Annotated in this window: 50 protein-coding genes and 3 tRNA genes (2 of these 53 running past the window's edge); 27 read left to right on the top strand and 26 right to left on the bottom strand. The window is 67.8% G+C overall.

All coding sequences use genetic code 11. The features are described 5' to 3' along the window. The 9 genes from recF to ACFWFP_RS18470 all read left to right on the top strand — a co-directional run. A protein-coding gene (gene recF / locus ACFWFP_RS18430) for a DNA replication/repair protein RecF (RefSeq protein ID WP_379296490.1) crosses the window boundary here: on the top strand, positions 1 to 994 show its 3' portion. The gene continues 209 nt to the left of window position 1, outside the view; 994 of the gene's 1203 nt are visible here — the last part of the coding sequence; its start codon lies off the left edge, out of view; its stop codon occupies positions 992 to 994. A gap of 132 nt (positions 995 to 1126) precedes the next feature. Further along, positions 1127 to 1663 (top strand): DUF721 family protein, encoded by a 537-nt coding sequence (locus tag ACFWFP_RS18435; RefSeq protein ID WP_245914449.1) that lies wholly within the window; start codon positions 1127 to 1129, stop codon positions 1661 to 1663. A gap of 427 nt (positions 1664 to 2090) precedes the next feature. Beyond that, positions 2091 to 4124 carry a DNA topoisomerase (ATP-hydrolyzing) subunit B gene (gyrB, locus tag ACFWFP_RS18440; protein ID WP_379296493.1) on the top strand — a complete coding sequence of 678 codons (2034 nt, stop codon included), beginning with the start codon at positions 2091 to 2093 and terminating at the stop codon, positions 4122 to 4124. Between the two features lie 57 nt (positions 4125 to 4181). Further along, positions 4182 to 6689, top strand: a complete 2508-nt coding sequence (gene gyrA, locus ACFWFP_RS18445) for a DNA gyrase subunit A (protein WP_379296495.1) — start codon at positions 4182 to 4184, stop codon at positions 6687 to 6689. 42 nt (positions 6690 to 6731) lie between these two features. Continuing rightward, positions 6732 to 7703: a DUF3566 domain-containing protein gene (locus ACFWFP_RS18450; RefSeq protein WP_379296497.1), complete on the top strand. Its 972-nt coding sequence runs from the start codon at positions 6732 to 6734 to the stop codon at positions 7701 to 7703. Between the two features lie 133 nt (positions 7704 to 7836). Continuing rightward, positions 7837 to 7910, top strand: a tRNA-Ile gene (locus ACFWFP_RS18455). 29 nt (positions 7911 to 7939) lie between these two features. Continuing rightward, positions 7940 to 8047: a DLW-39 family protein gene (locus ACFWFP_RS18460; protein ID WP_211300361.1), complete on the top strand. Its 108-nt coding sequence runs from the start codon at positions 7940 to 7942 to the stop codon at positions 8045 to 8047. Between the two features lie 32 nt (positions 8048 to 8079). Next, positions 8080 to 8152: transfer RNA gene (locus ACFWFP_RS18465), tRNA-Ala, on the top strand. Positions 8153 to 8157: 5 nt separating this feature from the next. Then, entirely contained in the window at positions 8158 to 9066 is a 909-nt protein-coding gene (locus tag ACFWFP_RS18470) for an acyl-CoA dehydrogenase (RefSeq protein WP_379296499.1), read from the top strand. A gap of 21 nt (positions 9067 to 9087) precedes the next feature. Here ACFWFP_RS18470 and ACFWFP_RS18475 read toward each other — a convergent pair whose 3' ends face one another. Continuing rightward, the gene (locus tag ACFWFP_RS18475) at positions 9088 to 10671 is read right to left on the bottom strand and encodes a serine hydrolase domain-containing protein (protein WP_379296501.1); all 1584 of its coding nucleotides are present in this window, start codon (positions 10669 to 10671) and stop codon (positions 9088 to 9090) included. Between the two features lie 607 nt (positions 10672 to 11278). On the opposite strand from ACFWFP_RS18475, the gene ACFWFP_RS18480 reads away from it, so the two are divergent. Both ACFWFP_RS18480 and ACFWFP_RS18485 read left to right on the top strand, forming a co-directional pair. Beyond that, positions 11279 to 12280 (top strand): ATP-binding cassette domain-containing protein, encoded by a 1002-nt coding sequence (locus ACFWFP_RS18480; protein WP_379296503.1) that lies wholly within the window; start codon positions 11279 to 11281, stop codon positions 12278 to 12280. Further along, positions 12277 to 13131: an ABC transporter permease gene (locus tag ACFWFP_RS18485; RefSeq protein WP_379296504.1), complete on the top strand. Its 855-nt coding sequence runs from the start codon at positions 12277 to 12279 to the stop codon at positions 13129 to 13131. The genes ACFWFP_RS18480 and ACFWFP_RS18485 overlap by 4 nt, the downstream gene beginning before the upstream one ends. A gap of 13 nt (positions 13132 to 13144) precedes the next feature. Here the strand turns inward: ACFWFP_RS18485 and ACFWFP_RS18490 are convergent, their stop codons facing one another. Beyond that, positions 13145 to 13294 (bottom strand): hypothetical protein, encoded by a 150-nt coding sequence (locus ACFWFP_RS18490; protein WP_170112099.1) that lies wholly within the window; start codon positions 13292 to 13294, stop codon positions 13145 to 13147. 69 nt (positions 13295 to 13363) lie between these two features. On the opposite strand from ACFWFP_RS18490, the gene ACFWFP_RS18495 reads away from it, so the two are divergent. Next, positions 13364 to 13897, top strand: coding sequence for a peptidylprolyl isomerase (locus ACFWFP_RS18495; protein ID WP_379296506.1), 534 nt, complete (start codon positions 13364 to 13366; stop codon positions 13895 to 13897). 74 nt (positions 13898 to 13971) lie between these two features. Here the strand turns inward: ACFWFP_RS18495 and ACFWFP_RS18500 are convergent, their stop codons facing one another. Continuing rightward, a complete protein-coding gene (locus ACFWFP_RS18500) occupies positions 13972 to 14421 on the bottom strand; it encodes a PH domain-containing protein (RefSeq protein WP_379296508.1) in 450 nt (149 codons plus the stop codon). Between the two features lie 85 nt (positions 14422 to 14506). Beyond that, positions 14507 to 14770 carry a cell division protein CrgA gene (crgA, locus tag ACFWFP_RS18505; protein ID WP_378634580.1) on the bottom strand — a complete coding sequence of 88 codons (264 nt, stop codon included), beginning with the start codon at positions 14768 to 14770 and terminating at the stop codon, positions 14507 to 14509. 63 nt (positions 14771 to 14833) lie between these two features. Between crgA and ACFWFP_RS18510 the strand changes: the two genes are divergently transcribed. The 3 genes from ACFWFP_RS18510 (at position 14834) to ACFWFP_RS18520 (ending at position 16782) form a co-directional block, all read left to right on the top strand. Further along, positions 14834 to 15496, top strand: coding sequence for an aminodeoxychorismate/anthranilate synthase component II (locus tag ACFWFP_RS18510; protein ID WP_379296510.1), 663 nt, complete (start codon positions 14834 to 14836; stop codon positions 15494 to 15496). 8 nt (positions 15497 to 15504) lie between these two features. Continuing rightward, entirely contained in the window at positions 15505 to 16179 is a 675-nt protein-coding gene (locus ACFWFP_RS18515; protein ID WP_379296512.1) for a RibD family protein, read from the top strand. Between the two features lie 144 nt (positions 16180 to 16323). Further along, positions 16324 to 16782 carry a deaminase gene (locus ACFWFP_RS18520; protein WP_379296514.1) on the top strand — a complete coding sequence of 153 codons (459 nt, stop codon included), beginning with the start codon at positions 16324 to 16326 and terminating at the stop codon, positions 16780 to 16782. A 1-nt stretch (position 16783) separates the two neighbouring features. Here the strand turns inward: ACFWFP_RS18520 and ACFWFP_RS18525 are convergent, their stop codons facing one another. The 8 genes from ACFWFP_RS18525 to ACFWFP_RS18560 form a co-directional block, all read right to left on the bottom strand. Then, entirely contained in the window at positions 16784 to 17203 is a 420-nt protein-coding gene (locus tag ACFWFP_RS18525) for a CBS domain-containing protein (protein ID WP_101465046.1), read from the bottom strand. 100 nt (positions 17204 to 17303) lie between these two features. Continuing rightward, the gene (gene pknB / locus ACFWFP_RS18530; protein ID WP_379296516.1) at positions 17304 to 19199 is read right to left on the bottom strand and encodes a Stk1 family PASTA domain-containing Ser/Thr kinase; all 1896 of its coding nucleotides are present in this window, start codon (positions 19197 to 19199) and stop codon (positions 17304 to 17306) included. Further along, the gene (locus ACFWFP_RS18535; RefSeq protein ID WP_379296518.1) at positions 19196 to 20731 is read right to left on the bottom strand and encodes a protein kinase; all 1536 of its coding nucleotides are present in this window, start codon (positions 20729 to 20731) and stop codon (positions 19196 to 19198) included. Before ACFWFP_RS18535 ends, pknB begins: the two co-directional genes overlap by 4 nt. Positions 20732 to 20768: 37 nt before the next feature. Next, positions 20769 to 22241, bottom strand: coding sequence for a peptidoglycan D,D-transpeptidase FtsI family protein (locus tag ACFWFP_RS18540; RefSeq protein WP_379296520.1), 1473 nt, complete (start codon positions 22239 to 22241; stop codon positions 20769 to 20771). Continuing rightward, positions 22238 to 23710 (bottom strand): FtsW/RodA/SpoVE family cell cycle protein, encoded by a 1473-nt coding sequence (locus tag ACFWFP_RS18545; RefSeq protein WP_378634561.1) that lies wholly within the window; start codon positions 23708 to 23710, stop codon positions 22238 to 22240. The genes ACFWFP_RS18540 and ACFWFP_RS18545 overlap by 4 nt, the downstream gene beginning before the upstream one ends. After that, on the bottom strand, positions 23710 to 25158 hold the full coding sequence (locus tag ACFWFP_RS18550; protein WP_379296522.1) for a PP2C family protein-serine/threonine phosphatase: 1449 nt from the start codon (positions 25156 to 25158) through the stop codon (positions 23710 to 23712). The genes ACFWFP_RS18545 and ACFWFP_RS18550 overlap by 1 nt, the downstream gene beginning before the upstream one ends. Continuing rightward, positions 25155 to 25631, bottom strand: coding sequence for an FHA domain-containing protein (locus ACFWFP_RS18555; protein WP_379296524.1), 477 nt, complete (start codon positions 25629 to 25631; stop codon positions 25155 to 25157). Before ACFWFP_RS18555 ends, ACFWFP_RS18550 begins: the two co-directional genes overlap by 4 nt. Before the next feature lie 168 nt (positions 25632 to 25799). Then, entirely contained in the window at positions 25800 to 27218 is a 1419-nt protein-coding gene (locus ACFWFP_RS18560; protein WP_379296526.1) for a DUF3662 and FHA domain-containing protein, read from the bottom strand. 219 nt (positions 27219 to 27437) lie between these two features. Here ACFWFP_RS18560 and ACFWFP_RS18565 point away from each other — a divergent pair. Further along, positions 27438 to 27520: transfer RNA gene (locus ACFWFP_RS18565), tRNA-Leu, on the top strand. A 51-nt stretch (positions 27521 to 27571) separates the two neighbouring features. Here the strand turns inward: ACFWFP_RS18565 and ACFWFP_RS18570 are convergent. From ACFWFP_RS18570 to ACFWFP_RS18580, 3 genes are read right to left on the bottom strand one after another with little or no spacing between them, the layout of a single operon-like run. Then, positions 27572 to 28108, bottom strand: a complete 537-nt coding sequence (locus tag ACFWFP_RS18570) for a TetR/AcrR family transcriptional regulator (protein ID WP_379296528.1) — start codon at positions 28106 to 28108, stop codon at positions 27572 to 27574. Then, positions 28105 to 28944 carry an alpha/beta fold hydrolase gene (locus ACFWFP_RS18575; RefSeq protein ID WP_379296530.1) on the bottom strand — a complete coding sequence of 280 codons (840 nt, stop codon included), beginning with the start codon at positions 28942 to 28944 and terminating at the stop codon, positions 28105 to 28107. The genes ACFWFP_RS18570 and ACFWFP_RS18575 overlap by 4 nt, the downstream gene beginning before the upstream one ends. Before the next feature lie 43 nt (positions 28945 to 28987). After that, positions 28988 to 29626: a class I SAM-dependent methyltransferase gene (locus tag ACFWFP_RS18580; RefSeq protein WP_379296532.1), complete on the bottom strand. Its 639-nt coding sequence runs from the start codon at positions 29624 to 29626 to the stop codon at positions 28988 to 28990. Between the two features lie 92 nt (positions 29627 to 29718). On the opposite strand from ACFWFP_RS18580, the gene ACFWFP_RS18585 reads away from it, so the two are divergent. Beyond that, positions 29719 to 31137 carry a hypothetical protein gene (locus tag ACFWFP_RS18585; RefSeq protein ID WP_379296534.1) on the top strand — a complete coding sequence of 473 codons (1419 nt, stop codon included), beginning with the start codon at positions 29719 to 29721 and terminating at the stop codon, positions 31135 to 31137. 812 nt (positions 31138 to 31949) lie between these two features. Here the strand turns inward: ACFWFP_RS18585 and ACFWFP_RS18590 are convergent. Beyond that, complete coding sequence (locus ACFWFP_RS18590; RefSeq protein ID WP_379296536.1) at positions 31950 to 32984, bottom strand: stage II sporulation protein M; 1035 nt, start codon at positions 32982 to 32984, stop codon at positions 31950 to 31952. Positions 32985 to 33002: 18 nt separating this feature from the next. On the opposite strand from ACFWFP_RS18590, the gene ACFWFP_RS18595 reads away from it, so the two are divergent. Further along, the gene (locus ACFWFP_RS18595) at positions 33003 to 33749 is read left to right on the top strand and encodes an RDD family protein (RefSeq protein WP_379296538.1); all 747 of its coding nucleotides are present in this window, start codon (positions 33003 to 33005) and stop codon (positions 33747 to 33749) included. A 180-nt stretch (positions 33750 to 33929) separates the two neighbouring features. Here ACFWFP_RS18595 and ACFWFP_RS18600 read toward each other — a convergent pair whose 3' ends face one another. The 6 genes from ACFWFP_RS18600 to ACFWFP_RS18625 form a co-directional block, all read right to left on the bottom strand. Then, complete coding sequence (locus tag ACFWFP_RS18600; RefSeq protein ID WP_379296540.1) at positions 33930 to 35216, bottom strand: DUF58 domain-containing protein; 1287 nt, start codon at positions 35214 to 35216, stop codon at positions 33930 to 33932. Positions 35217 to 35220: 4 nt separating this feature from the next. Further along, on the bottom strand, positions 35221 to 36216 hold the full coding sequence (locus ACFWFP_RS18605) for an AAA family ATPase (RefSeq protein WP_379296542.1): 996 nt from the start codon (positions 36214 to 36216) through the stop codon (positions 35221 to 35223). Beyond that, the gene (locus tag ACFWFP_RS18610; protein WP_379296544.1) at positions 36213 to 37238 is read right to left on the bottom strand and encodes a DUF4129 domain-containing protein; all 1026 of its coding nucleotides are present in this window, start codon (positions 37236 to 37238) and stop codon (positions 36213 to 36215) included. Before ACFWFP_RS18610 ends, ACFWFP_RS18605 begins: the two co-directional genes overlap by 4 nt. Next, positions 37235 to 38119, bottom strand: a complete 885-nt coding sequence (locus tag ACFWFP_RS18615; protein WP_379296546.1) for a hypothetical protein — start codon at positions 38117 to 38119, stop codon at positions 37235 to 37237. The genes ACFWFP_RS18610 and ACFWFP_RS18615 overlap by 4 nt, the downstream gene beginning before the upstream one ends. Before the next feature lie 109 nt (positions 38120 to 38228). Further along, on the bottom strand, positions 38229 to 39842 hold the full coding sequence (locus ACFWFP_RS18620) for an adenylate/guanylate cyclase domain-containing protein (protein WP_379296548.1): 1614 nt from the start codon (positions 39840 to 39842) through the stop codon (positions 38229 to 38231). Positions 39843 to 40005: 163 nt separating this feature from the next. Further along, positions 40006 to 40551, bottom strand: coding sequence for a TetR/AcrR family transcriptional regulator (locus tag ACFWFP_RS18625; RefSeq protein ID WP_379296550.1), 546 nt, complete (start codon positions 40549 to 40551; stop codon positions 40006 to 40008). A gap of 81 nt (positions 40552 to 40632) precedes the next feature. Here ACFWFP_RS18625 and ACFWFP_RS18630 point away from each other — a divergent pair, with 81 nt between their 5' ends. After that, positions 40633 to 42144 (top strand): MFS transporter, encoded by a 1512-nt coding sequence (locus tag ACFWFP_RS18630; RefSeq protein WP_379296552.1) that lies wholly within the window; start codon positions 40633 to 40635, stop codon positions 42142 to 42144. 41 nt (positions 42145 to 42185) lie between these two features. Here ACFWFP_RS18630 and ACFWFP_RS18635 read toward each other — a convergent pair whose 3' ends face one another. Then, entirely contained in the window at positions 42186 to 44009 is a 1824-nt protein-coding gene (locus tag ACFWFP_RS18635) for a DUF4407 domain-containing protein (RefSeq protein ID WP_379296554.1), read from the bottom strand. Between the two features lie 929 nt (positions 44010 to 44938). Here ACFWFP_RS18635 and gltB point away from each other — a divergent pair. From gltB to ACFWFP_RS18675, 8 genes are all read left to right on the top strand, one after another. Further along, positions 44939 to 49606 carry a glutamate synthase large subunit gene (gene gltB / locus ACFWFP_RS18640; RefSeq protein WP_379296556.1) on the top strand — a complete coding sequence of 1556 codons (4668 nt, stop codon included), beginning with the start codon at positions 44939 to 44941 and terminating at the stop codon, positions 49604 to 49606. Further along, a complete protein-coding gene (locus tag ACFWFP_RS18645; RefSeq protein WP_379296558.1) occupies positions 49599 to 51071 on the top strand; it encodes a glutamate synthase subunit beta in 1473 nt (490 codons plus the stop codon). Before gltB ends, ACFWFP_RS18645 begins: the two co-directional genes overlap by 8 nt. Positions 51072 to 51392: 321 nt before the next feature. Further along, a complete protein-coding gene (locus ACFWFP_RS18650; RefSeq protein WP_379296560.1) occupies positions 51393 to 51953 on the top strand; it encodes a tetratricopeptide repeat protein in 561 nt (186 codons plus the stop codon). 340 nt (positions 51954 to 52293) lie between these two features. Then, entirely contained in the window at positions 52294 to 52641 is a 348-nt protein-coding gene (locus ACFWFP_RS18655; RefSeq protein ID WP_379296562.1) for a hypothetical protein, read from the top strand. Continuing rightward, positions 52638 to 53570 (top strand): hypothetical protein, encoded by a 933-nt coding sequence (locus ACFWFP_RS18660; protein ID WP_379296564.1) that lies wholly within the window; start codon positions 52638 to 52640, stop codon positions 53568 to 53570. The genes ACFWFP_RS18655 and ACFWFP_RS18660 overlap by 4 nt, the downstream gene beginning before the upstream one ends. Further along, on the top strand, positions 53567 to 54058 hold the full coding sequence (locus ACFWFP_RS18665; RefSeq protein ID WP_379296566.1) for a roadblock/LC7 domain-containing protein: 492 nt from the start codon (positions 53567 to 53569) through the stop codon (positions 54056 to 54058). Before ACFWFP_RS18660 ends, ACFWFP_RS18665 begins: the two co-directional genes overlap by 4 nt. Before the next feature lie 10 nt (positions 54059 to 54068). Further along, the gene (locus ACFWFP_RS18670) at positions 54069 to 54440 is read left to right on the top strand and encodes a hypothetical protein (protein WP_379296568.1); all 372 of its coding nucleotides are present in this window, start codon (positions 54069 to 54071) and stop codon (positions 54438 to 54440) included. Between the two features lie 221 nt (positions 54441 to 54661). After that, the gene (locus ACFWFP_RS18675; RefSeq protein ID WP_379296822.1) at positions 54662 to 55561 is read left to right on the top strand and encodes a cutinase family protein; all 900 of its coding nucleotides are present in this window, start codon (positions 54662 to 54664) and stop codon (positions 55559 to 55561) included. 92 nt (positions 55562 to 55653) lie between these two features. On the opposite strand, the gene ACFWFP_RS18680 is transcribed toward ACFWFP_RS18675, so the two are convergent. The 3 genes from ACFWFP_RS18680 to lysX form a co-directional block, all read right to left on the bottom strand. After that, complete coding sequence (locus ACFWFP_RS18680; RefSeq protein WP_379296570.1) at positions 55654 to 56274, bottom strand: histidine phosphatase family protein; 621 nt, start codon at positions 56272 to 56274, stop codon at positions 55654 to 55656. A 147-nt stretch (positions 56275 to 56421) separates the two neighbouring features. Beyond that, on the bottom strand, positions 56422 to 56739 hold the full coding sequence (locus tag ACFWFP_RS18685) for a hypothetical protein (protein ID WP_379296572.1): 318 nt from the start codon (positions 56737 to 56739) through the stop codon (positions 56422 to 56424). 162 nt (positions 56740 to 56901) lie between these two features. Next, positions 56902 to 57671: the 3' portion of a bifunctional lysylphosphatidylglycerol synthetase/lysine--tRNA ligase LysX gene (gene lysX / locus ACFWFP_RS18690; RefSeq protein WP_379296574.1), read on the bottom strand. 2539 nt of this gene lie beyond the right edge of the window; only the last 770 of its 3309 coding nucleotides appear in the window; the start codon falls outside the window, past its right edge; the stop codon is at positions 56902 to 56904.

The raw sequence follows: 57671 nt of genomic DNA on the forward strand, positions 1-57671 counted from the left end.
CGGGGCCACCGTGGTGAACACCGGGCGGGAACTGCGCGTGGATGTGGAACTCAAGGCGGGCAGCGCCAACCGCGCGCAGATCAATCGCTCGCCGGTGCGCCGCTCGCGCGAGATCCTGGGAATTCTGCAGACCGTGTTGTTCGCGCCGGAGGATCTGGCGCTGGTACGTGGGGATCCGGGGGAGCGGCGCCGGTTCCTCGACGAGTTGTCCACAGCCCGGTTGCCCAGGCTCGCCGGCGTGCGCGCCGACTACGACAAGGTGTTGCGGCAGCGCTCGGCGCTGTTGAAAACCGCTGGGCGCCACACGCGTTCACGTGCCGATCTGGGCACCCTCGACGTGTGGGACGGGCACCTCGCCGATCACGCGGCCGTATTGCTCGCCGAACGATTGCGCCTGGTCCACGACCTGTATCCCCATCTGTCCCAGGCATATCGGTCGATCGCACCCGAATCACGTCCTGCCGCAATCACTTACCGCTCCGGCTATCTCCCACCGGAACTCCTCGATCCGGCCAGGGCGCCCGAGGCCGGTGATGCACAGCTGCTGCACGAGATCATGCTGCGTGAGCTGGCCGCCGCCAGGAATCGGGAACTCGATCGCGGGGTCTGTCTGGTCGGCCCGCATCGCGACGATCTGGAGTTGCTCCTCGGCAGCGCGCCCGCGAAGGGATTCGCCAGTCACGGGGAGTCCTGGTCGTTCGCCCTCGCGCTGCGGTTGGCCTCGTTCGAGCTGTTGCGTGGTGAAGGCTCCGAACCGGTGCTGCTGCTCGACGACGTGTTCGCCGAGCTCGACCGCCGTCGTCGCACCGCGCTCGCGGAGGTGGCCGCGGGTGCCGAGCAGGTCTTGATCACGGCCGCGGTGGCCGAGGACGTGCCGCCGGAACTGGCCGCGGAACCGCTGCGTGTGCACACGAGCGGCGAGGCGGACCGCCGTACCTCACAGATAGTCCCCGAGGTCGTCCAACACGCCGAAGATATGCACAGATCGCGATAGTTATCCCCAGCCCCTGTGGAAAACCGGCAACATGCTGGATATATGCCGGATCGGTGTTCGACGAGCCCGTCGGCGCCCCGGCGTAGACTCCATCCACACTCGGCCACCCTCGACACCGGAAGGCGGAAACCCGTGCCGGAAGAACCCGCACCGGAACTGCGCGGCATCGATCTGGCCCGCCGGGCGCTCGAGGAGGCACGGGCCGCGGCCAAGGCCAGTGGCAAGTCCGTCGGGCAGGGCAGGGCATCGCCGGTGCGCAAGCTGCGGGCCGGTGGCAGGCGCCGTAGCGGCTGGTCCGGGTCGGGTCCCGATGCCCGTGATCCCCAGCTCCTCGGCGCGCTCAGCGGCACGCTCGCGAAGAATCGTGGCTGGTCAGGCAAGGTAGCCGAGGGCACGGTGTTCGGCAGCTGGCCGCGGGTGGTCGGTGAGGACATCGCCTCCCACGCCACTCCGGTGACCCTGGAGAACGGTGTGCTCAAGATCGCCGCCGAGTCCACCGCGTGGGCCACCCAGCTGCGCATGTTGCAGAGCCAGATCCTGGCCAAGATCAATGCCGCGGTGGGTCATGGAGTGGTCACGTCCTTGCGCATCACCGGCCCTGCCGCGCCGAGCTGGCGCAAGGGCGATCGCCACATCAAGGGCCGTGGCCCGCGCGATACCTACGGGTAGCCGCGCGATGACCGGGGTGAGATCCGTTGCGCCCACGCCGCTCCCGCGCCCCGAGTTGTGGACATGTGCACAGAGCCTGTGGATAACTTCGAGGCGATGTGGACACCGGTGACTCGCCGGGAACCCCGCACATCTCGCGTCTCCCGGCCGCCGGTCCGGCGACGGACCCTATTCGCGCCTACGATCGGCAAAATGCTCGGGGAGGCGGAAGCGTCTCGGCGGTTGCCGATTTCTCGCATTCACGGCGAAGCCAGGGGTGTCGTAGGTGCACTGTAAGTTGGGCTTACCAGTAGGATGGTGACGTAACCAGCGGCGAACCCTCGGCGCGTGCTGTGCAGTCCGTGATATCTGATGGCTCTTCGGGGCCGTGCGCGTGCTGCCCGGATCGCTGCGCCAGGGATCAGCAAGTAAGGAGAGCTACCGAGAAGTGGCTGCCAACGACTCCAACGCATCGGGCAACAATTCAGGCTACGGTGCCTCTTCCATCACGGTCCTCGAAGGCCTCGAGGCGGTGCGCAAGCGCCCTGGCATGTACATCGGTTCCACCGGTGAACGTGGTCTGCATCACCTCATCTGGGAGGTTGTGGACAACTCGGTCGATGAGGCGATGGCCGGCTACGCCACCAAGGTCGAGGTGACCTTGCTCGCCGACGGCGGTGTCGAGGTGATCGACGACGGTCGTGGCATCCCGGTCGGGATGCACGCCCAGGGCGTGCCCACGATCGAGGTCGTCATGACCCAGCTGCACGCCGGTGGCAAGTTCGACTCCGACTCCTACGCGGTGTCGGGTGGTCTGCACGGTGTCGGTATCTCGGTGGTGAACGCGCTCTCGACCAAGGTCGAGGTCGAGATCGACGTCGACGGCTACCACTGGACCCAGACCTACAAGGACGCCAAGCCGGGCAAGCTCGCGCAGGGCGAGGCGACCAAGGCCACCGGCACCACGGTGCGGTTCTGGGCCGATCCGGACATCTTCGAGACCACGACCTACAACTTCGAGACCGTGGCGCGGCGCCTGCAGGAGATGGCCTTCCTGAACAAGGGCCTCACCATCAAGCTCACCGACGAGCGGGTCGCCGAGGGCGACGTCATCGACGAGGTGGTCAGTGAGACCGCCGAGGCGCCCAAGGACGCCGAGGTGGTCGCCGCGGAAGCGGCCGAGCACAAGGTGAAGACCCGCACCTATCACTACCCGGGCGGTCTGGTGGACTTCGTCCGCCACATCAACCGCACCAAGTCGGCCATCCACAACTCGGTCGTCGGCTACACGGTCAAGGGCACCGGCCACGAGCTCGAGGTCGCGATGCAGTGGAACTCGGGTTACTCCGAGTCGGTTCACACCTTCGCCAACACGATCAACACCCACGAGGGCGGCACCCACGAGGAGGGCTTCCGCGCGGCGCTCACCACGGTGGTCAACAAGTACGCCAAGGAGAAGAAGCTCCTCAAGGAGAAGGACGGCAACCTCACCGGTGACGACATCCGCGAGGGCTTGGCCGCCATCGTGAGCGTCAAGGTCGGCGAACCGCAGTTCGAGGGCCAGACCAAGACCAAGCTCGGCAACACCGAGGTCAAGTCGTTCGTGCAGCGTGCCTGCAACGAGCACCTGCAGCACTGGTTCGAGGCCAATCCGGCCGACGCGAAGACCATCGTGCAGAAGGCGGTGTCCTCGGCGCAGGCCCGGATGGCCGCCCGTAAGGCGCGGGAGCTGGTGCGTCGCAAGTCGGCGACCGACCTGGGCGGGCTGCCGGGCAAGCTGGCCGACTGCCGGTCCAAGGACCCGGGCAAGTGCGAGATCTACATCGTCGAGGGCGACTCCGCCGGTGGCTCGGCGAAGTCGGGCCGCGACTCGATGTACCAGGCGATCCTGCCGCTGCGCGGCAAGATCATCAATGTCGAGAAGGCCCGCATCGACCGCGTCCTCAAGAACAACGAGGTCCAGTCGATCATCACCGCGTTCGGCACCGGTATCCACGACGAGTTCGATATCGCCAAGCTGCGCTACAACAAGATCATCCTGATGGCCGACGCCGACGTGGACGGTCAGCACATCGCGACGCTGCTGCTCACGCTGCTGTTCCGCTTCATGCGTCCGCTGGTCGAGCACGGTCACGTGTTCCTGGCCCAGCCGCCGCTGTACAAGCTCAAGTGGATGCGTTCGGACCCGGAGTTCGCCTACTCCGACCGTGAGCGCGACGCGCTGATCGAAGCCGGCCTCGCCGCGGGCAAGAAGATCAACAAGGACGACGGCGTCCAGCGCTACAAGGGTCTGGGCGAGATGAACGCCAAGGAACTGTGGGAAACCACGATGGACCCCGCGGTTCGGGTGCTTCGTCAGGTGACGCTCGACGACGCGGCCGCGGCCGACGAGCTGTTCTCCGTGCTGATGGGCGAGGACGTGGAGGCACGTCGCAGCTTCATCACCCGCAATGCCAAGGACGTCCGTTTCCTCGATGTGTAAGCGGCGCTGCGCCTGTGGGCGCGCCCGCTCGCATGTCGGCCCCTCGAAGGAGATTTGATGACTGAGACCACGCTGCCACCGTCCGGCGGTGCGGGCGACCGGACCGAACCGGTCGATATCCAGACCGAAATGCAGAACAGCTACATCGACTACGCGATGAGCGTGATCGTGGGCCGCGCGCTGCCCGATGTGCGCGACGGCCTCAAGCCGGTGCACCGGCGCGTGCTCTACGCGATGTACGACAACGGCTACCGCCCCGATCGCGGCTATGTGAAGTCCGCGCGTCCGGTCGCCGAGACCATGGGTAACTACCACCCGCACGGCGACTCGTCGATCTACGACACTCTCGTGCGCATGGCCCAGCCGTGGTCGCTGCGCTACCCGCTGGTCGACGGACAGGGCAACTTCGGTTCTCGCGGCAACGACGGCGCGGCCGCCATGCGGTACACCGAGTGCCGCCTGACGCCGCTCGCGATGGAGATGCTGCGCGATATCGACCAGGAGACGGTCGATTTCGTCCCGAACTACGACGGTCGCTCGCAGGAGCCGACCGTGCTGCCCGCGCGCGTGCCCGCCCTGCTGATGAACGGCTCCAACGGCATCGCGGTCGGCATGGCCACCAACATCCCGCCGCACAACCTCAACGAGCTGGCCGAGGCCATCTACTGGGCGCTGGAGAACTACGAGGCCGACGAGGAATCCACCCTCGCCGCCTGCATGGAACGGGTCAAGGGTCCCGACTTCCCGACCCACGGCCTGATCGTGGGCGGTCAGGGCATCCACGACGCCTACACCACCGGTCGCGGTTCGATCCGGATGCGCGGTGTGGTCGAGATCGAGGAAGACGCGCGTGGCCGCACCACGATCGTCATCACCGAGCTGCCGTACCAGGTCAATACCGACAACTTCGTCAACTCCATCGCCGAGCAGGTGAAGGACGCGAAGATCGCGGGTATCTCGGATATCCACGACGAGTCCTCCGACCGTGTCGGCATGCGCATCGTGGTCACGGTGAAGCGTGACGCGGTGGCCAAGGTGGTGCTGAACAACCTCTACAAGCACACCCAGCTGCAGACCAGCTTCGGCGCGAACATGCTCTCCATCGTGGACGGCGTCCCGCGCACGCTGCGACTGGATCAGATGATTCGCTACTACGTGAATCACCAGCTCGAGGTCATCGTCCGGCGCACCCGCTACCTGCTGCGCAAGGCCGAGGAGCGGGCCCACATCCTGCGCGGCCTGGTCAAGGCGCTGGACATGCTCGACCAGGTCATCGCGTTGATCCGCGGGGCGGCCAACACCGATACCGCGCGCACCGGCCTGATGCAGCTGCTCGACATCGACGAGATCCAGTCGACCGCCATCCTCGACATGCAGCTGCGTCGTCTGTCGGCCCTGGAACGTCAGCGCATCATCGACGATCTGGCCAAGATCGAGATCGAGATCGCCGACTACAAGGACATTCTCGAAAAGCCCGAGCGTCAGCGCGCGATCGTGCGCGACGAGCTGGCCGAGATCGTCGAGAAGTACGGCGACGACCGCCGGACCAGGATCATCGCCGCCGACGGTGACGTCGCCGACGAGGATCTGATCGCGCGCGAAGACGTGGTGGTCACGATCACCGAGACCGGCTACGCCAAGCGCACCAAGACCGACCTCTACCGCTCGCAGAAGCGTGGCGGCAAGGGCGTGATGGGCGCCGGCCTCAAGCAGGACGACATCGTCAAGCACTTCTTCGTGTCGTCCACGCACGACTGGCTGCTGTTCTTCACCAACAAGGGTCGTGTCTACCGGGCCAAGGCCTATGAGCTGCCCGAGGCCAACCGGACCGCGCGCGGTCAGCACGTGGCCAACCTGCTCGCCTTCCAGCCGGACGAGAAGATCGCCCAGATCATCCAGCTCAAGACCTACGAGGACGCGCCGTACCTCGTGCTCGCGACACGCGCGGGCCTGGTGAAGAAGTCGAAACTCACCGATTTCGACTCCAACCGCTCCGGCGGCATCGTCGCGGTGAACCTGCGCGATGACGACGAATTGGTCGGTGCGGTGCTCTGCTCGTCCGACGATGACCTGCTCCTGGTCTCGGCGCACGGTCAGTCGATCCGCTTCGCGGCGACCGATGAGGCGCTGCGTCCGATGGGTCGCGCCACCTCTGGCGTGCAGGGCATGCGCTTCAACACCGACGACGAGCTGCTCTCGCTCAATGTGGTGCGTTTGGAGACATATCTGCTGGTCGCGACGGCCGGCGGGTACGCGAAGCGGACCGCGATCGAGGAGTACACCGCGCAGGGACGTGGCGGAAAAGGCGTATTGACAATCCAATACGATCCGAAGCGTGGCAGCCTGGTGGGTGCGCTCATCGTCGACGACGAGGACGAGTTGTACGCGATCACTTCCAGTGGTGGCGTCATCCGCACCGCAGCCAAGCAGGTTCGTAAGGCCGGACGCCAGACCAAGGGCGTGCGATTGATGAACCTCGCGGATGGCGATACCTTGCTAGCGATCGCGCGCAACGCCGACGAGCCCGATCCCGATCAGCTCCTCGGCGACGTGGCTTCGGAGTAACACACCAAATAGCGGCGGCAACGAACGGATCTGAGGATTCCATTGACCACACCGAATCAGTCGAACGACGATCGGAACCAGACCAACGGCGTCACCGAGCGGATCGCCACGTCTCCGATCCCGCCGCGGCCGATCCCACGCCAGGGCGGTCCGGCCGAGGGCGCGGCGCCGGAATCCGGTGCGGCCGGGACCGATTCGTTCGACGGCAAGGGCAGCAAATCCTCGCCCTACCAGGACGGGTGGGCTCAGCTTCCGCAGCGTGAACCGCAGTCGAACCTGTACCGGCCCGGCGAATCGCCGAGTCAGGGGCGGCCTTCGTCCGGGGCATCGGGCAACGGCGGTCTCAAGGGCAGTGGGGCGTCCAACGCCCGCACCACTGCCGACCTGGCGGCCAAGGCGGCGCGCAAGGAAGCGGCGATGGTGAAGTCCGTCGGGATCGACGGGCCGACCCGCAGTATCGCGCGTCCGGAACTGGTCAAGGACATGCCCGACCTGTCCGACGTGCGCCACCCCGCACCCGAGGCGCCGGTGGCGCCGCCCGGACTACCGATGGCGCCGCAGCCCCAGCACAACATGGGGCCGAGCGCGCGGGCAGCCGCGGCGGGTAGCGTCTCGCCCGCGGTTCCGGTGGCCATCGCGGCCGCCGCGTCGGGTGAGCCACTACGCGCGACCGTGCAGATCCGCCGGATCGACCCGTGGTCGACGCTGAAGATCACCCTGGTGATCAGTGTCGCGCTGTTCTTCGTGTGGATGCTGGCCGTCGGCCTGCTCTACATCGTGCTGGCGGGCATGGGCGTGTGGGACAACCTGGACAACTCGCTGGGCGAGATGCTGAACCAGGAGGGCAGCTCGTCGAGCCTGATCGACGCGGGCACGGTGTTCGGCTACGCGGGTGTGATCGGCCTGATCAACGTGGTGCTGTTCACCGCGCTGGCCACGGTCGGCGTGTTCATCTACAACCAGTGCTGCGATCTGGTCGGCGGCATCCAGATAACCCTGGCCGATCCCGACTAGGAGCAGGTTTCCGGTACGGCCGGTCGGTCCCAGGAAACTGGGTCTGACCGGCCGTTTTGGTTATCGGCAGGCAGGTAAGGTAACCTCGTTTCTCGTTGCGGTTCACTGCTCCGGCGGGGATCGAAATGAGTTCGGGCCTATAGCTCAGGCGGTTAGAGCGCTTCGCTGATAACGAAGAGGTCGGAGGTTCAAGTCCTCCTAGGCCCACTCCCGAACAGCACAGTAGGGTGGGAATCATGAAGATTGTCCTCATGGTCGGTGTTGTGATCGCCGTTCTCATCGGTGTCAGCAAATTCCGCAAGCGCGACGACGCAGACCTCTGGCGCGAGGTCACCACCCGCTGATTTCGGGTTGCCAACCGGTCGATGACCGGTAAGGGGCCTTAGCTCAATTGGCAGAGCACTGCCTTTGCAAGGCAGGGGTTAGGGGTTCGATTCCCCTAGGCTCCACATCTGTGAACGCTGTGTATTCTTCGAGCTTCGATTTTCTTCTCACCGCCACTCCCGCCGACGCCGTTTCGGCTGATTTCGCGGCGGACTGGGCGCGACACCGCACCAGGACGGCCGGGTTCGCGAGTTCGCTGGATCGGGCCGCGATCGCCGGATTCGACGGCGCGGGAACAGGTCCCGCTTTCCTCGGTGGTTATCAGGAAGCCCTGCACGCGCTGGTCCCCTCGCTCGATCCCGCCGAGCTCTCCTCGATGTGCGCGACCGAGGGCGCCGGTGCGCGACCGTCGACGATGACGACCACCGTGCGCGAGGACGGCACCGTCACCGGCACCAAATCCTTCGCCACGCTGGGCGCGTTCGCCGATCGCTTCCTGGTGATCGCCCGCTCCGGCACCCAGCCCGACGGCAGGCCGCTGCTGCGCGCCGTGCTCGTCCCCGCTGGTGCGTCCGCCGCGGTGACGCCGCTGCCCACGCTGCCGTTCGCCCCGGAGATCCCGCACGCGGAAGTCGTTTTCGACGCCGCGCCGGGCGAACTACTGCCCGGTGACGGCTATGCCGACTACCTGAAGCCGTTCCGGACGGTCGAGGACCTCCATGTGGTGGCCGCTGTGCTCGGTCAGCTCGTTCGGGTCGCCCGGCTAGCGCAGTGGCCCGCGGAGCCCGTAGAACAGCTGCTGGCGCTGTTTGCGGCGGTGCGTGGGGTCGGTGCCGAGGACCCGAGCTCCCCGGGTGTCCACATCGCGCTCGGGGGCATCTTCGATCGGCTGACCGGTCTGCGGACCGAACTGGAGCCGCTGTGGGCGCCGGTGGATCCGGAGGTCAGGAAGCGCTGGGAGCGTGATGCGCCGTTGCTCGGGGTCGCGGGCAAGGTCAGGGCGGCGCGGCTGGCGACCGCGTGGCGCGCGCTGGCCTGATCAGTTCGTTCTGGCGCGGTGTCAATCGATCCTGGTGAACGTGCCGAGGCCGCTCTGGTCGAAGTAGTCGATCGTCAGTGTGCCGTCGGCGAATCGAGCCGAGGTGACGCTGCCGGGTGGGGCGTTCTCACCGCTCAGGTCGAAGGCGAAGGTGTCGCCGTCCCAGTGGCGGAGTTGATAGGTCCGTTGCTCGGGGCCGATGGTCAGGCGCAGGCCGGTGTCGGTCGCGACGATCGCGGCGGGCCCCCAGTAGGCGCTGTCGTAAGTGCCCTCGTAGGTCGGTAGTGGCTGGGCGGGCGCCGGATTCGCCGGGGCGGGTTCGCCGGACAGGTCGCCTTCCGGATCGTCGATGGCGGCGAACGCGTCGCGGTACAGGCCGCGCCAGTCCTCGCGCACCTCGCCGAACTGCACCAGATCGGCGAACTCCGCGGTCAGCGTCTCCGGGATGCCGAGCGGCGCGGCGTTCGTCAGCGCGACGACGGCCACGTCGGCGGACGGGATCACCAGGAAGTTGGTCGCTGCGCCGAGGCCGAAGGCACCGGAATGACTGGTGGTGGTGCGCCCGGCGGCGGAGACCGACACGTTGAAGCCGTATCCGTAGCTGCCCGCCCGCGCGGTGGCGGACGTGGGCGGCGCCGAGACGATCTGGGGTGTGACGGCGGGCAGCAACGCTTCGGGTGGGGCGATGGTCGTCGCGCCTGCCGTGCCGTTACCGAGCAGCATCGTGAGCCAGCGGGCCATGTCGTTCACCGACGAGCTGGCGCCGCCCGCGGGGGACTGGGGGTCGGGGTCGCGCACGTAGCGGGCCACCCAGTCGCCGTCGAGGTTCACGTGTCCCACCGCGTGATTCGGCCGGGCGAGGAAATCGTCGAAACGCGAGCTGGTGTCGCGCATGCCGAGTGGCGTGTAGAGGGCGTCGGCCGACAGTTGGGCCCAATCCTTCCCGGCCGCCGCGGCCACGGATTCGGCGCCGGCGGTGAGCCCGAAGTTGGTGTAGTGGTAGGTGATCCGGAAGGGATCGAGAGGTTCCAGGCGCAGCTTGCCGAAGATCGCGGCCTGGTCGTAGCCGAGGTCTTCGAGCCGGTCGCCCGCGTGATCGGGCAGGCCGCTGCGGTGCGCGAACAGGTCGCCGACGGTGAGCTGGGCGGTGGTCGCGGGGTCGGCCAGCGCGAACGAGGGGAGGTGGGCGACCACGGGGGTCGTCCACTCGATCGTGTCCGCGCCGACCTGGTTGGCCACGACGGTCGCGGCGAGCGACTTCGACACCGAGGCGAGCTGGAAGACGGTGTCGGCGTCGACCTTGTCGGGAGCGCCTGCCTCGCGAACACCGAAACCCTTGGCGTACACGGTCTTTCCGCCGTGGACCACGGCGACAGCCATGCCGGGAATGCGGCTGGAGTCCATCAGCGAGCCCACCAGTTCGTCGAGCTGTCCGATGGCTTTGCCGACCGCGTCGGCGGGCAGGGCGACACCGGCGACTTGATTCGGGGGAACCTCGGCGGTGGCCGTTGTGGTGGTGTGCGTGTCGTCGGTGGATCCGCTACAACCAACGAGGATCGTCATCGATAAGACGACCCCGGCGATCGCACCGCGACCAGGCACCATTGGGCGACGATAACCCTGGTTGCCGGGTGATCGCCGGAACGTGGCCGGACTGTGACGCTCGGCGTCGCGGTGCGCTTCGGCTGTTCTGCCGAGCTGCGACCTTGCCGGAAAATGGGGAGCGGGCCTCGGCGAAGGGGGGGAGTTAGCCGAGGCCCGCGTAGGGTCGGCCCGGGGGGGAGGGGCCGACCTGAACGATCCTACGCGATACGCGCGGAATTCGTGTACGCGCACCGGGCGAGTTCGCGAGTTTTTTCGGGTGTCGGCGCGGGTGCCGGCGGTGGCCCGGGGTGTGGTGATCGGACGGTACGCGCTCCCGATACCTGACAGGTGTCTTACGAACCTCGGAATCGGCTGGTACGCAAGGTTTTACGGGGAATTGCCGGTGAACATGTTCTCGTCTCGCGGGTGGCGACCGCACAGCGAACAGGTGCTCTTGTTCGTGTCGGGAGACAGAAAATCAGTCCGATTCGCCGCGTGTCGCGACACTTCGGCATGTCGAACAATTGTGTACATCTGACACGCGGTCGCGCGGAAATTTCGGATGCGACTTGTCGGTGGGTAGGGCAATACTGGGCACAGCATCGCCAACCACGACTTCAGGAGAATCATGCCCGACGCAATCGTCGCCGAGGGTCTGGTCAAACGGTATGGGCAGCTCGTCGCCCTCGACGGACTCGACCTGTCCGTGCCGGAAGGTACCGTTACCGCGCTTCTCGGCCCCAACGGCGCGGGAAAGACCACGACTGTTCGCGTTCTCACCACTTTGCTGATACCCGACGAGGGCACCGCCACCGTCGCCGGTATCGACGTGCTCGACAACCCACAGGCCCTGCGTTCGCGCATCGGCGCCTCCGGCCAATATTCCGCGGTCGACGAATACCTCACCGGTTTCGAGAACCTCGAAATGGTCGGCAGGCTCTACCACCTCGGCACCCAGCGCAGTAAGGAGCGGGCCCGCGAACTGCTCGACCGCTTCCGCCTCAGCGACGCCGCCGACCGGCCGGTGAAGGGCTACTCGGGTGGTATGCGCAGGCGCCTCGACCTGGCGGGCGCCCTGGTGGCCAACCCGCCGGTGCTGTTCCTCGACGAGCCGACCACGGGTCTGGACCCGCGTGCCCGGCTCGACCTGTGGGACGTCATCGAAGAGCTGGTCGCCGGCGGCACCACCCTGCTGCTCACCACCCAGTACATGGACGAGGCCGACCGCCTCGCCGATTCGATCGCGGTGATCGACCACGGCAAGGTGATCGCCCGCGGCACCGCCGACGAACTCAAGGCCCTCGTCGGCGGCGACCGGATCGAACTCACCGTCGGCGCCGTCGACCAGCTCGCCGTCGCCCAGCAGGTGCTGACCGGACTCGCCGACGGCGAGATCCATCTCGAACCAGGCCTGCGCAAACTCATCGTGCCGGTCTCCGACGGGTCACAGGACCTGGTCGCCGCCATCGGCAGGCTCACCGAGCACAAGGTGGACATCAACGACGTCGCCCTGCGCAGACCCTCGCTCGACGACGTCTTCCTGACACTCACCGGGCACGAGGCCGAAGAACTCGTCAACGGTGATCGTGAGTCGGAGACCGTGGGCGCCGCGGAAGGAAATAACCGATGACCGTCACACTCGACAAAACCGAGCTGCATTCACCCAGCCTCGGCGAACGACTGTCGATGGTGGTGAGCGACAGCATCACCATCGCCAAACGCAACGTCATCAAGATCAAACGCGTGCCCGACGTGCTGATCTTCACGACCATGTCGCCGATCATGTTCGTGCTCCTGTTCGCCTACGTCTTCGGCTCGGCGATTTCGGTCCCCGGGCTCGAAGGTGGCTACCGTGAGTTCCTGATCGCCGGCATCTTCGCCCAGACAGTGGTGTTCGGCGCCACCTTCACCGGCGCGGGCCTGGCCGAAGACATGCAGAAAGGCATCATCGACCGGTTTCGGTCGCTGCCGATGGCGCCGTCGGCGGTGCTGGTCGGGCGCACGATCAGCGATGTGGTGATCAACATCGTCAGCCTGGTGGTGATGTCGCTGACCGGTCTGGTCGTCGGCTGGCGGATCCGCGGATCGTTCCTCGACGCGGTGCTGGCGTATGCGTTGATGCTGCTGTTCGCCTACGCGCTGTCGTGGATGATGGCCGTGGTCGGCCTGATCGTGCGCGCGCCGGAGGTGTTCAACAACGCCAGCTTCATGGTGATCTTCCCGCTGACATTCCTGTCCAACGCGTTCGTTCCGCTCGACAACATGCCTGCCCCGCTGCGGGTCTTCGCCGAATGGAATCCGGTCTCGGCGCTCACCCAGGCGGTGCGTGACCTGTTCGGCAACGTCAACCCGATGGCGCCGCCCTCGCAGGCGTGGCCGATGCAGCATCCGGTGATCACCACACTGGTGTGGATCGTAGTGATCCTGATCGTCTTCGTGCCGCTGGCTCAGATCCAGTACAAGAAGTCGGTCAGCCGCTGAGGAAGAGCCGGAACTAGTGCGCCGAGCCGTTGCGGGAATAGCCCAGACGCGGCGGCTCGGCGGCCGGTTCCGGCAATTGCGGGCGCTTGGCGCGAGCCAGGTAGGCCAGAGCGCCCGCTCCGGCGAGCGCGATCGACGCGAGCAATGGGTTACGAAGTTTCATTCGACCACTGTCCTTCATTCGACCACGTGGCACAAACGGATTCGGCGTGCCGCGTGGCACCATAACTGCGTGACCTCACCCAACCAGACGGCCGTGGCAACTCTGCACACCAACCACGGCGATATCAGGATCGCGCTCTTCGGTAACCACGCCCCGAAGACGGTGCGCAACTTCGTCGGTCTCGCCGACGGCACCGCGCCGTACTCCACCGTCAATGCCGGTGGGACGGAAAGTGGCCCGTTCTACGACGGCGCCGTCTTTCACCGGATCATCCCGGGGTTCATGATCCAGGGTGGCGATCCGACAGGCACCGGCCGTGGCGGGCCGGGCTTCGAGTTCGCCGACGAGTTCCACCCGGATCTGCGCTTCGACCGCGGCTATCTGCTCGCGATGGCGAATGCGGGCGCGGGTACCGAAACCAATGGTTCGCAGTTCTTCATCACCGTCGGTGCGCAGCCGCACCTCAACCGCAAGCACTCGATCTTCGGCGAGGTGGTCGACCCCGATTCGTGCAAGGTCGTCGACGCCATCGCCTCGGTGAAGACCGATCGCAATGATCGCCCCGAAGAGCCTGTCATCATCTCAGCAGTGACGATCGACTGATCAAGGCCACACACAGAACTCCCCGCCGCGGATCCTCGCGGCGGGGAGTTCTCTTTGCTTCACGTGAAACAACGTCAGTCGGTGGTCACCGAGGCGAAGCCGTTGACGACCAGGGCGTCGTACACGTCGTGGGGATTGGTGCCGAGGTCCCAGCGGCCGAAGATCAGCAATCGCTCGGTGTCCTCGTGGCGCACGTCGACCTCGAGCATCGCGGATTTGCGGCCGATGCGGCGGTAGGAGACCATCCGGATCCGGTCGATCCGGTCGAGTGGGTAGTTCTTCGGGCCGGTGAGCGTGCCGACCACCAGGCGCGGCGCGGGGCCGGGAACCATGGTGAGCCGGGGGCGCTGCCGGATACCGAGCACCGACATCGCCAGCACCGCGACCGCGGCGATGCCGATGAGCAGCCTGCTCGGGCCGTCCTGGGCGAGGATTGCCATCACGCCCAGCAGGATTCCGCCACCGCTGAGGGCGAGCAGACCTGCGATTGGGGTCGACCACGAGACGGGTTGTGCGTCGTTCACGCGGTTGTTCGCCCCTTCTATCCTCGAGTTGTGCACAGGGTTATCCACAGGTGTGCATGAATAACACCGGTGTAATCCGCTGCGATCAGCGCCACCGCATGGTCATGACCAGGCCGATGACCATCAGGCCGAACCCGATCAGGAAGTTCCAGGCGCCCAGATCGAGCATGAAGCCGATGTGGTCCTGCGCCAGGTAGTAGACGATCAGCCACACCAGGCCGGCGAGCATGAAGCCCAGCATGATCGCGACGTACCAGACCGGCGACGGCCCCGCTTTCACCTTCACCGGCGTGCGGCTGGCGGGGCTCGGGGTGTAATCGGCCTTCTTGCGGACCTTGGACTTGGGCATGACGTCCTCGAATTCGGAGTACAGGTAACTCCTAGGCTATCGCAACTCCCGTACCCTCGACGCATGCGTGTATTGGTCGTCGACAACTACGACAGCTTCGTGTTCAACCTGGTGCAGTACCTCGGCCAGCTTGGTGCCGACGTCGTGGTCTGGCGCAATGATGACCCCCGCCTCGACGATCTGGACAGCCTGCTCACCGTGGGGGACGACGGTGGAGCGTTCGACGGCGTGTTGGTGAGCCCCGGCCCCGGCAGCCCCGACCGGGCCGGTGCGAGCATCCCGCTCGTGCACGCGGCCGCCAGGCACAACAAGCCGCTGCTCGGCGTGTGTCTCGGGCACCAGGCGATCGGCGAGGCCTTCGGCGGCACCGTCGACCGCGCGCCCGAACTGCTGCACGGCAAGACCAGCGAGGTTTTCCATCTCGGGTCCGGCGTGTTGGCCGGTCTGCCCGACCCGTTCACCGCCACCCGCTACCACTCGCTCACGGTGCTCCCCGACACCATTCCCGAGGAACTGGTGGTCGTCGGCCACACCGAAAGCGGCATCGTGATGGCGATGCGCCACCGCACGCTGCCCATCCACGGTGTGCAGTTCCACCCCGAGTCCGTGCTCACCCAGGGCGGCCACCGGATGCTCGCCAACTGGCTGGAGGTCTGCGGCGAACGTCCGTCCGAGGCACTCGTCTCCGCGCTCGAGGCGGAGGTCGCCGCGCTGGTCACCCAGTGAGGCCATGGGTGCGGTTGTCGGTGGCGGCGAGTCTGGACGGCTATATCGACGACGCGAGCGCGCAGCGACTGCTGCTGTCGAACACCGCCGATTTCGATCGGGTCGATCAGATCCGCGCGGAGTCCGACGCGATCCTGATCGGTGCGCACACGCTGCGCACCGACAATCCCCGCCTGCTGGTGAACAGCGCCGAGCGCCGGGCCGCCCGGGTGTCGGCGGGCAAACCGGAGTTTCCGGTGAAGGTGACCGTCACCGATTCCGGTGAGCTCGATCCGGGGCTGCGCTTCTGGCACACCGGTGGCGACAAACTCGTCTACACCTCCGATGCGGGGGTGGCGCGGCTGGGCAACCGGCTCGACGGGCTCGCCGAGGTGGTCAGCCTCGGCGAGCGGCTCGCACTCGCGGCCCTCGTGGCCGACCTCGGCACGCGAGGTATCCACCGGCTGATGGTCGAAGGGGGCACCGGCATGCACACCGGCTTCCTCGCGGCCGACCTGGTCGACGAGATCCGCCTGGCGATCGCGCCGATCCTGGTCGGCGATCCGGCGGCGCCGCGCTTCGTCGGACCTGCGCAGTTTCCCGGTGGGGCCGGTCGCAGGCTGCACCTGGCGGGTGTGGAACAACTTGGGGATGTCGCTGTGCTGAACTACCTGGTCAGCCCCGATCCCCCACCCCTCAACTAACTGGTACCGCGAACAAAATCACTGCACTGACCTGGGAAAATTCAGTTGTCCACACTTCGCGGACAACTTTGCTCCACACCTGAACATGACCGATTCCACATCACGCCAGGGTTGTGGATAACTCGCCGACCACAGGGAAACGACATGGGCCACGACGACACCGACCACCGGTTCATGCACAGGGCGATAGAGCTCGCCAGGAACTGTCCGCCCAGCGAGACTGCCTATTCGGTCGGCGCCGTGATCGTCGCCGACGGGGTGGAGATCGCGACCGGCTTCTCCCGCGAAACCGACGAGAAGGTGCACGCCGAGGAGTCCGCGCTGAACAAGCTCGACCCCGACGACCCTCGCCTGACCAGGGCCACGATCTACAGCACCCTCGAACCGTGCTCCACCCGCGCCACCGCGACCCGGCTGCCGTGCACCGATCGCATTCTGGCCGCCGGTATCCCCACGGTGGTGATCGCCTGGCGTGAGCCGAGCCTGTTCGTCGCCGCCTGCGAGGGTGTGGACAAACTCCGCACCCATGGCGTGCGCGTGGTGGAGCTCACCGACCTGGCCACGGAGGCCATGTCGATGAACACCCACCTGGACCTGAGTTAGCTCAGGGCCGCCCGTAGATGGCGGTCACGAATTCGCCGAGCTGATTGTCGTCGAGGTGCCGGGCCAGATCGGCCTCGCTGATCATGCCGACCAGGCGCTTGTTCTCGATCACCGGCATCCGCTTCACCCGGTGCGATTCCATCTGGTCGAGCACGTCTTCCACATCGGCGTCCGCGCTGACCCACCGTGGCGTCGACTCGCAGAGTTCCGCCGCTGTCGTCAGATCAGGTGACAGACCGAGCGCGACGCACTTCACCACGATGTCGCGGTCGGTGATGATGCCGCACATGCGCTCGTCGTCATCGGCGACGACGATCGATCCGACCCCGAGATCGGCCATCGCCGTCGCCGCGGTCGATACGGTGTCACCACGGGTGATCCACTGCGCACCGGGCTTCATGATGTCCCTGGCTGTCGTCATAGGGGGCTACCTCCTCGTCAGCAACGCTGGATGGGATGAAAGCAGCCTCATTCTGCGCCCGCGCGGACGCGGCGGACGCGTTCGCCATCCAATCGAGACCTCAGCGCGGAATCGGCGACGCTCCCACGTGCAGCACGATGTTGCCGTTGATCGTCACCGAGGAACCCGCCGCGGGGCTCTGCCCGACGACCTTGCCCGAGGCACTGCCGTCGAGGGTGATCACCGTGGTCTGGCTGAGCTGGCCGGTCCACCCTTCGCCGCGCAGCCTTTCCTGCGCCTGCACCGGCGTGAGCCCGGTGAGATCGGGGACGGTGATGCGGTCACCGGCGGAGACATGGACCGTGATGGTGGAGCCCTTCTCCGCGTTGCTGCCGCCTGCCGGGTTCGTGGCGAGCACCTGGCCTTTCGGCAGTGAGGACTTCATTTCCTGGATATCGACCTTGAAACCGGCGGAATCCACCAGATTCGGCTGGGCGACGGAGATGTCCTGGCCGACCACGGACGGCACTCGCACCTCTTCCGGCCCGCCGCCGAGGGTGATGATGATCGGCTGATCGATATCGACCCGCACACCGGCACTCGGCTCCTGCGCGATCACCTTGTCGGTGTCCGCCGTACTCGACGGCTTGCGTGCCACATTCGGATCGAGTTGCAGCCCGAGCGAATTCAGCTGCCGCTCGGCGTCGGCCTGACTCATGCCGATCAGTCGCGGCAACTGCACCTGCGTCGGTCCGGTCGAGATCTGCAGCGTCACGGTGCTGCCCTCGTCGATGCGCGAACCGCCGAGCGGCTGAGTCGCGATCACATTGCCCGGCGCGACCTTGCCGTCCGGTTTCTCCTGCACGGCCACATAGAAACCGGCCTGCTGCAGTGCGGTCTGCGCCTGCTGGGCGGTCTTGCCCGACAGATCGGGGACGGCGACCTGATCGGCCCGGCTACCCGGACCGACCAGCACCCAGAACAGGCCGAACGCCACGGCGAGCGCGGCCGCGACACCGAGGGCGATCAGCCCGGTGCGGTTGCGTTCCTCGCCGTCGGGCCCGACCACAGGGTGCTCGGAGGTGTCGTCGCGGCGATCGTGAAAACTCCGCGGCCCCGGCTCGTCGTCGTAGTCGGTGCGGTCTTCCTCGTTCATCACCATCGGCGCGCTGGGCTTCTGCCCGCCGAGCACCCGGATCAGGTCGGCCCGCATCTCCGCGGCCGTCTGGTACCGGTTGGCCGGGTTCTTGGCCATCGCCTTGAGGATCACCGAATCGAGCTCACGCGGCACGCCGGGATTGACCGACGACGGCAGCGGCGGATCTTCCTTCACATGCTGGTAGGCGACCGCGACCGGCGAGTCACCGGTGAACGGCGGCTGCCCGGTGAGGATCTCGAAGAGCACACAGCCCACCGAGTACACGTCCGAGCGCGCGTCGACGGTCTCGCCGCGGGCCTGCTCGGGCGAGAGGTACTGGGCGGTGCCGATCACCGCGGCGGTCTGGGTCATCGGGTTGGCGCTGTCGGCGATCGCGCGCGCGATACCGAAGTCCATCACCTTCACCGCACCGGCACGGTTGATCATGATGTTGGCCGGCTTCATGTCGCGGTGCACGATCCCGGCCTTATGGCTGAAATCGAGCGCGGCGCACACATCGGCCACGACTTCCATCGCCTTGCGCGGCGCGAGCGGTCCCTTGCCGCGCACGATGTCGCGCAGGGTGTCGCCCTCGACGTATTCCATGACGATGTAGGGCAGCGGCCCACCGTCGACGGTGGCTTCGCCGGTGTCGTACACGGCCACGATGGCCGGGTGGTTCAGCGCGGCCGCGTTCTGGGCTTCGCGCTTGAACCGCAGGTAGAACGTGGGATCGCGGGCCAGATCGGCGCGCAGCACCTTGATCGCCACGTCGCGCGACAGCCGCACGTCGCGGGCGCGGTGCACCTCCGACATGCCGCCGAACCCGATGATCTCGCCCAGCTCGTACCGCGAGGAGAGATTCTTCGGGGTCGTCATGGTTGTCCTATGGTCGGGCCTACCGCCGTGTCGCTATCGGGGAACGGCAGGTCGAAGGTGGGCAGCCGGGGACGGCCGACGGTGGTGGTGCCTGCGGCCGGAGCCGTGGTGGTCGGCTCCGGTTTGGTCGGCTTCGGCGTGGTGGTCGGCTTGGTCTTGGTCGTGGTGGTGGTCGGCGGCGCCGTCGTGGTGGTCGGCGGCTCGGTGGTGGTGGTCGGCGGCTCGGTGGTCGTCGGCGGGCGTTGCGTGGTGGTCGGCGGTTCCTCGGTGATCACCGGCGGCGGCGGGACCGGCCGGGTAGTGGTCACCGGCGGCGGCAGCGGTCTGGTGGTCTGCACGGTGGTGGTCGTGGTTCCCGAATCCCGGTTCGGTTCACCACCGAACAGCAGCCACAGCACACCGCCGCCGAGCAGCAACGCGCCGACGCCGAGCGCGATCAGCCACTTCTGGTTGTTCTTGGCATTGCTCGCGGGCACCGGCGGCGGCGCGGAAGCCTGGGTGGCCGGACCGCTGTAGCCGCCGGTGGGCGGACCGACCGGACCGCCGGGCTGATGGCCGAAACGCATGGTCGCGCCGTCGTAGTCCGCCGCGGCCGCGGCGGCTGCTGCGGCGGGGAGCACCACCGTCGGGCCGGGTGGAAGTATCCGGGTGGCCCCGGTCATCGACGACGGACCGGTGGCGCCACCGGGGACCGGCGGCATGTGTCCGGCCCGCACCGCGGCCACGGCATCGGCGAACTCGCCGCCGCTGCTGTAGCGCTGCAGCGGGTCCTTGGCCATCGTGATGGCGATCAGTTCGTGCACGTTCGCCGGCAGATCGTCGGGCATCGGCGGCGGTGCGTCGCGCACGTGCTTCATCGCGACCGTGATCGCGCCTTCACCGGTGAACGGGCGGACGCCGGCCAGTGCTTCGTAGCCCACGATGCCGAGGGAGTAGACATCCGAGGCCGCGGTGGCGTCCTCGCCGACGGCCTGTTCGGGCGCGATGTACTGGGCGGTGCCCATCACCATGCCGGTCTTGGTCACCGGCGAGGCGTCGACCGCCTTGGCGATGCCGAAGTCGGTGATCTTCACCTGCCCGGTCGGCGTCACCAGGATGTTGCCCGGCTTCACGTCACGGTGCACCACACCGGCCGCGTGCGCGACCTCGAGTGCGCGCCCGGTCTGCTCGAGCATGTCCAGACCCTGGACGACCGAGAGCCTGCCCATCCGGTTGAGCACCGCGTTGAGCGGTTCGCCCTGCACGAGCTCCATCACCAGGTAGGCGGTCTCGCCGCCCGACGGGTCGGTGGTCTCGCCGTAGTCGTAGATGCCCGCGATTCCGGGCGCGTTGAGCTGCGCGGTGGTCCGCGCCTCGACACGGAACCGCGCACGGAAAGTCGGGTCGGCGGAGAACTCGGTCTTGAGGACCTTGACCGCCACCCGGCGATCGAGCCGGGTGTCCATCGCCTCCCACACCTGACCCATACCGCCCGTGGCGATGAGCCGTTGCAGCCGGTAGCGGTCGGCGATCATGGCGCCGTTGTTCAGCATCGGGGCCCCCGTGTTGTCACTCGCACACTCATTTCGTTCAGCCGCCTGCCAGGCCCGCGTCCAGTACCGACCTGGCGATCGGCGCGGCCACCGAACCTCCGGTGGCCGCCAGCGCCCGATCGCCGCCGTTCTCGACGATCACCGCGATGGCGATCTTCGGGTTCTGCGCGGGCGCGAAGGCCATATACCAGGCGTGTGGCGGGGTGTTACGGGGATTACTGCCGTGTTCGGCGGTTCCGGTCTTGGACGCGATCTGGTACGGCGACCGTCCACCGCCCGCGGTGTTGGCCTCCGAAGCAACCATCAGATCTGTCAGGGTCGACGCTACCTGGGGACTCACTGCCTGCCCGACGCTGACCGGTTTGGTCTTGCTGAGCTCCGACAGATCGGGCGCTTGGGTCTGGTCGACCAGGTACGGCTGCATCCGGGTGCCGCCGTTGGCGATGGTCGCGGCGATCACCGCGACATTGAGCGGCGTCACCGACACATCGCGCTGACCGATGCTCGACTGGCCGAGTGCGGCGTTGTCCGGGATCGGGCCGACGGTCGATTCGGCGACCGGGATCGGCACACCGGGCGGATCCTCGATGCCGATGCCGAACGCGGCGGCCTCGTCCTTGAGCTTGGCCGCGCCGACCTTCACGCCGAGCTCGACGAACGCGGTGTTGCACGAACGCCGGAACGCTTCGTAGAGGCTGGCCGTCGGCTGGTCACCGCAGGTGCTGCCGTTGTAGTTCTCCAGCGTGGTGCTGGTCCCGGGCAGGGTGATGTTGGGCGCGGCCGTGAACTGGTCGTTCGGGCCGGCGACCCCGTTGGACAGCGCGGCCGCGGTGACGACGGTCTTGAACGTCGACCCCGGCGGATAGGTCTGCGAGACGGCGCGATTGAGCATCGGCTGACTCGGATCGGTGCTCAGTCGTTCCCACGCCGCACGCCCCGCCGCGCCGTCGTGGCCCGACAGCTCGTTGGGGTCGTAGCTGGGCGTGGAGACCATGGTCAAGATCTTGCCGGTGCTCGGCTCGATCGCCACGACGGCGCCGGTGTAGCCCTTCGACGTCATCTGCTCGTAGGCGACCTGCTGCATCATCGGGTTCAGCGTGGTGAGCACGTTCGCGCCGCGCGGATCGCGCCCGGAGAACATGTCGATGAGCCGACGGCCGAACAGGCTCGAGTCGTTGCCCGAGAGCAGCGGATCCTCGGCCAGCTCGAGCCCGGTCTTGCCGTACTGCATCGAGTAGAAACCGGTGACCGGCGCGTACGCCGACGGGTCGGAGGGGTATTCGCGCAGGTACTTGTACCGGTCGTCGGTCGCGACGGACCCGGCGAGCACCGTGCCGCCCGCCGAGATCTGACCGCGCTGGCGCGAGTACTCGTCGAGCAGCACGCGCGAGTTGCGCGGATCGCTGCGCAGATCGTCGGCCTTGACCACCTGCAGGTAGGTCGCGTTCACGAGCAACGCCACCACCATCACCATCACGGCGACGGCGACGCGACGCAGAGGTGTGTTCATTCGCTCACCCTGCTTTCCGGCCTGCGCACCAGTTCCGTGGCCGCGTCCGCGATCGGGGCGGGCGCGCGCTTACGGGCCGGTGCCGGTGCGCGGGCCGCATCGGAGATCTTGATCAACAGCCCGAGCAGCGCGTAGTTCGCCAGCAGCGACGAACCGCCGTAGGAGATGAACGGCGTGGTCAGACCGGTGAGGGGAATCAGTTTGGTGACACCGCCGACGACCACGAAGATCTGGATCGCGATGGTGAACGACAGGCCTGCCGCGAGCAGCTTGCCGAAGCTGTCACGCACGGCCAGCGCGGTGCGCAGCCCACGCACGATGAAGATCAGGAACAGCATCAGCACCGCGGTGAGCCCGATCAGGCCCAGTTCCTCGCCGATCGTGGTGACGATGAAGTCGGTCTTGGCGAAGGGCACCTGCTGGGGCCGTCCGCTGCCGAGGCCGGTGCCCGCGAGCCCGCCGGTGGCGAACCCGAACATCGACTGGGAGATCTGGTATCCGGTGTTGTGGTAGTCGTCGAACGGGTGCAGCCAGGTGTCAACGCGCACGCGCACGTGCCCGAACAGCTCGTAGGCGAAGACGAATCCGAGCGCGAGCAGGCCGCCGCCGATGATCAGCCAGCCCACCCGTTCGGTGGCGATGTAGATCATCACCAGCACCGTGCCGAAGATGAGCAGCGAAGTGCCGAGGTCCTTTTCGAGCACGAGCACGCCGATGCAGACGATCCACACGATCAGGATCGGGCCCATATCGCGTGGTCGCGGCCACTCCATGCCGAGGAAGTGCTTGCCCGCCGCGGTGAACAGGTCACGCTTGGCCACCAGCACGCCCGCGAAGAAGATGATCAGCAGGATCTTCGCGAATTCGCCCGGCTGCATGCTGAATCCGGGCAGCCGGATCCAGATCTTGGCGCCGTTGACTTCGGAGAACCGGCTCGGCAACAGTGCCGGAATCGCCAGCGCGACCAGGCCTACCAGGCCTAGTGTGTAGGTGTAGCGCGCCAGCGTGCGGTAGTCCCGCAAGACGATGAGCAGGCTGATGAACACCACGATGCCGAGGCCGGTCCACATGATCTGCTGGTTGGCGTCGGGGGAGGGGACCGATGTCGCGTCGTACGCCGCCTTCTGCGCTTCGGCGAGATCGAGCCGGTGGATCAGCACCAGCCCCAATCCGTTGAGCAGCGCCACAATCGGTAGGAGGAGCGGGTCGGCGAACGGCGCGAACCGCCGCACCGCGAGATGGGCGATGCCGAACAGCGCGAGGAACGCCACCCCGTACTTGGCGATGTCGGTGGTGATCGACTGTTCCTGGCTCGCCTCGACGATGAACAACGACACCGTCGTGATACCCGCCGCGCCCGCCAGCAGCAGCAACTCCTGGTTGCGTCGCGTCGACGGCGGCGGCGCCGGCGCGAATCCACCAGGGGGACTGGGGAACGCCCCAGCCGACGGCGGTGGCGGTGCGGACATCAGTCCGTCACCCGGCAGTTCTCCCCTGAGATCTGCGGGGTTGTCGGGGGGACGGTGGTGGTCGGGGCAGGCGTGGTCGTGGTCGGTGTCGCGGGCTGGTCGGGGCCGGGTGTCGGTGCGCCACCGGGGATCACCGGGGTCTGCTCGGGCGGCAGCACGCCGGGCTGCGGCACCGATTCCTTCTTCGGGCACGGCGGCAGAAGCTCGTTCTGCGCCAGCACCTTCATGCTGCCGCGCGCCTTGTCCAGCGAATCCGGCGGCAGGCCCTTCTGCACCTGGTCGCGCCCGGTCTGCTTCAGGTCACTGACCATCAGCGGCTTGCACCCACTCGGCGCGGACTTGCCGACCTCGACGAGCGTGAGTTCGCTCTTGCTGTTCACACAGCCGGTCAGCTCCACATCGTGGATCGAGTAGCCGAGGATCGAACCGGGCAGGCCGCGCATCACGACCACCTTGTCGTTGTCGGCGCCCACGTAGTAGTTGCTGCGAATCATCTTGTAGCCCACCACGAGTCCGACGGCGACCGCGGCGATCAACGCCAGCGACAGCAGCAGCCAGCGCAGCTTGTGCGACTTCGTCTCCGGCGGCGGCGGTGCGGCGGCGGCCCGGCGCGGTTGCGCCCGCGGCGGACGCATGGCGGCGGCACGCCCGGCCGCGGTGTTCGGCGGCGGGGAGTCCTCCTCCTCTTCGGTGGAGGCGGCGCCGGCGAGAATCGGGTGGCTCTGCCCGTAGTCGAGGTCGATCACATCGGCGACGACAACGGTCACATTGTCCGGACCACCACTGCGCAGCGCCAGTTCGATGAGCCGGTCGGCGCACTCGTCGGTGTTGCCCTCGCGCATGGTGTTGCCGATGGTCTCGTCGCTCACCACATCCGAAAGTCCGTCGGAGCACAGAAGATAACGATCACCGGCGCGGGCCTCGCGCATGATCAGCGTCGGCTCGATCTCGTTGCCGGTGAGGGCACGCATGATCAGCGAACGCTGCGGGTGGGTGTGCGCCTGTTCGGCGGTGATCCGGCCCTCGTCGACCAGCGACTGCACGAACGTGTCGTCGCGGGTGATCTGGGCGAGTTCGCTGTCGCGCAGCAGGTAGGCACGCGAGTCGCCGATGTGGACCAGGCCGAGCTTGCGGCCCGCGAACAGGATGGCGGTGAGCGTGGTGCCCATGCCGTCGAGTTCGGGTTCGGCCTCCACGTGGTCGGCGATGGCGGCATTGCCGGAATGCGTGGCGTGGTCGAGCTTGCCGAGGATGTCGTCGCCCGGCTCGTCGTCGTCGAGATGCGCCAGCGCGGCGATCATCAACTGGGAGGCCACTTCTCCGGCGGCGTGGCCACCCATGCCGTCGGCCAGCGCTAGCAGGCGTGCGCCCGCGTAGACCGAATCTTCGTTGTTGCCCCGGACGAGTCCGCGGTCGCTTCGCGCGGTGTAGCGCAGAACAAGTGTCACGATCGCAGCTCGATCACTGTTTTGCCGACTCGCACAGCAGTGCCGAGCGGAACACGGACGGCGGTGGTGACTTTCGCGCGGTCTAGATATGTGCCGTTGGTGGAACCGAGGTCTTCCACGTACCAGTCGTCACCACGCTGAGACAGTCGCGCGTGCCTGGTCGAGGCGTAGTCGTCGGTGAGTACCAGCGTGGAATCGTCGGCGCGTCCGATGAGAACCGGTTGCGTGCCGAGGGTGATTCGAGTGCCGGCGAGTGAACCATGAGTCACCACTAGATACTTGGCGCCCTTCTGGCTTCGGCTGAAGGAGGGCAGTCCGATGGATCCGCGATTTCCGCGGGTTGCCCTCGGCTGTATCCGTATGCCGGATGCCGCGTAGATATCGCTGCGCAAGGTCCGCAGAACGGCCCAGACGAACAACCAGAGCAGCAGCAGGAACCCCGCGCGGGTCAATTGCAGGATCAATCCCTGCACGGCGTTCCACCTCCTGTTCGCCCGGGTACGTCGGTACGGCAGGTGCGGGGCGAACCACCCCCACCAGCGTGCTGGCTTGCGGGCCCCGAGGTCGGGACCGTGCGTGTAATGGCAGCATCATAGAGCCGACAGCGTCGACTCGTGACGTGCACCGCGCAGCTTACGGGATCAGACGATCCGGATCAGGATCTCGGAATGTCCGGCCCGGATGACGTCGCCATCGGCGAGCTGCCAATCCTGCACGGGGGAACCGTTGACGAGCGTTCCGTTGGTCGAACCCAGGTCCGAGAGCATGGCCGTCTGGCCGTCCCAGCGCACCTCGATATGGCGACGCGACACCCCCGTGTCGGGTAGCCGGAAATGGGCGTCCTGGCCGCGGCCGATGATGTTGGAGCCCTCGCGCAGCGCGTAGGTGCGGCCGCTGCCGTCGTCGAGCTGGAGCGTGGCCGAGTAGCTCGACTGGGCGGCGCCGTAGCCCGCGCCCTGCTGCTGGCCGTAGCCCTGCTGGCCGTAACCGGCGGCGGGCTGGGCGTAGCCGCCCTGCTCCTCCTGGCCGTAGGCGGGCTCGGCGTAACCGGGCTGCGCGCCGTATCCCTGCTGGCCGTAGCCCTGCTGCTGGGGTTCGGCGTAGCCCTGCTGGCCGTAGCCACCCTGCTGGTCGTAGCCCGGATCGGCGTAGCCCTGCTGGCCGTACCCACCCTGCTGGCCGTATCCACCCTGCTGGGGTTCGGCGTAGCCCTGCTGGCCGTAGCCACCCTGCTGGTCGTAGCCGGGCTCGGCGTAACCGCCTTGCGCGCCGTAGCCGCCCTGCTGGCTGTAGGCCTGCTGGCCGTACCCGCCCTGCTGGTCGTAACCGGGCTCGCCGTACGCGGGCGCGGCGCCGTAGCCACCCTGCTGGCCGTAGCCCTGCTGCGCGGGCGCGGCGGGGTCGTAGCCGTTCTGGTATTCGCCACCCTGCTGGCCGTACGCGTCGCCGTATCCGGGCTGCGCCTCGGGCGCGCCGTAGCCGCCACCGCGGCCGTAATCGTCGGCCGGGTAGGAAGCCCCTGGTGCGCCGGCGGGCGGCGGTGCGTACCCGCGGTTGCGTGGATCGGACTCCGCGGGCTCTCGGCTTGGCTCGTAGCCTGAGTTATGCGTCATGGGGCCAGCTCCTGGTTGCGGGTGTGCGGGTCGTTGTGGCGGTCCGGGGCGAGGCGGGGCCGTCCCGCGGCCGGCGTCGGGGTCGACGCGGCCGCTCGCTCTGAACATTCCGGTGTGCAGCGTAGGTGATGCCTCGAACGCCACGTGTACTTCGCCGTAGGTCTGCCAGCCCTGCTCGCGGATGTAATCCTGCAGATGTTTGGCGAACGCTTTGGTTGTCAGGTCGTGATCGGCGTCGAGCTTGCCGTGATCGGTTTCGTTGATCGTGATCACGTAACTGTTCGGGGCGAGACGGTGCCCGCCCTCCAGATCCTGGATCTGATCTGCGGCTTCCTGCTGCAGCGCGGCCTCCACCTCCTGGGGAACCACACTGCCGCCGAACACCCTCGCGAACACGTCACCGACGGCGCCCTGCAAGCGACGTTCGAATCTCGACACGATGCCCATCACAGCCCTCCCTTCGGTGCGCGTGTCCGCCCTCCTCGACACGCTGGTTACGGCGTGTCCGGACCCGACCACGTTCCTTGCATGATATCCACGATCCTCTACCTGGGTAACTCCCGGCGGCGTGACCCAGTTCCCGCGCCCTTTCAATCGGCATCGCCGCAGGTCAGGGAATCGATTTTATTTTCGGCCGCGGGGCATGTTAGATTTTTCCAGTCGCTCGGGCGAGTGGCGGAATGGCAGACGCGCTGGCTTCAGGTGCCAGTGTCCGTAAGGACGTGGGGGTTCAAGTCCCCCTTCGCCCACAAGACTAAAGGCTCGATCCTTCTGGATCGGGCCTTCGGTCGTTTCCGGGGTCAGTGACGGGCGATGCGAAGCAGGGCCGCGCGCAGATCCGGGCGGGGCGAGTGCGCGTCCAGCTCGAGCAGGGCGGTCTCGGCTATCGCGGCTACCAACAGGACAGCGACCGGCGCCGCGTCGGTCCAGCCCATCGCCGTGAGGTTCGTGGCGAGCAGGTCGGCGGCGGCGCGGTTGCGGGCGCTCACCTCGGTGGCCAGGCCCGCGTCGGTTCTGGCCTGTACCAGGAGGCCCTTCGTCGCGGGGGCGGCCAGGCAGCCGTCGAGGTAAGCCGCGATCCCGGCCGCGAGGCGTGCTTCGCCGGGCGGCAGGTCGGCGGTCGCCGTGCTGACCTGGTCGTCGAGATCGTCGTGGAAGGCGCGGTGCAGGGCGAGGATGTAGGACTCCCGGCTCGGCCAGTGCTGGTAGAAGCTGCCCTTGGCCATTTTCGCCTCGGCCGCGATCGCGTTGACCGAGAGCTTGCTCAGATTCTCGGTGGCCAGCAGCTGCCTGCCCGCGTTCAAGAGGGCGCGGCGTCCGGGTTCGGCGGATCTCATGGCCGCATTCCAGCACGGTCGGTGAGGAACTCACGCACGGCGTCGAGGAACAACCCGGGTGCCTGTGCGAACGGTTCGTGCCGGGTGGGCAGGACGACGACCTGCGCGTGGGGCAGGGCGCGGGTGATGCCGCGCCGGTTCACCAGCCAGGGATTGGTCGGGTCGTCGCGGCCCCAGACAACCTGGACGGGTAGGCCGGGCAGCAGTGGCGCCGCGGCGGGCAGGTCGACGCGTGGGTCGTCCAGGCTCCGCCAGAGACTGCGGTACACGGCGAGCCGGATCGGATCGGCGGATACCTGGCGGGCCCGCTCGAAGAGAGGGCGAACACCCTCGTTGCGTAGCGAGCCCAAGTACAGCCGCGCGTGCGGGACGACGAAGCGCCGGGCGACCGAAGGGCGGGCGATCAGCCGGAACATGGCTCTGGTCAACGGATTCAGTGGTGCGAAGCCTGCCGACTGCACCAGCAACAGCCCGCGCACCAGATCCGGTGCGCGTTCGGCCAGCCGCACCGCGGCGTAGCCGCCGACACTGTTGCCGATCACGGTGAGCGAACCGAAACCGCGCTGCGCCAACGACTTCGCCACCTCCACAGCGACGTCGCCGAGCGCGTCGACGGTGATGGCGTTCGGGTCGACCACCGTGGACGCGCCATAGCCCGGCCAGTCGACCGCGGCGACGGCCCACGTCGTGCCCAGCGCGGAGACGATCTGATCGAAGTCGCGATGGCCACCCGGATTCGCGTGCAGCAGCAGCAGTCCCGGTGCGTCATCGGGTGAGCATCCGCTCAGGTGGACCGCGATCTCGCCGTACCGCGTGGTGACGGTGAACGGTGTCATGGATCGACGGTAGCCATGACCGACCGGTCGGTCAAGGGTCGGGTCAGGCCTTACGGGCGATCAGCACGTGGTGGGGGATCGGCGGATTCGGCAAGGTGCGCTGCTCCACCGTCAGTCCCGCCGAGCTCAGCGCCGCCACCACCTCGGCAACCGGGCGCAAGGTGAATCCGTAGCGGGTGAAAGGCATGGTGGCCATGGCTTCGGGATCGCCGATGCCGACCACCGCGGTGCCGCCGGGGCGAAGGACGCGGGCGAGTTCGGCGCAGGCGGCCGGGAGGTCGTCGAGGAAATAGATGGTGTTGACGGTGATCGCCGCGTGCAGGCTCGCGTCGGGCAGTGGGAGCGCGGTGAGCGTGCCGTCGGCGAGGACGAGGCGACCCTCCGCGATCTCCACCGCGAAACGGCCACGCGCGCGGGCGCGCATGTCGGGGGAGGGCTCGATGCCGTGCACCAGGCCCTCGGCGCCGACGCGGGCCAGCAGCAACTCCAGTCCCACCCCGCCGCCGAAGCCGATATCGGCGACCGTCGCCGCGGTGGCCGGCACCGCGGCATCGACCGCCGCCGCGATGGCACGCTTGTTTCCGCGATTCAGGACGAACGCCACGCCCTTACCGAGCACACCGTGCGGATTGCCGAGCTGCCCGGCGATTGTCGTGAGCAGGCGATCTTTGACCCCGGTCATGGCGCCATCGTAGGTGGCATTTTCTCGCCGCCGGTCCCGCAGGGTGATCCGAAGACTTCTCCCCGGCCCGGAATTCGGGTTCGATACACATCGTGTCGTCTGCAACCCGCCGCTTCCTCGCCCGCGCCGCCGTCCTGGCCCTCGCCTCGGCGTGCGCCTGGTCGGGTCCGGCCTCGGCCGCGCCGCCGGTGACCGGGCCGCTCGCGGCCAATCCCTTCCTCGGCCCACTCGGGACGGCGACGATGCACGGGGACGCGGGCTCTTCGGATGTGACGCCCCTGGCCGGGCCCGGACCGGGAGCCGGTGTCACGGTGTATCCGCTCGGGGCGGCGTGCCCGACTCTGCTCGAAGGCTCGGATGGCTTGGTGGTCGGGTTGTGCACGGCCATCGCGGGGCAGACGCCGACGGTGTTCCTCTTCGACTCGGGTGTGCCGGGGCCGGTCGGCGGTGCGCTCGCTTCGTTGCCGTTGACCAAGGGCAGCCTGCTCGGCGGGGTGTACGCCTATCTCGACAACGAGGATCGGCTGGTGGTCGTCGACGGCGGGCGGCGGCTCTTGCGGGTGGCGCACGTTCGCGGTGACGACGGTGTGTGGCGGTTGACCGCCTCCGTGCAGGCGGACCTGAGCGGCGCGATTCCGCAGGGCGACAACGTGACCGGGCTGGTTCCCGATTGGTCGGGCAATGTCTGGTTCGCGACGGGACACGGGGTTGTCGGGTTCGCCGGACGGGATGGGCGGATCGGGACGGTCGCGCTGCCGTCCGGGGAACTGGTGGCCAACAGCATCTCGTCCGCGCCCCATGGCGGTGTCGCTGTGGCGAGTACCCACGCGTTGTACGAACTGCGCGCGAAAGCCGGTGAACCCGAGATCCTTTGGCGCGCCGCCTACGATCGTGGGACCGCGCGCAAACCCGGTCAGCTCAGCTGGGGCACCGGCTCCACGCCCACGTACTTCGGGCCGGTGCGCGGCGACGAATATCTCGCCATCGTCGACAATGCGGACGACCGGGTGCGTCTCATCGTGGCGCGCTCCGGTTCGGGGGAGCAGGTCTGCTCCCTCCCGCTCGCCGTCGGCGGCAGCGAGAATTCGCCGATCGGGGTCGGTGCGTCGATCTTCGTCGCCGGTACCTACGGCTACCCGTATCCCACCGTGCCGGAGGGCGCGGGCCCGGCCGTTCCGGCGAGTGCGCCGTTCGGCGGTGGCCTGAGCCGGGTCGACCTCACCGCTGAGGGCTGTGTCCCGGTGTGGGACAGCCCGGTACGCAGCGCGGCCGTTCCGCGACTGTCGCTCGCCGACGGCGGCATCCACACCCTGCGGCGTGTCGGGCCCGATGCGACAACCCCCCTCGACGGATTCGACTATGTCGTTATCGACCCCTCGACCGGCGCCGTACGCACCTCGATTCCGCTGCCCGGCACGGTCGCCGAGGACCCGCTGCAGATGGCCGCGCTCATCACCCGGGGCGGCGCGCTCTGGCAGGGAACCATCACCGGAGTCGTCCGAATCGGCTGAGCCCGTCTCGCGCCCTGAACCGGACCTCGCGCCCGTTTCGGCCGCCCGATGACCACCGTGGCCTGCCGGTATCGCTGTTGCCCCTGCTGAGGGGAGCGGTGGCTCACATGCCCGCTCACACCGCCGGATACTCCTGATTCTCGCAGGTGAGGCGAAGGTCACACTGCCCGTGCAACCTTGTATTCCGGATGTTCTTCTGCCGATTTCTGTCCGTTCGGCGGACCGTTCGCAACCAGTCGTGCGTCCAGTTAGAGCCGATGAATTCGGTGTTTCATGGTGATTGCTGGGCGCACATCTCGTTTGCAAGGCAGTTAACAAACCTGAGGTCTTTTTTAATGTTTCAAGTAGGCGGCAACCGTAATTCCGTTGCCGAAACCCCAGGTGACAGCTATGTCGGGGCCCCAGTGTGATCCGAAGCAACCTTGCCCGACATTCGCGAGCGGGCCCTGTCGAGGGTGCGTGTTTCGTTATCGAAGGTTTGCCCGGGGTGAATTCTCGGTGCCGCCGACTGCTCGGTGAGGGTCGCGCCAGGAGTTTGCTGAAGGTGTGAAAATCAGTGCGTCCACAGGGCATTGCAGGTTCGCAATTCCTACCCCGGACCTGCGCGTTGGGGGTTGCGTGGGCATAACGATTGTGTACAGTTGACGGTAACGCTGGCCGCAGTTCGAGCCCGACTCACTGCGGCCAGCGGAACTCAAATGGGGGAGTTCGTCACCGTCTCTTAACCTTCCGTAGCTGCCGATTGTCCGGTGCTGTTCCGGTGCGGTGTGCTCGGAGTTGTCGGCCTCACAAATGCACGCACAGTTGCGAACTCACGCCCGGTCGAGGGCCTTCGCCGGCGCCATCAGCCACCGATCGGCCGGATCCGCCGCCGTGACCGGCACCACCGCCGCGGCATCCTGTTCCTCGGCCACCCGCCTGCCGATCCCGAAGACGTAGTAGAGGAACAGCGCTTCGGCCGCGAACCCCAGCGCGATCCGTACTGGCGCGGGCAGCGGACTCGGCGTCACGAAGCCCTCCAGCAGGCCACACACCAACAGCACACACACCAGCCCGAGGGCTACAGTCGCGGTCGCACGCCCCTGCCTGGCCATCGCGGCCGCCCTGCTGCGCCGTCCCGGGTCGACCAGCGTCCATCCGAGCTTCAACCCCACCCCGCCCGCGACGAACAGCGCGGTGAGCTCGAGCGTGCCGTGCGGCAGGATGAAGCCGAAGAACGAATCCAGTCGCCCCGCCTCGGCCATCAATCCACCGGTTATCCCCAGATTCAGCGCATTCATGAACAGCGCATACACAGCCGGGAGGATCAGGACGCCGGTGAACAACGCGATCGCCGACACCAGCGAATTGTGTGTCCACACCTTCGCGGCGAAGGCCTCGTTGGGGTGTGCGGAGTAGTACGACTCGAACGAACCGCCAGGTCCGGTGATATCCGACAGGTCGCCCTCCGGAATCCCCAGCGCGTCGCGGGCCGCCGCCGAACGATCCACAAGCACGCCGATCACGCCCGCGACGGCGAGGAAGATCGCGGTTGTCCCCAGCCACCACGGCCAGGCTCTGTACACAGCCGCGGGAAAGTGCCGGGTGAAGAACCGGCCGACTTCGCGCCACGGCTGCGACCGCGCCGCCAGCACCCGCCCGCGGGCCCGCGCCAGCAGCGCGCTCAGCCGGCCGACGAGCTCCGGATCCGGGTGGTGCCCCTGCAATCTCGCCAGCTGCTGCGAGGTGGACCGGTACAGCCGGACCAGCTCGTCGGCCTCCGCGCCGGACAGCTTGCGCTGGCGAACCAGCTGATCGAGCCGATACCACGACCGTTGACGTGCCCAGCTGTAGGCATCGGTGTCCATATCGGGAATGCTAGCCACATGGCTGAATTCACCACCGGCGAAGCGGTGGCGCTCGACCTCCCGATCGCGCGCGTCCCCAGCCGTGCGGGCGCTTTTCTGCTCGACCTGATGCTCCAGCTCGCCCTCGCCGCGACGCTGGAGTACGTCTTGATGATCGTGCTGTTGACCACCGACGCCGACTCCGCCTGGTTCTCGGTGACAGCGGTCATCACGCTGGTGACCGTGCTCATCGCCTATCCGGTGGTCAGCGAAACCGTCTCGCGCGGCCGGTCGCTGGGCAAGCTGGCCTTCGGCTTGCGTGTCGTGCGCGCCGACGCCGGGCCGGTCGACTTCCGGCACGCGCTCACTCGCGGCCTCGCGGGCGCGATTGTGGATTTCTGGATGCTCGGTGCGTTCGGCGCGGTCGCCGTTGTCACGTCGGTGTGTTCGCGCGAGGGCAGGCGGGTGGGCGACGTGCTCGCCGGGACGGTAGTTGTGCACACCCGCCAGACCATGCCGATGCCGTCGCTGGCGGTGGCCCCGCCGTGGTTGACGGGCTGGTCGGCGCAGCTGGATCCGAGCGGGATCTCCGACGAACTCGCCGCGGCGGCACGGCGGTACCTGACCAGGCTGCCCACGCTGACGCCGCCCACACAGCACTATCTGGGCACGCAGCTCGTCGAGTCCCTGTGCGCCGCGCTGCGCTGCCCGGTGCCCGTCGGCTACCCGCCCTATCACGTGCTCGGCGCGATTCTCGCTCGGCGACAGCAGCTTTCACGGGTGTAGCTCCACAGCCTGTGGATGAATCAGCCTGTGCACGAATCGGGTTGTGCGCGAAGCCACCTGTGCACAACCCCGCCTGTGGATGAATCTGTTGGTGAGTCGGTGGATGAACTGTGAGTACCGGTGGAAACTGCGGTTATCCACAACCGTGTGTGGTTGTGCACAATTCGCGATGTCCACCGATCACAGCGAGCCGGACTGCTTGAGCTCCAGGTATTCGTCGGCCAGCGCCTCCGGCAGGCGATCGGGGGCCGCGGCCACCACGGCCACACCGCGCCGACGCAGCGATTCCTGCACGAGCGCACGTTCGGCCAGCACCGTTTCGGCCGCGGCCGCCGTGTAGACCTGCGAACTGTCACCCGCCGCCGCGGCGATGTCGGGATCGATCACGGAGACGATCAGCACCCGATGACGCCGCGTGAGCGTCGGCAGCGCGGGCAGCAGATTCTCGGTGACGGTCGGCCCGTCGAGACCGGTGAACCACACGATCAACGCCCGCCGGCGAACCCGCGAGATCACCGAGCGCACCAGGCCGTCGGTGTCGGTGTCCACCAGCTGTGGAGTAACCCCGGCGAGGGTGTGCATAAGTTTCAAGGGCAGCTGATTGCCGCCCACGCCACTCACTTCCGCGCGGACCCGCCGGTCGAAGGCCAGCAGGTCGACCGTGTCGCCCGCGGCGGCGGCCAGACCACCGAGCAGCAGCGCCGCCTCGATCGCACTGTCGAGCCGCGTTCCCTCACCGACCCGGCCCGCGGCGGCTCGCCCGGTATCCAGGACCATCAGCATGTGCCGGTTGCGTTCCGGCCGCCAGGTCCGCACCAGCACGTCGTTCGCGCGCGCGGTGGCGCGCCAGTCGATACTGCGCACGTCATCGCCCGCCACGTACTCGCGGAACGAATCGAACTCGGTACCCTGCCCGCGCGTATTGGCGACATTGCGGCCCTCGAGATGATGCAGTCGCTTCACCTTCGAACGCAGCAGGCGCTCACTGCGAAACGCGGGCAGCGCGCGCACCCTGGCGGGCACGTCGATCAGGCTCTGCCGTCCGGCCAGACCCAGCGGCCCGAGCAGCCGCACCGTCACCGGGCCCGCGACCCGATCACCGCGATAGGTGGGAGTCAGACTGGTGCGCAAGCGGATTCGGGTGTGCGGTGCCAGATCCAGGTGGTGTTCGCGGATGTCGGCGCGCGCGCTGTCGGGCCAGGCGTCCCACAGCAGGCCGCGCACGGTGGCCGTGCCGGTATTGGTGACCGCCAGCTCCACCTCGGTGCCGCGACCGAGCCGCACCACCGTCAGCGGATCACGGGTCAGCGACAGCGCGTCCGCCCGCGCGGTGAGCGCGACATCGGTCAGCAGCAGCGCCACCAGCAGCGCGCAGGCGCCGAGCACGCCGACCCACGTCGGCACCACGAACATCACCACCGCCGCCGCGACCGTGGCGAGCAGCGCGAACCGGCCTGTGACCACCACGTCGCTAGACCGGAACCGGCACCGAGACCAGCAACGACGAGAGCACACCCTCGGTGCTCACGCCGTCCAGCTCGGCCTCCGGCCGCAACTGCAGACGGTGGCGAAGGACCGCCATCGCCACGGTTTTCACGTCGTCGGGCGTCACGTACGGGCGGCCGTTGAGCCAGGCGAAGGCGCGGGCGGCGGCCAGCAGCGCGGTCGCGCCACGGGTGGACGCGCCGTGCGCGACGGCGGGGGAGGAGCGGGTGGCACGGCACAGATCGACGATGTAGGCCAGTACCTCCGGACTCACCGTCACCTGGCCCACCGCGGCGCGCGCGGCCGCGATGTGTTCGGGTCCGGCGACCGGCCGCAGCCCGGCGGCGCCCAGATCGCGCGGATCGAAGCCGCTCGCGTGGCGCTGCAGGATGCGGAACTCGTCGTCGCGGTCGGGCAGCCGGATGTCGACCTTGAACAGGAACCGGTCGAGCTGGGCCTCGGGCAGCGGATAGGTGCCCTCCTGCTCGATCGGGTTCTGGGTGGCGACCACCACGAACGGATCGGGCAGCGCACGCGGCTGACCGTCCACCGACACCTGGCGCTCCTCCATCGATTCCAGCAGCGAGGACTGGGTTTTCGGCGGGGTGCGGTTGATCTCGTCGGCCAGCAGCAGATTGGTGAACACCGGACCCTTGCGGAAGGTGAACTCGGCCGAATGCGGGTCGTAGATCTGGGATCCGGTGACATCGCCCGGCATCAGATCCGGGGTGAACTGCACGCGTGCGTGCTCGAGCGCCAGCGAGGTGGCCAGCGCGCGCACCAGCAGCGTCTTCGCCACGCCGGGAACACCTTCCAGCAGCACATGGCCGCGGCACAGCAGGGCGAGCACGAGGTACAGCACGGCCTGGTCGTTGCCGACCACCGCCTTGCCGATCTCGGTGCGCAGTGCGGCCAGTGCCGCCGCGGCCTCCTGCGCGCTCGGTGTCTCGAGCAGCACAGCGTCCTTGGAAATATTTGTCATCCGAGCTCCGTCTCGATCCATTCGAGGTGTGCGGCAATGTAAAGCAGGGTTGTCTCGTCCGGCACGTCACCGAACAGGACAGTGCCGATCTGCTGACCGGGTACGCCGAGACGGCTGGACGCGGCCTCGACGAGTTGACCGTCGGTGAGCTCGCCGCCCAGCCGTGCCTTGATCCGGCGCAGTGTCGCCGTGCGCAGGATATGGGCCACATGGGCCACGTCGCCGGAGCGGCGATACAGGCCGGCCTGCCCCGCGAGCAGTTCGTTCGCGGGGACCTCGACCGGGCGCGGCTCGCCGACCAGCGCGCCACGCCGACGCGCCCGCCACCAGATCAGCGCCGCGAAGGCGAGCAGGAACTGCAAGCCGCCGAACGCCAGCCAGCCGGGCAGGCGGGTGAAGATCGAGTCCTTGCCACTGCCGAAATCGAGGTCGTTGTCGTCGGGGGGTGGCTCCGGCGGGTCGGGTGGGTTGGGCAGATCGGGCGGATGCGGCGCGGTGGGGGCGCCGCACGACTGCATGGTGGCGTAGACCAGCAGGGCGATGGCGAGTCCCGCCGCGAGCACCGCCCAGAAGCGGGGGCTGCGCAAGATCGGGGGCAGCGGCGGAAGCTTCCTGCGCTGCTTGGGTTCTCGCTCCACGACCTCGACCTCGAGCGGTTCGAGGACGGGGGGTGGCGCGGATTGGGAGTACCGGTCGGCGTATTCGAGGCGGCGGTACTCGTCCTCGGTGGCCGTGCGTCCGCCGTAGACGACTTCGTCGAAACTGCGTGCCGCCGGGTGCAATTCGGTGGACTGCTCCAGCGGCAGTGCCGTGGTCGCGTCGTCGGCGGTCTCCTGCGCGGTGCGCGAGCGGCGCACCGGCAAACTGCCGTCCTGTTCGAGGCCGCGCAGCACGGCGCGGAAGCGTTCGCGCAGGGCACGGTCGTAATCGCGGCGGCCCGCGGCATTCTCGGCGGCGGCGCGATGCTCGGCGGCGGCGCCGAGACGAGGCCGCGGTGGGACGCCGTCAGGGAACTCGGTCACCGGCGATCACCGGGAATCCGAATGTCCATGCCTTCGCGCACACACCGCCGGCTGATGTAGCAGAGCACGCGGCTGGTCGCCTCGACGATCTCGCTCACGGTCACCACCAGCAGGAAACCGCCGACGAGCAGGGTGATGACAGCCCAGCGATGAGTGCCGGAGAAGTCGGAGAGAAAGAACGGAATACCGAACGCGGGCACCGCGAGGACCGCGAAGATGCACCGCTGGGTGAGCCACAGACCCGCGGTCGACCAGTCGGCACCGTGCACGAGCTCCTTCGAACGGGCAACGCCCACACCGAAACCCGCGTGCTCGGCCACGATCGCCGGCTCGGTGACGAACCGCCGCGCCCGCACACACGAAAGCCAGATCAGCGCGAACGGATAGGTGATCACCAGAATGCTGCCGAGCAGCAGCACGCCGATCCCGGTGAGCGTGAACATGATCTGCGCGAGCACCAGCGGCGTCGCCCGCCTGCCCGCGGCCCGCAACCCGTCGAGCACGCCGTAACGCACCCCGTGGAAGTCGGCGAGCGCGATGGCGACGGTCGTACCGCGCAGGACCAGCCGCACCAGCCACACCGCTGCCGCGGTCGCCAGGACCGCCGCCCACGCCGTGCCCGCGTCGGAGCCGTCGGTGAGATGGGAAACCAGGCCCGTGAGCCCGAGCACGCCGAGCACCGAGAGCACCAGCGCACTGCCGCCGAGCACCGCGAAGGCCCGAAGATGGGCCTGGATCAGGGCGAACGGCTCATCGAGCAATTCGCGGAAACGCAAGGGGCGGATCGGCACCGTCGGCGGTGTTGGCGGCCCCGGCGCAGGCGCCCGTGCCGGATCGACTCCCGCCCCGACGGCGCCAACCGTTTCGACGGCGGGACGCACGGGCCCGAGTGTAGTCAATCCCACCCGAACCGCCCGGTCACTCGTACTGCGTCGGGGGACTCGACCCGCCCTCGCCGCGCAGGCCGGCCCGGGTGATCCCGCGGTGTCCCTATCGAACGTCAGCAGATCCACGCCCGGCGGAGGCGCCCTCGCCGGCCCGCTCGGACAGCCTCGGCAGCGCAACCTGCGTGGGCGTCAAACGCCCACGCAGCGTGACCGTCTCACCGAGAATCCACTGCGCGGATTCGTGGTCGGCCGCAGTGGCAAGCGTGGTCGCCGAGGTGAGCAATCGCTCGTCGTACTGCTTGGACAGCTCACACAGCCGAGCGGCCTCGTTCACAGCGTCACCGATCACCGTGAATTCGTACCGGTTGTGCGTGCCGACATTGCCCGCCACCACCCGGCCCGCGGCGACGCCGATCCCCGCGTCGAGATCGGAGGCATCGCGCAACCGGCGCTGGATCGCCCGGCCGCACGACAGCGCCGACCCGGCCAGGTCGTCGAGGGGAGCGGGGGTGCCGAACACGGCCAGCGCCGCGTCGCCCTCGAACTTGTTGAGCAGCCCCCCGTGCCGTTCCACCTCGTCGACGACGATGTCGAAGAACCGGTTGAGAATGCCCACGATCTCGGGCGCGGGCAGGGTGGCCGCCATCGTGGTGGAGCCGATGATGTCGATGAACAGGGCCGCTGCCTCGGTTTCGGTGCCGCCGAGCACCGGCTGGGAGGCGATCGCCGCCATCGCGACATCGTGGCCGACATGCTTGCCGAACAGGTCCTCGATCATCGCCCGCTCGCGCAGCCCGTGCACCATCGTGTTGAAGCCGCTCTGCAGTTCGCCCAGTTCGGTGCCGTCGTAGAGGGCGATCTCGGCGTCGAGGTCACCGTTCTCCACGCGGCGCAGCGCCTGCCGCACACCCTTGATCGGGGCCACCGTCGCCGCGACGACCTGGGCCATCAGGATCAATCCGAACACCAGTGCGGAGCCGCCGAAGCTGAGCATGCACACCGCCAGCCTGGCCTTGCTCACCGCGGGATCGGCCAGCGCCCACACCGCCACCGTCATCGTGAGCGTCACCGGGACGCCGACACCGACGAACCACGACAGCATGGTCCGGCCGAACACGCCGATGCCACGGCGGCGGTGCGGGTCGGCGGCCAGTACGCGGGCGGTCACCGGGCGCAGCGCGAATTCGATGATCAGGTAGCTGTTGGCGCACACCACGATCGCCGCGGCGCCGATCGCGAGGACGACCTTGGGGATCAGCGCCGGTTCGAGCACGCCGTAGACAATGGTGAGCACGGTCAATGTCAGCGTCCACAGGAGGGCCTGCTGCAGCACCATCCAGCGCGGCGCCGACACGGTGACCTGCTGTTCGGCCGGCGTCGGCACATGCTCGGGATCGGTGGCCCAGCCCATCGATCGCACACCGGCCACAGTGCCCCACACGGTGCCGACCGCCAGCGCGAGGGCGGCGCACAGCGGCGTGAAGACACTGTTGACCAGCAGGAGTTGCCGAGTGAACACGGTGGGACCCGGTAGCACGAAGCCCGCGAGCACCACCACCATGGTGATGCCGATCAGATTGGCGATGAGCAGCGGAACGGTGAGCAGCAACTGCACCCGAACGCGCCGGATCTTCGATGCCTCGTCGACCGGCCCGAGCAGCGGGGAGCCCCACGGCGCTGATCGTGCCGCGCCTGCCGGTCCATCGCGGTTGATCACTTCTGCACTGTAAACCGGCGAACCCGGTATCGGCCACAGGGTTGCGTAGGTCACTGTGCAGGTCAGGTTGCTATACCAACTGGTCGAACCGGGTTTTGTGACTACCTACCGTCCTGTCGGCCGTTGGGTCACCCACAGGGTTGTTCGGTGTACAAGTGTCCACTCAATGTCGCAGCAGGTGGTCGACGACGGCGCGGTAGCGCGCGGGTTCGATCTGCGGCAGGCCGAGCAGGGCGCGCAGGTAGACCCCGTCGCCCACCAGGCGGATGGTGTCGGCACGGACGGGGTCGTCCACCTCGGTCTCGAGATTGTCCGACCAGGCCGCCATCACCGCGTCGAGCGCGCGCTGCACCTCGTCGGGTTCGCTGCCCGCCGACGCGTCGATTGTGCGCATGGTCGCCAGTAGTGAGCGGTACAGGGCGAGTTCGACGGCGTCGTCCTGCGCGGTGGGGTCGGGCGTCTGCAGGTACCACTCGGCGATCGAGCTTCCGCTCGCCGTGGCTTCGCCGAGTTGGGTGCGCGCACGCTCACCGAGCCGCTGGACGAGGCCGACGAGCAGCGCGTCCTTGCTCTTGAAGTGGTAGAGCAGCCCACCCTTGGACACGCCCGCCGTGGCGGCGACGTTGTCGAGGGTCATCTGGGCCGCGCCGCGTTCGAGCAGCAGGGTCTCCAGGGCGTCGAGGATGCGATCGCGGGTGTCAGAGCTCACGGCAATCACTGTACCGTCTGGACGGTTTTCTTGTTACTGTACCGTCTGGACGGTTTACCAACCTGGAAAGACGAGAGACCGATGAACACCCCCACCGTGCTCACCCCGCCGCGTGCCACCCCGCGTGAGTGGGCGGGCCTCGGCGTCCTCGCCCTCGCCCTGCTGCTGCTCGCCGTGGACGCGACCGTGCTGGATCTGGCCGTGCCCGCGATCAGCGCCGACCTCGCCCCGAGCACGCCACAGCTGCTCTGGATCATCGACGTGTACTCGTTCGTGCTCGCCGGTCTGCTGGTGGTGATGGGCAATCTCGGCGACCGGGTCGGCAGGCGCAAGCTCCTGCTGATCGGTGCGGTCGGCTTCGGCATCGCCTCGGCGCTGGCCGCGTGGGCGGTGTCGCCGGAGATGCTGATCGCGGCGCGCGTCCTGCAGGGCATCGCGGGCGCCACGCTGATGCCCGCCACGCTCGGCCTGATCCGATCGATGTTCCAGGACCCGCGTCAGCGCACCGTGGCGATCGGCGTGTGGAGCGCGATGGCCGGTGGCGGCGCCGCGGCCGGTCCGCTGGTCGGCGGCTGGCTGCTCGAGCACTTCTGGTGGGGTTCGGTGTTCCTGGTGAACCTGCCGGTGATGCTGGTGCTGCTGGCGCTGACCCCGCTGCTCATCCCCGAATCACGTGACCCGAACCCGGGCCGGTTCGACGCGCTGAGCGCGCTGCTGTCGATGCTGGCGCTGGTGCCGGTGGTCTACGCGGTGAAGGAAACCGCGGCGCACGGTCCGGCGGCGGGCGCGCTGCTGGTCGGCCTGGTCGGTGTGGTCTCGGCCGTGCTGTTCGTGCGCAGGCAGCGTCGCCTGACCGATCCGATGCTCGACCTGCGGCTGTTCGAACTGCCGAGGTTCCGGGTGGCGGTGTTCACCAATCTGCTCGCGGTGTTCGCGCTGGCAGGCGTGCTGTTCTTCGGCTCGCAGTATCTGCAACTGGTGCTCGGCCGCACGCCCCTGGAGGCGGGTCTGCTGATGCTGCCGGGGCTGGTGGCGAGCGTGCTCGGTTCGCTGGCGGCGGCCTGGCTCGTGCGGCGCTGGCGTGCGGCGCTGGTGCTGGCCGGTGCGCTGGTCGTCACCGCGATCGGCGCGGCGGCCTTCCTCGCGGTCGACGCGGTGAGCGGCGCCGAGGCATTCGTGCTCGGTTTCGTCGGCATCGGTCTCGGCGCCGGTGTGGCCATGACCGTGGCCGCCGACCTGGTCGTCGGATCGGCGCCGGAGGAACGCGCCGGTGCGGCCGCGGCGATCTCGGAGACCGCCTACGAGACGGGTCTCGCCCTCGGTGTCGCCCTGCTCGGCAGCACCGTGATGGCGATCTTCCGGCGCGGCCTCGACGTGTCCTTACTGCCGGATGAGGCGGTGGCGGCGGCGTCGGGTTCGCTCAGCGGCGCGGTCGAGGTGGCCGGTGAGCTGCCCGCGGCGGTGGCGGCGGAGTTCCTGTCATCGGCGAATCAGGCGTTCGTCAGCGGCATCCATCTGACGGTGCTCGGCATCGTCGCGGTGCTGTTGTTCGCGGCCTACAGCGCCGTGCGAACGAAGACCACCCGAGGCTGAGCCGAGGTGGCCGGCAGCGGGCTGCCGGCCACCTCACATGCTCAGCGGGCGGGCGGCAGCTGACGCCGGTTGCCGGGGAGTTCGTTCGCGGTGCCGCCGGCGAGCTCGTCGTGGCCCTGCGCCTCGGGCAGGCCGTTGCCCTGACCGGCGGGCAGCGCGGTGTAGTTCGGCGCCGAGGGGTACTGACGCGGGTCCGGGTGGAAGCGGCTCGACGGCGCGTCGACCACGTTCGAGGCGATCTGCTGGGCGTAGGGCTGGTACGGCTGCTGGTACTGCTGCTGCGGGTAGGCGCCGGGCGGCAGGAAACCCTGCGCGGGCTGACCCTGCACCTGATAACCGGCGGGGACCTGCTGTTGCTGCGCGGAATCCTGGGTGTCGACGGTGACCTTGCGCGTGCGGCGCAGCGTGAACGTCACCTCTTCGACCTCTTCGAACGCCTGTCGCGCGGTCCGCATCGGGTGGGTGGCCGAGTCGAAGGCATTGGCCACGAACGCCGGTACCAGCGGACGGATCCAGCGGGCGGCGGTGTCGGTGAACGGCACCGTCCCGATGATCGGCAACTCCAGCCCGCCACCGCCGGCCGGCGCCTGCGCGGGCGGCTGCGGCGCGGGCGCCTGGTGGGTGGGGACGAGAGTCCCCGCGGTGCCGGCAGGCAGCGCGTGCTGGACGTACCCGGCGGGCAGCTGCGATGTCACGTTCGGCTCCAGAGACACGGAGTCGTCCTTTCGATGCGGCTCGGTGAACCCGAGCTCGAAACCGCCGATCGCGGCGATGATCCTGGTGCGCTGACGTTCTCGATCGATCACGGTATCGGCTTCGATGGCCAGCTGCGCGGCGGTGAGCTCGTGTTCGGCGCGCAAGGCGGCGGTTTCGGTGCGCACCTCGGCGCGTTTCACCGCGATGGCGGCGTCGGCCTCGCGCTGGGCCCGATCGGCCACCTCCGCGGCGTCCACCCGGCGGTCGAGCGAGGTTTCCCCGCGCCACCAGCGCAGCAGCAGCGGCAGCAGGGCCACGACGATGCCCGCGAGCAGGATGAGCAGGCGCAGCGCCGCGGCGCCCGCGTGCGAGGAGGTGTAGCTGTTCATGGCCAGCCAGCGGGCGCCCAAGCCACGGTCGCCTTCGGCGAACGCCGTGGTCCGCGCGGTGGCGAGCGCGGCGGATTCGGTGCGAACTCGCTGGTCGAGGCCCTCGATGCGGCCCTGCGCCGTGGTGAGCTGTTTGCGGGCGTCGTCGAGCATGTCGTTGGCGGTCTGGGTTTCCGGACCGCGACCCGGCACCCCGGTGATCCTGGTCTGCGGGCATTCGGCGGTGGGGTTGTACTCGCACCGGGCGATCACCAACGCGCGGTCGATGTCGGCCTGCGACTTGGCGATGCTCAGATCGAGCGCGCCACGATCGGCGGTGGCCAGGTCGAACGCGGTGCGCGCGGCCACCACGGCGGGCGCGTTCTCGGCGCTCGCCTGGGCACGCACATCCAGTTCCCGGTCGACGGTCCCGCCGAGCAGCACGGTGGCGGCGAGTTCGGCGACGAAGACCCCGGCCAGCACCCCGACCCCGATCCGGGCCGCGATACCGAACCGATCGTCGTCTGCACCGGGTCGCGTGGTCGCCAGCGCCCGGCCGAGCGCACCGGCGGCGGCCGCGATGACCAGCGCGAACAGCACCGCCCCGAGCACGCCCGCGTCGGCGGCGAGCACTGCCGACAGCGCGACGAGACCGGCGATCACCGCGAACAACGACACGGCGGCACCGGTGACGAGATAACGGCCCTGTTCATGGCTGAAAGCCAGGTCGGCGCCCGATTCGTGGTCCCGGCGCCGTGGCGAGGCGAGGCCTCCGCCGAGCCAGGTGAGTAAGCCGGTCATGAGTTCTCCCCGGGTCGTGCGCTCCACTGGGCATGGCGAAACTGGTAGGTCAGGCGAAACTGGCATGGATTCGTTGTGTCAGCGTGACAGGCCGGACACCGACACACCGAGTGGCGAGGTGCTGCTTGTGGTCAGCCTCACAGTCGCAGGGGCCTACTTATTGCGCTGACCGGAATATTTCTGTGCCGACCTCGGCGTGTCGTGCGCGGCGAGCCGGGCCGCACCGGCGTCCGCGCCCGATTTGTGTCGAACGACACTGCCAGAAGTTTGCCAGCGGTGTGCTGTGGCGCACATTTCGCAATACAGACCGTACGGTCGGCTGACTGGAGCGCTTGTGGGGGCCCGTGTCGGGAATATCTCACAGTCCCCACCCCCGGTTAGCGGAGGTGGGAGGTTTGACCAGGGCATCTGCAGGGAAATCTGCTGCGGTGCAGGTGAGTTCAGCTTTCGGCCCCCGGCCGACGGCGGAACCGAGTCCGCTCGCCCACGGTGTTCACGCAGGTAGGCGGGGGTTGTCCGGGATCGATCCGGTCCCCGGTCTGCTTTACACTGGACGACGCGCGCGACGATGCAAGCAGCCGTTACAAACCCCAGCTAGACGGGTTACTTAGCACAACCTTAGTTGGTTGGGTCTGCGGTCTGACTTATCGTTTGCTCTTACGCCGAACGCACCCAGTTCGGCACAACCACCTGTTCGAGGTCCGGTGAAACCGGGCCAAGAGTAGCGGGTGAAACCCCGCGCAGAGGTAAGGGAGAAGTAAGCATCCCGTTACCTCTGAGCACCCCAACTACGTCAACGCCGCAAACCACCACCGTCGCTGGTTTCGGATCGTACGGACGCAGTCTTGACGGAGGCGAAACGACGAAGGGCCCACGCTCAGCTTGCTGAGTGGCCGACATCGACAGCCGACTTTCTTGAAGGCAGAGGCATGACGCAACTTCCTGGCCACAGGTCACCCGGAGTCACCGGGCTCTACGATCCGGCATTCGAACACGACGCCTGCGGCGTCGCGTTCGTCGCCGACATGCATGGACGACGCAGTCGAGACATCGTCGACAAGGCCATCACGGCCCTCCTGAACCTGGAGCACCGCGGTGCTGCGGGTGCCGAGCCGAACTCCGGCGACGGCGCGGGCGTCCTGATCCAGCTCCCGGACAAGTTCTTCCGCGCGATCATCGCCGAAAGTGCCGCTCCCTTCGAGTTGCCGCCGGAAGGCGCCTACGCCTCCGGTATCGCCTTCCTGCCCCAGGCCCGCCGCGAAGCCGCGCGTGCCGCCTACGGCGTCGAGAAGATCGTCACCGAAGAGGGCCTGGCCGTGCTCGGCTGGCGCGAGGTGCCGATCGACGAGTCCTCGCTCGGCGCGCTGGCCCGCGACGCCATGCCGACCTTCCGGCAGATCTTCATCGGCTCGCCGAAGAACGCGGCCGAGCAGCTGTCGGGCATGGACCTGGAGCGTCGCGCCTACGTGATCCGCAAGCGGATCGAGCACGAGCTCGGCAAGGCAGGCCCCGGTGAGGGCACCGTCGGCAAGGAATCGGTGTACTTCCCGAGCCTGTCCGGCCAGACCTTCATCTACAAGGGCATGTTCACCACGCCCCAGCTGCGTGCGTTCTACCTGGACCTGCAGGACGAGCGCGTCGAGTCGGCCATCGGCATCGTGCACTCGCGCTTCTCCACCAACACCTTCCCCTCGTGGCCGCTGGCGCACCCGTTCCGCCGGGTCGCCCACAACGGTGAGATCAACACCGTCACCGGTAACGAGAACTGGATGCGCGCCCGTGAGGCGCTGCTGCGCAGCGACGTGTTCGGCAAGGACGAAGCAGGCAAGGACCGTCTGCAGAAGATCTTCCCCGTCTGCACCCCCGGCGCCTCCGACACCGCGCGTTTCGACGAGGTGCTCGAACTGCTGCACCTGGGCGGTCGCGAACTGCACCACGCCATCATGATGATGATTCCCGAGGCGTGGGAGCGCAACGAGAACCTCGACCCCGACCGGCGCGCGTTCTACGAGTACCACTCGATGCTGATGGAGCCGTGGGACGGCCCGGCAGCGGTGTGCTTCTCCGACGGCACCAAGATCGGCGCCGTGCTCGACCGCAACGGTCTGCGCCCGGGTCGCATCTGGGTCACCGAGGACGGCCTCGTCGTGCTCGCCTCCGAGGTCGGCGTGCTCGACATCGACCCCGCCACCGTGGTCCAGAAGATCCGCCTGCAGCCGGGCAAGATGTTCCTGGTCGACACCGAGCAGGGCCGCATCGTCACCGACGAAGAGGTCAAGTCGGAACTGGCCGCGGCGCAGCCGTACCAGCAGTGGCTCGACGAAGGCGTCAGCCGCCTGGCCGATCTGCCCGACCGCCCGCACGTGCACATGTCGCACGACCGCGTGCTGATCCGTCAGCAGATCTTCGGTTACACCACCGAGGACCTGAACCTGCTGATCACGCCGATGGCCAAGACCGGCGGCGAGGCGCTGGGCTCGATGGGTACCGATACGCCGATCGCGGTGCTGTCGAACCGGTCGCGGCTGCTGTTCGACTACTTCTCGCAGCTGTTCGCGCAGGTCACCAACCCGCCGCTCGACGCCATCCGCGAGAAGGTCGTCACCAGCCTCAAGCGCAACCTCGGCCCCGAGGCCGATCTGCTGCACCCGGGCCCCGACTCCTGTCGCATGATCGCGCTCGAACAGCCCATTCTGGACAACGACGAGCTGGCCAAGCTCGTCCACATCAACGACGACGGCAGCCAGCCGGGCCTGCGCTCGGTGGTCGTGCGCGGTCTGTACCCGGTCGCCGAGGGCGGCGAGGGTCTGCGCAGGGCGCTGGCAGCCATCAACACCCAGGTCTCGGCCGCCATCGACGGCGGCGCGCGCATCATCGTGCTCTCCGACCGTGAGTCCAACGAGAAGCTGGCGCCGATCCCGTCGCTGCTGCTCACCTCGTCGGTGCACCACCACCTGGTGCGCGAGCGGACCCGCACCATGGTCGGCCTGGTCGTGGAGGCCGGTGACGCCCGCGAGGTGCACCACATGGCCCTGCTGATCGGTTTCGGCGCCGCCGCGATCAACCCGTACATGGCCTTCGAGACCATCGAGGACATGCTCGAGCGCGGCTCGCTGCAGATTCCGGGCAGCACCGGCGATCTGGCCGCCGACTTCCGCAAGGCCGTCGCGAACTACTGCACCGCGGCCAGCAACGGCGTGCTCAAGGTGATGTCGAAGATGGGCATCTCCACCCTCGCCTCCTACAACGGCGCCCAGCTGTACCAGGTCATCGGCCTGGCCCAGGACTTGGTCGACGAGTACTTCACGGGCCTGCGGTCCCCGCTGGGCGGCATCGGTCTCGACGAGATCGCCGAAGAGGTGGCCATCCGCCACCGCGTCGCGTTCCTGGAGAACCGCAACGAGCGCGCGCACCGCGAGCTCGAGGTCGGCGGCGAGTACCAGTGGCGTCGTGAGGGCGAGTACCACCTGTTCAACCCGGACACGGTGTTCAAGCTCCAGCACGCGACCCGCACGGGCCAGTACTCGATCTTCAAGGAGTACACCAAGCTGGTCGACGATCAGTCCGAGCGCCTGGCCGCGCTGCGTGGCCTGTTCAAGTTCAAGTCGAACCAGCGCGCGTCGATCTCCATCGACGAGGTCGAGCCCGCGAGCGAGATCGTGAAGCGTTTCTCGACCGGCGCGATGAGCTACGGCTCCATCTCCGCCGAGGCGCACGAGACTCTCGCGATCGCGATGAACCGCATCGGCGCCCGCTCGAACTCCGGTGAGGGCGGCGAGAGCCCCGCTCGCTTCGAGGTCGAGGAGAACGGCGACTGGCGTCGTTCGGCGATCAAGCAGGTCGCGTCGGGTCGTTTCGGCGTCACCGCGCACTACCTGACCAACGCCACCGACATCCAGATCAAGATGGCCCAGGGCGCCAAGCCGGGCGAGGGCGGCCAGCTGCCCGCGCACAAGGTGTACCCGTGGGTCGCCGAGGTGCGTCACTCCACGCCGGGCGTGGGCCTGATCTCGCCGCCGCCGCACCACGACATCTACTCGATCGAGGATCTGGCTCAGCTGATCCACGATCTGAAGAACGCGAACCCGCAGGCGCGGATTCACGTGAAACTTGTCGCGGAGCCGGGTGTCGGCACCGTCGCCACCGGTGTGTCCAAGGCGCACGCCGACGTCGTGCTCATCTCGGGCCACGACGGCGGCACCGGCGCTTCGCCGCTGACCTCGCTCAAGCACGCGGGCGGCCCCTGGGAACTCGGCCTGGCCGAGACCCAGCAGACCCTGCTGCTCAACGGCTTGCGTGACCGCATCGTCGTGCAGGTCGACGGTCAGATGAAGACCGGCCGCGACGTGATGATCGCCGCGCTGCTCGGCGCCGAGGAGTTCGGTTTCGCGACCGCGCCGCTGGTGGTCTCGGGTTGCGTCATGATGCGGGTGTGTCACCTCGACACCTGTCCGGTCGGCATCGCCACCCAGAACCCGGTGCTGCGCGAGCGCTTCACCGGCAAGGCGGAGTTCGTCGAGAACTTCATGATGTTCATCGCCGAGGAGGTGCGTGAGCTGCTCGCCGAGCTCGGCTTCCGTACCCTCGACGAGGCCGTCGGCCGGGTCGATCTGCTCGATACCGCCAAGGCCAAGCAGCACTACAAGGCCGCCAAGCTGGACCTGTCGCCGATCCTGGACATGCCGGAGACGGCGTTCATGAACCAGAACACCCGGTGCACCGGTACCCAGGACCACGGTCTGGACAAGGCGCTGGACAATGAGCTGATCGCGCAGAGCGCCCCCGCGCTCGAGCGTGGCCAGGCGGTCAAGATCGAAACCAAGATCACCAACGTGAACCGCACGGTCGGCACCATGCTCGGCCACGAGGTGACCAAGCTCTACGGTGGCGCGGGCCTGCCCGACGACACCATCGACATCACCTTCACCGGTTCGGCGGGCAACAGCTTCGGCGCGTTCGTCCCGGCAGGCATCACGCTGCGGGTCTTCGGCGACGCCAACGACTACGTCGGCAAGGGTCTGTCGGGTGGCCACATCGTGGTCCGCCCGTCGGCGTCCGCGCCGGAAGCCTTCGTCGCCGAAGACAACATCATCGCGGGCAACGTGATCATGTTCGGCGCCACCAGCGGTCGCATCCTGATCAACGGTGTCGCGGGCGAGCGCTTCGGCGTGCGTAACTCCGGTGCCACCGCGGTCGTCGAGGGTGTGGGCGACCACGCGCTCGAATACATGACCGGTGGCCGCGTGGTCATCCTCGGTGAGACCGGCCGCAACCTCGGTGCCGGTATGTCCGGTGGTGTCGCCTACTTCTACGACCCCGAGGGCAAGCTGCCCGGGCGGGTCAACCCGGATCAGGTCGACGCGATCGAGCAGCTCTCCGGTGACGACTTCACCTGGCTGCGCGACCTCATCGCGATCCACCGCGACGAAACGGGATCGGCTGTGGCCGAACGCATCCTTAGCGACTGGTCCCAGCAGGTGAACCACTTCGTGAAGGTCATGCCCCGCGAATACAAGAAGGTTCTACTCGCGATCTCCGAGGCCGAGAAGGCCGGCAAGGATGTCGATACCGCGATCATGGAGGCGGCACGTGGCTGACCCACAGGGATTTTTGAAGCACACCTCGAGGGAAACCCCGGCCCGTCGTCCGGTCGAGCTGCGTCTGCTCGACTGGAAAGAGGTCTACGAGGAGAAGAAGTTCTCCCAGGACACCTTGAAGACCCAGGCCAGCCGCTGTATGGACTGCGGTATTCCCTTCTGTCACAACGGCTGTCCGCTCGGGAACCTGATTCCCGAATGGAACGACCTGGTCTACAAGGGTTCGTGGCGCGAGGGCATCGACCGCCTGCACGCCACCAACAACTTCCCGGAGTTCACCGGCCGCCTGTGCCCGGCTCCGTGTGAGGCGTCCTGCGTGCTCGGCATCAACCAGCAGCCGGTCACCATCAAGCAGGTCGAGGTCGAGCTCATCGAGAACGCCTTCGACGAGGGCTGGGTCACCCCGGTGTACCCCACCCGCCTGACCGGCAAGAAGATCGCCGTCGTGGGTTCGGGCCCGGCCGGTCTGGCCGCCGCCCAGCAGCTCACTCGCGCCGGTCACACCGTGACCGTGTTCGAGCGCGACGACCGCATCGGCGGCCTGATGCGCTACGGCATCCCGGAATTCAAGATGGAGAAGTCGGTCATCGACCGTCGTCTGGCTCAGATGGAAGCCGAAGGCACCATCTTCAAGGCGGGCGTCAACGTGGGTGTCGACATCACCGCCGAGCAGCTGCGTGAGCGTTTCGACGCGATCGTGCTGGCCGGTGGCGCCACCATCGCCCGTGATCTGCCGATCCCGGGCCGCGAGCTCGACGGCATCCACCAGGCGATGGAGTTCCTGCCGCTGTCCAACCGGGTGCAGCTCGGTGACGACATCGCCGACGCGGACGGCCTGCCGCCGATCCACGCCAAGGGCAAGAAGGTCATCATCATCGGTGGTGGCGACACCGGCGCCGACTGCCTCGGCACCTCGCACCGCCACGGCGCCGAGTCGGTGCACCAGTTCGAGATCATGCCGCGTCCCCCCGAGGAGCGCGCGGGCTCGACCCCGTGGCCGACCTACCCCCTCATGTACCGGGTCGCCTCGGCACACGAAGAGGGCGGCGAGCGCCTGTTCTCGGTGAACACCGAGCGTTTCGTCGGCAAGGACGGCAAGGTCTCCGGCCTCGAGGCGCACGAGGTCAAGATGGTCAACGGCCGTTTCGAAAAGGTCGAGGGCACCGACTTCACGCTCGAAGCCGACCTGGTGCTGCTGGCCATGGGCTTCGTCGGCCCGCAGAAGCCGGGCCTGCTCACCGATCTCGGCGTCGGCTACGACGGTCGCGGCAACGTCCAGCGCGACAAGAGCTGGGCCACCAACATCCCCGGCGTCTTCGTGGCCGGTGACATGGGCCGTGGCCAGTCGCTCATCGTCTGGGCCATCGCCGAGGGCCGCGCCGCCGCGTCGGCCGTCGACAAGTACCTCGAGGGCGAGACCGCGCTGCCCGCGCCGATCCCCCCGACGGCTGTCGCCCAGCGCTAGCCGCTGAACCGACAAGACGCCCGCAGGCTTTCGAGTCCGCGGGCGTCTTTTTTTGTCATTCCCCCCACACGCGGCGCGTGTCCCGGCGAATCCGGGCGCGTTGCCGAATACCTGCGGGTTTGCGGGGAATGTGCGTAGCGGGTGAACGAGGAAGGGGTGCAAGGGGTTCGGTAGGCAAGCAAACGACGTGGCTGATCTTCCCTGCAGCACATAGACTTTCCGTGTCGAGGTGTACGGGAGATCCGAGGGGGAGCTGTGCCGTTGCCGCCGCAAGCGTTGGCGAACCTTCGCCGCGCCGCAGAGCGTGGTGACGGTACCGCCATGCACAATCTCGCTCACTTCTACCACGACCACAGCGATTTCGAAGCCGCCGAGCACTGGTTCCGGCGCGCCGCCGCCGCGGGGCACACGCGCTCGATGAACAACCTCGCCGTACTGCTCGACCAGTTCGGTGAACTCGACGAGGCCGAATCCTGGTACCGCCGTGCGGCTGCCGCGGGCAACGCCAACGCCATGTTCAATCTGGCCACCATGCTCTACCAGTGCGGTGACCGCCGTGATGCCGAAACCTGGTACCACCACGCCGCGATGGCGGGCCATGTCGACGCCATGTTCAACCTCGCCCGCCTCCTCGAGGATCAGGACCGCCTCGACGATGCCGAAGCCTGGTTCGGTGAGGCCGCCGACCACGGCGACATCGACGCCGTGAACAACCTCGGCATCCTGCTGCGCCGCCGCGGCGCCACCACCGAGGCGCGCCGTTGCTTCCGTCGCGCGGCCGATCTCGGCCACCCCCGGGCGATGGCCAACCTCGCCGCCCTGCTGGAATCCCAAGGCGCCCACCGCGAAGCGGAAACCTGGTACCGCCGCGCCGCCGGCTGATCGCACACTCCGAGCACACCGGTGGGGCAGTGGTGTGCGGCGAGTTCGGCGAGGTCTGCGAAGACGCGAATTTCGATGTTTACGCGATGATCGCTGGCGGGTGGAATAGGCGAGTGATCACCGGTTATAGCGGTCCGCAGCGAATGGGCGCCGAAGTTACTCAAAAGTATTGATACCGAGCGGTTTTCCAGCAACCATCAGCAAACATATTGTGCGGCAGCAATTTTCCGGCGTTCGAGATGCGAGGAATAGCGGAGGGGTATAACGTCTCGTCTCGATCAATATTCGATGACGGTTCGGGGGCTCGGTGAATTCGCTTGATGGGTGTCTGAAACGCATCATGGATATTCCCGGAGCGCGCAGTGTGACGCTGGTGGACGGGGCCAGCGGGTTGGCTGTCGCCGGTGCCGGCGAGCACCAGGGCGTCGACGAGCACGAGGACGCGGCGGGGACCACCGATGTGGTGCGGGCCGCGCTCGCGTGTCCGGCCCTGGGGAGCGCCGATGACGACCTCACCGAGATCGTGGTGTGCCGGTCCAGGGGATTTCACCTCTTACATCTGGTCGACGGCGATTTCGACGGCAGGTTGTTCATGCACGTCGTCTTCGACGGCGATACCGGCAATCTCGGGATGGCCCGCTATCAACTCAGGTCGGCACTGGCGGAATTGACGGGCGGGGATCGATGAGTGTCGCGCTCGCCGATGAATTGCATCGGCTCGGCGAAGAAGGCTCGACCGGAATATTGCGCGCGGGCGACGGCGAATTCCACTTGGTACGTGGCACTATCGCCTCGGTCGGCTGTGGGCGCACCATCGGGCTCGACCGATTGGTAGTCGAAGCGGGAGTGGCAACGGCGGAGGATTGGCGTCGCGCCGGTGCGGGCGACCCGGGACCGCTGCTGGACCAGCCACAACTGGAAACCCTCGCACTGCTGTCGGTCTTCGACGCCGCCTACTTTTTGCTGGCCTCCGCGGGCGAGCCCGAATTCCGTCCGACAACCGAACACTGGCTGGCCCCGGTCTGCCACATCGCACCCCGCGCGCTTGTTCACGAATGCGAACGCCGCACCGACAACGAGTACGGCCCCTGGACCGCCGACCACGTCACCGTGGTCCCGGTGGTCCCGGCCCGCCGGATCAAGCGAAACCAGGTGGTACTCACCGGAAGTCAGGCCGAAGTCCTCGCCGCCGCCGACACCCGTCGCAGCATCGCCGACATCGCCCGCGACCTGGGGCGCACCACCTACGGCTGCCTCGTCGCGGTCCGCGAGCTGACCACAGCGGGCCTGATCGAGGAGCCGGAACCCCTCTCGACCGAACAGCCGACGCGTGGGCGACACCTCGCCCTCGCACCGGACCCGGCCGGCCACCGCACTTCGACCAGGTCGACAACATCTGTGCCCACGCTGCCCCGACGTGTTCCGGGCAGCGCGGGACCGACCCGCCTCCAGCAGGAGACGGGTGCACGACAGGGCAGGCACGCGATCGACGAGGAAGCGACCGCGACCGCCCGACACCGCGGAAGACCAGCCGGCGCGGCAGAACCCGAACGCTGGCAACAGGTCGACCGCGAAACACTCATCCGGCTCAGGGCGGCGTTGGAGGAGCTTGCGTGACCGTGCGGAAGAAGCTGCTCGGTGAATGGAGGGGAAGGTTGACCAAGGTGGCGATGACCACGCCCGAACCCAGGGTGCCCGCGCATTCGGCGCCCGGATACACAGCGCCCCAGCACTACCCGGCGGTGCAGGCCGAGCTGCAGTCGTTGCGCGAACGGCTACCCCAGCTCACCGGGTCGCTGGTGGCCTCCAGCGACGGGCTGCTCATCGAACACGACCTCCCCGCCCATCTCGAGCCCGCGGGGATGGCCGCGCTGTCGGCAGCGCAGTTGTCGCTGTCGTATCGGCTGGCGAACAGCGCGCACGGTGGCGGATTCAGCGAGGTCGTCGTGCACGGCACCGAGGGGCAGGTGGTGATCTACGCCGCAGGCCACACCTCGCTGACCGTGCTCGCCGGACCCGAAGTGAACGTCGGCCGGCTCCACCTGGAGTCGCGACCGGTAGCTCGCGCGATCGCCGGCCATCTGGCGGCGGCGCACAACGATTGAAAGGCACGACATGTCGAATATGGATCTGGCTCTGAAGGACATGATGGTGATCGAGGGCGCGGTCGGCGCCGCGATCGTCGACTACAGCAGTGGCATGGCCCTAGGAATGCTCAGCAGTACCAAATCGCTCGACCTGCAGGTGGCGGCGGCGGGCAATACCGAAGTGGTGCGGGCGAAGATGCGCACCATCGAGCAGCTCGGCCTCAACGAGGACATCGAGGACATCCTCATCACCTTGGGCACGCAGTACCACCTGATCCGCCCGATGACGGGGCGTAAGTCCAAGGGGCTGTTCCTCTACCTCGCCCTCGATCGCGGCCGGTCCAATCTGGCGCTGGCGCGGCACAAGCTCAAGGGCATCGAAGAAGACCTGGAGGTGTGAGTTTCGCGAACGGGGGACGTGTCGGCGGTAGCGTGCCGTCGACATCCCGTCATCGCAATGGTGAACCCTGCCCGATTGCCGGTGCGACCTGTCACAAGATCGAGAGGTTGTGTGGCATGGGATGGCTCGTACGCCTATTGTGATTCGCGGCGAGGTCTGGGGCCACACGTCAGTATTCGGGGTTGCTCTCACATCGACGAGCAAGGGTGAACTGGAGCGGTATGCAGGTGAAGAAGGTTGTCGCGGCTCTGGGAGCGTCCGCGGCGATGATGTCCGGAATTGTTGTCGGCAGCACGAGCGCGAGCGCGGCGCCCGCCTGCCCGAGTCTTTATGTCGTGGCCATTCCCGGCACCTGGGAAACCGGCCACGAGAAGGCCCCCGGCCCCGGCATGCTCGCCGGCGTCACCAACGGCCTACCGAGAAGCACCGACGTCGACTACGTCACCTATGCCGCGACCGCGTTCCCCTGGGAGGGCGATGTCTACGGCAACTCCAAGAAGCAGGCGGTCGACGCCGCGCGTGGGCTGATCAGCGAGAAGCTGGCCTCCTGCGGCAACACCAAGGCCGCGATCGTCGGCTACAGCCAGGGTGCCGACGCCGCAGGCGATCTGGCCGCCGAGATCGGCACGGGCATCAGCCCGATCCCGCAGGACCGGGTCGCCGCTGTCGGCCTGATCTCCGATCCTCGTCGTTCGCCGACCGATATCCAGGTCGGACCGCACGCCGAGGGTGCCGGTGCCGGCGGCGCTCGGCCGGGCGGCTTCGGGTGGCTGAGCGACCGCACCCGCACGATCTGCGCGGTCGACGATCTGTACTGCGCTACCGCCACCGACGATTTCGTCACGCGGTTCGCCGGATTCCTCGCGCAGAGTTCGGATGCGAATCCGGCCAACATGTGGCGCTACCAGCTCGAGGCCGGGGCGATCGTCAGCGACCTGATGTCGTTCGGCGGCATCCCGACGCTGGGGGCGCAGCTGACGGACGCGGCCAACCAGCAGCGGGCCAAGGACCTGGAGCAGTTCTACCGCTCGCAGGCGCACACGCTGTACGGCAGTTACCCGGTGGGTGGCGGGCAGACCGCCATCAGCTGGATGCACAACTGGATCGCTCAGCAGGCCTGAGTGGTTCGCTGAGAGCCCGGTATCGCTTCGGCGGTGCCGGGCTCTTTCGTGTTGTGCGGACGACAGGGGCTGGGAGTGCGGCTGCGGCGGATCTAGGGTGTGGTTCGGGACAGGTACCGGGGGAGCAGGTTCCAGACGTGGGCGTTTTCGTTGATGGTGGCGGCGGTGCGGGTGCCGGTGCGGGAGTAGAGGATGCGGGTGATCGAGCAGTAGTCGATCGGGAAGGTGAGGGGGCGGGGCAGGGTCAGGATGTCGGCCAGGAGAACGTTGATGACGCCGCCGTGGGCGAAGACCACGACGGTGTCGCCGGGAGCTGTGGCGGCGACCAGGGTGTCGACGGCGGCGAGGACGCGCGCGGTGAAGGCCGGACCGTCGATCTGGTCGGGGAGGTGGCCTGCCTTGATGCGGGCGTAGGCGTCGGCGAATTCGGTCTTCGCGTCTTCGATCGGGATGTAGGCGGGGAGGTCGCGGTCGTACTCGGCGAGGTCGTCGATGACGTCGACCGCCAGGCCGCGGGCGGTCGCGGTGGGCAGGGCGGTGTCGCGGGCGCGGCGCTGCGGGCTGCTGACGATACGAGCGATGTCATGGGGTGCGAGCGCGGCGGGGACACGGTCGGCTTGGAGCTTGCCGATATCGGTGAGTCCGGGGTCGGCGGCGGTGGTGTCGCCGACTACACGTTCGGGTTGGGCATGACGCACGAGGATCAGCTGCACGATCAACACTCTGCCCTATCCGCCGGGGACCAGGGCCGCGGGTCGATCTCCTCGCGGCCGCCCTCGGCGAACAGGTGGTGCGTTCGAGGACTCGCGGGGATGCCTCGTCATCGACCGAGGGGTATCGCCGCGAGTCCTCCGGTCAGGTCAGGACTGGCCGTAGGGCGGCTGGCCGTACGGCGGCTGACCACCCTGCGGGCCGTTGTAGGGCGGCTGACCACCGTTGTGCGGCGGCTGGTCGCCCTTCTTCTTGTTCTTGAGCAGGAAGATGCCGCCGACGATGAGCACCACGATGATCAGGCAGCAGATGCCGCCGATGATCAGGCCGGAGCTGTTCTTCTTTTTCTTCTTGGCCGCGAGTTCCACCGCGGTGTTGACTGCGTCCGAACTCGCCAGGGTGTCGAAGCTGCTGGTGAGCATGTGCGGATCGACGAGTGCGGCTGTGGTCAGCAAGTCCAGATACATGAAATCCCATCCCGATGTGTTGGTGGTCCGGCATCCTCCCGGTGCCGGAACTCCGAGAGTAACGGTCTCACTGTGGCTTTCGGTCCGAAAGCCTCGCAAGCGCCACGCAGAGCAATTGTTGATCGCGAACGCGTCGCGATCCGTATACAGCTGTACCCGATTTCAGCGTGGTTTCACCAGTGGGAACGGCAGCGTCTCCCGGATGCTGCGTCCGGTGATCAACATGACCACCCGGTCGACGCCCATTCCGAGCCCACCGGTGGGCGGCATCGCGTGTTCGAGCGCGGCCAGGAAATCCTCGTCGAGTTCCATCGCCTCCGGATCGCCGCCGGCGGCCAGCATCGACTGCTCGGTGAGCCTGCGGCGTTGTTCCACCGGGTCGGTGAGTTCGCTGTAGGCCGTGCCCAATTCGACGCCCCAGGCCACCAGGTCCCAGCGCTCGGTCACCCCCTCGATGCTGCGGTGCGAGCGGGTGAGCGGGGAGACCGAGGTGGGGAAGTCCAGGTAGAAGGTGGGGTAGGTGGTTTGCGATTCCACCAGGTGCTCGTACATCTCCAGCACCACTTGCCCCGCGTCCCAGCCGTGTTGGTAGGCCACGCCCGCCTCGTCGCACAGTTCGCGCAGCCGGGCCAGTTCGGTGCGCGGGGTCACCTCGGTGCCGATCGCCTCGGAGACCGCGCCGTGCACGGTCTTGACCCGCCACTCGCCCGAGATGTCGACGGTGTCGAAGCCGCCGTCGTCGTTGGGCCGCAACGCCACCTCGGCGCCGTTGGCGGCCATCGCCGCGTGCTGGATCAGCCTGCGGCACAGGTGCATCATCTGCTGGTAATCGCTGTGCGCCTCATAGGCTTCCAGGATCGTGAACTCGGGATTGTGGCTGAAGTCGACGCCTTCGTTGCGGAAGGTCCGGCCGATCTCGAACACCTTCTCCA

The sequence above is a fragment of the Nocardia sp. NPDC060249 genome (assembly GCF_042728755.1).
In the GTDB taxonomy this organism is placed as follows: domain Bacteria; phylum Actinomycetota; class Actinomycetes; order Mycobacteriales; family Mycobacteriaceae; genus Nocardia.

Bases quoted from the DNA above. Each gene is read 5' to 3' on its own strand.
- gyrA (WP_379296495.1), top strand. From the start codon at position 4,182: ATGACTGAGACCACGCTGCCACCGTCCGGCGGTGCGGGCGACCGGACC.
- ACFWFP_RS18460 (WP_211300361.1), top strand. From the start codon at position 7,940: ATGAAGATTGTCCTCATGGTCGGTGTTGTGATCGCCGTTCTCATCGGT.
- ACFWFP_RS18475 (WP_379296501.1), bottom strand. From the start codon at position 10,671: ATGGTGCCTGGTCGCGGTGCGATCGCCGGGGTCGTCTTATCGATGACG.
- ACFWFP_RS18480 (WP_379296503.1), top strand. From the start codon at position 11,279: ATGCCCGACGCAATCGTCGCCGAGGGTCTGGTCAAACGGTATGGGCAG.
- ACFWFP_RS18485 (WP_379296504.1), top strand. From the start codon at position 12,277: ATGACCGTCACACTCGACAAAACCGAGCTGCATTCACCCAGCCTCGGC.
- ACFWFP_RS18490 (WP_170112099.1), bottom strand. From the start codon at position 13,294: ATGAAACTTCGTAACCCATTGCTCGCGTCGATCGCGCTCGCCGGAGCG.
- crgA (WP_378634580.1), bottom strand. From the start codon at position 14,770: ATGCCCAAGTCCAAGGTCCGCAAGAAGGCCGATTACACCCCGAGCCCC.
- ACFWFP_RS18510 (WP_379296510.1), top strand. From the start codon at position 14,834: ATGCGTGTATTGGTCGTCGACAACTACGACAGCTTCGTGTTCAACCTG.
- ACFWFP_RS18520 (WP_379296514.1), top strand. From the start codon at position 16,324: ATGGGCCACGACGACACCGACCACCGGTTCATGCACAGGGCGATAGAG.
- ACFWFP_RS18525 (WP_101465046.1), bottom strand. From the start codon at position 17,203: ATGACGACAGCCAGGGACATCATGAAGCCCGGTGCGCAGTGGATCACC.
- pknB (WP_379296516.1), bottom strand. From the start codon at position 19,199: ATGACGACCCCGAAGAATCTCTCCTCGCGGTACGAGCTGGGCGAGATC.
- ACFWFP_RS18535 (WP_379296518.1), bottom strand. From the start codon at position 20,731: ATGCTGAACAACGGCGCCATGATCGCCGACCGCTACCGGCTGCAACGG.
- ACFWFP_RS18540 (WP_379296520.1), bottom strand. From the start codon at position 22,241: ATGAACACACCTCTGCGTCGCGTCGCCGTCGCCGTGATGGTGATGGTG.
- ACFWFP_RS18545 (WP_378634561.1), bottom strand. From the start codon at position 23,710: ATGTCCGCACCGCCACCGCCGTCGGCTGGGGCGTTCCCCAGTCCCCCT.
- ACFWFP_RS18560 (WP_379296526.1), bottom strand. From the start codon at position 27,218: ATGGGCATCGTGTCGAGATTCGAACGTCGCTTGCAGGGCGCCGTCGGT.
- ACFWFP_RS18570 (WP_379296528.1), bottom strand. From the start codon at position 28,108: ATGAGATCCGCCGAACCCGGACGCCGCGCCCTCTTGAACGCGGGCAGG.
- ACFWFP_RS18575 (WP_379296530.1), bottom strand. From the start codon at position 28,944: ATGACACCGTTCACCGTCACCACGCGGTACGGCGAGATCGCGGTCCAC.
- ACFWFP_RS18580 (WP_379296532.1), bottom strand. From the start codon at position 29,626: ATGACCGGGGTCAAAGATCGCCTGCTCACGACAATCGCCGGGCAGCTC.
- ACFWFP_RS18590 (WP_379296536.1), bottom strand. From the start codon at position 32,984: ATGGACACCGATGCCTACAGCTGGGCACGTCAACGGTCGTGGTATCGG.
- ACFWFP_RS18595 (WP_379296538.1), top strand. From the start codon at position 33,003: ATGGCTGAATTCACCACCGGCGAAGCGGTGGCGCTCGACCTCCCGATC.
- ACFWFP_RS18605 (WP_379296542.1), bottom strand. From the start codon at position 36,216: ATGACAAATATTTCCAAGGACGCTGTGCTGCTCGAGACACCGAGCGCG.
- ACFWFP_RS18630 (WP_379296552.1), top strand. From the start codon at position 40,633: ATGAACACCCCCACCGTGCTCACCCCGCCGCGTGCCACCCCGCGTGAG.
- ACFWFP_RS18635 (WP_379296554.1), bottom strand. From the start codon at position 44,009: ATGACCGGCTTACTCACCTGGCTCGGCGGAGGCCTCGCCTCGCCACGG.
- gltB (WP_379296556.1), top strand. From the start codon at position 44,939: ATGACGCAACTTCCTGGCCACAGGTCACCCGGAGTCACCGGGCTCTAC.
- ACFWFP_RS18650 (WP_379296560.1), top strand. From the start codon at position 51,393: ATGCACAATCTCGCTCACTTCTACCACGACCACAGCGATTTCGAAGCC.
- ACFWFP_RS18655 (WP_379296562.1), top strand. From the start codon at position 52,294: ATGGATATTCCCGGAGCGCGCAGTGTGACGCTGGTGGACGGGGCCAGC.
- ACFWFP_RS18660 (WP_379296564.1), top strand. From the start codon at position 52,638: ATGAGTGTCGCGCTCGCCGATGAATTGCATCGGCTCGGCGAAGAAGGC.
- ACFWFP_RS18670 (WP_379296568.1), top strand. From the start codon at position 54,069: ATGTCGAATATGGATCTGGCTCTGAAGGACATGATGGTGATCGAGGGC.
- ACFWFP_RS18675 (WP_379296822.1), top strand. From the start codon at position 54,662: ATGCAGGTGAAGAAGGTTGTCGCGGCTCTGGGAGCGTCCGCGGCGATG.
- ACFWFP_RS18685 (WP_379296572.1), bottom strand. From the start codon at position 56,739: ATGTATCTGGACTTGCTGACCACAGCCGCACTCGTCGATCCGCACATG.